General features: G+C 64.8%; 54 protein-coding genes and 3 tRNA genes (2 of these 57 running past the window's edge). 32 read left to right on the forward strand and 25 right to left on the reverse strand.

Features of this window, described 5'->3' with window-relative positions; translation table 11 throughout:
* The 3 genes in view from folP to tilS are tightly spaced (at most 50 nt apart) and all read right to left on the reverse strand, a layout consistent with a single transcriptional unit that may run on beyond the window.
* Window positions 1–160: the start of a dihydropteroate synthase gene (gene folP / locus BLW40_RS07100; protein WP_074766971.1), read on the reverse strand. Its footprint begins 1,007 nt before the window's first position; the window shows 160 of its 1,167 coding nt (coding positions 1–160); the start codon lies at window positions 158–160; its stop codon lies beyond the left edge, outside the window.
* A gap of 4 nt (window positions 161–164) precedes the next feature.
* The gene (gene ftsH, locus BLW40_RS07105) at window positions 165–2,030 is read right to left on the reverse strand and encodes an ATP-dependent zinc metalloprotease FtsH (RefSeq protein WP_483099576.1); all 1,866 of its coding nucleotides are present in this window, start codon (window positions 2,028–2,030) and stop codon (window positions 165–167) included.
* 50 nt (window positions 2,031–2,080) lie between these two features.
* The gene (gene tilS, locus BLW40_RS07110) at window positions 2,081–3,484 is read right to left on the reverse strand and encodes a tRNA lysidine(34) synthetase TilS (RefSeq protein WP_074766975.1); all 1,404 of its coding nucleotides are present in this window, start codon (window positions 3,482–3,484) and stop codon (window positions 2,081–2,083) included.
* Window positions 3,485–3,578: 94 nt separating this feature from the next.
* On the opposite strand from tilS, the gene BLW40_RS07115 reads away from it, so the two are divergent.
* Window positions 3,579–4,412, forward strand: a complete 834-nt coding sequence (locus tag BLW40_RS07115; protein ID WP_074766977.1) for an AsmA family protein — start codon at window positions 3,579–3,581, stop codon at window positions 4,410–4,412.
* A 57-nt stretch (window positions 4,413–4,469) separates the two neighbouring features.
* Here the strand turns inward: BLW40_RS07115 and BLW40_RS07120 are convergent, their stop codons facing one another.
* From BLW40_RS07120 to BLW40_RS07130, 3 genes are all read right to left on the reverse strand, one after another.
* Window positions 4,470–6,539, reverse strand: coding sequence for a protein kinase family protein (locus tag BLW40_RS07120; protein ID WP_074766979.1), 2,070 nt, complete (start codon window positions 6,537–6,539; stop codon window positions 4,470–4,472).
* 63 nt (window positions 6,540–6,602) lie between these two features.
* Window positions 6,603–7,892, reverse strand: coding sequence for an adenylosuccinate synthase (locus tag BLW40_RS07125; RefSeq protein ID WP_074766981.1), 1,290 nt, complete (start codon window positions 7,890–7,892; stop codon window positions 6,603–6,605).
* 16 nt (window positions 7,893–7,908) lie between these two features.
* Window positions 7,909–9,048, reverse strand: a complete 1,140-nt coding sequence (locus BLW40_RS07130) for an ATP phosphoribosyltransferase regulatory subunit (protein ID WP_074766983.1) — start codon at window positions 9,046–9,048, stop codon at window positions 7,909–7,911.
* Between the two features lie 223 nt (window positions 9,049–9,271).
* Between BLW40_RS07130 and thiD the strand changes: the two genes are divergently transcribed.
* Window positions 9,272–10,078, forward strand: coding sequence for a bifunctional hydroxymethylpyrimidine kinase/phosphomethylpyrimidine kinase (thiD, locus tag BLW40_RS07135; protein WP_074766985.1), 807 nt, complete (start codon window positions 9,272–9,274; stop codon window positions 10,076–10,078).
* A 131-nt stretch (window positions 10,079–10,209) separates the two neighbouring features.
* Here the strand turns inward: thiD and BLW40_RS07140 are convergent, their stop codons facing one another.
* Complete coding sequence (locus tag BLW40_RS07140) at window positions 10,210–10,902, reverse strand: YkgJ family cysteine cluster protein (protein ID WP_074766987.1); 693 nt, start codon at window positions 10,900–10,902, stop codon at window positions 10,210–10,212.
* A gap of 181 nt (window positions 10,903–11,083) precedes the next feature.
* On the opposite strand from BLW40_RS07140, the gene BLW40_RS07145 reads away from it, so the two are divergent.
* The 6 genes from BLW40_RS07145 to BLW40_RS07170 all read left to right on the forward strand — a co-directional run bounded on the left by BLW40_RS07145 (window position 11,084) and on the right by BLW40_RS07170 (window position 15,262).
* Window positions 11,084–11,695, forward strand: coding sequence for an anthranilate synthase component II (locus tag BLW40_RS07145; protein WP_074766990.1), 612 nt, complete (start codon window positions 11,084–11,086; stop codon window positions 11,693–11,695).
* The gene (trpD, locus tag BLW40_RS07150) at window positions 11,695–12,744 is read left to right on the forward strand and encodes an anthranilate phosphoribosyltransferase (protein WP_074766992.1); all 1,050 of its coding nucleotides are present in this window, start codon (window positions 11,695–11,697) and stop codon (window positions 12,742–12,744) included. Before BLW40_RS07145 ends, trpD begins: the two co-directional genes overlap by 1 nt.
* A gap of 4 nt (window positions 12,745–12,748) precedes the next feature.
* Complete coding sequence (gene trpC, locus BLW40_RS07155) at window positions 12,749–13,570, forward strand: indole-3-glycerol phosphate synthase TrpC (RefSeq protein ID WP_074766995.1); 822 nt, start codon at window positions 12,749–12,751, stop codon at window positions 13,568–13,570.
* A gap of 156 nt (window positions 13,571–13,726) precedes the next feature.
* Entirely contained in the window at window positions 13,727–14,431 is a 705-nt protein-coding gene (gene lexA / locus BLW40_RS07160; protein ID WP_074767463.1) for a transcriptional repressor LexA, read from the forward strand.
* Window positions 14,432–14,433: 2 nt separating this feature from the next.
* Window positions 14,434–14,640, forward strand: coding sequence for a hypothetical protein (locus tag BLW40_RS07165; RefSeq protein WP_074766997.1), 207 nt, complete (start codon window positions 14,434–14,436; stop codon window positions 14,638–14,640).
* A 109-nt stretch (window positions 14,641–14,749) separates the two neighbouring features.
* Window positions 14,750–15,262: an Lrp/AsnC family transcriptional regulator gene (locus tag BLW40_RS07170; RefSeq protein WP_074767000.1), complete on the forward strand. Its 513-nt coding sequence runs from the start codon at window positions 14,750–14,752 to the stop codon at window positions 15,260–15,262.
* A 341-nt stretch (window positions 15,263–15,603) separates the two neighbouring features.
* Here BLW40_RS07170 and BLW40_RS07175 read toward each other — a convergent pair whose 3' ends face one another.
* The 3 genes from BLW40_RS07175 to BLW40_RS07185 are packed head-to-tail and all read right to left on the reverse strand — an operon-like array spanning window position 15,604 to window position 17,305.
* Window positions 15,604–16,278 carry an HAD-IA family hydrolase gene (locus tag BLW40_RS07175; RefSeq protein ID WP_074767002.1) on the reverse strand — a complete coding sequence of 225 codons (675 nt, stop codon included), beginning with the start codon at window positions 16,276–16,278 and terminating at the stop codon, window positions 15,604–15,606.
* Entirely contained in the window at window positions 16,275–16,703 is a 429-nt protein-coding gene (locus tag BLW40_RS07180) for a cupin domain-containing protein (RefSeq protein WP_074767004.1), read from the reverse strand. Before BLW40_RS07180 ends, BLW40_RS07175 begins: the two co-directional genes overlap by 4 nt.
* Window positions 16,700–17,305, reverse strand: coding sequence for a glutathione S-transferase (locus BLW40_RS07185; protein WP_074767006.1), 606 nt, complete (start codon window positions 17,303–17,305; stop codon window positions 16,700–16,702). The genes BLW40_RS07180 and BLW40_RS07185 overlap by 4 nt, the downstream gene beginning before the upstream one ends.
* Before the next feature lie 174 nt (window positions 17,306–17,479).
* Between BLW40_RS07185 and BLW40_RS07190 the strand changes: the two genes are divergently transcribed.
* The 5 genes from BLW40_RS07190 (at window position 17,480) to BLW40_RS07210 (ending at window position 25,417) form a co-directional block, all read left to right on the forward strand.
* On the forward strand, window positions 17,480–17,995 hold the full coding sequence (locus tag BLW40_RS07190) for a hypothetical protein (RefSeq protein WP_074767008.1): 516 nt from the start codon (window positions 17,480–17,482) through the stop codon (window positions 17,993–17,995).
* Between the two features lie 119 nt (window positions 17,996–18,114).
* Window positions 18,115–20,349, forward strand: coding sequence for an NADP-dependent malic enzyme (locus BLW40_RS07195; RefSeq protein ID WP_425283704.1), 2,235 nt, complete (start codon window positions 18,115–18,117; stop codon window positions 20,347–20,349).
* A 10-nt stretch (window positions 20,350–20,359) separates the two neighbouring features.
* The gene (locus tag BLW40_RS07200; protein ID WP_074767012.1) at window positions 20,360–21,769 is read left to right on the forward strand and encodes an ATP-binding protein; all 1,410 of its coding nucleotides are present in this window, start codon (window positions 20,360–20,362) and stop codon (window positions 21,767–21,769) included.
* Between the two features lie 281 nt (window positions 21,770–22,050).
* Complete coding sequence (locus BLW40_RS07205; RefSeq protein WP_170834545.1) at window positions 22,051–24,210, forward strand: O-linked N-acetylglucosamine transferase, SPINDLY family protein; 2,160 nt, start codon at window positions 22,051–22,053, stop codon at window positions 24,208–24,210.
* 223 nt (window positions 24,211–24,433) lie between these two features.
* A complete protein-coding gene (locus BLW40_RS07210) occupies window positions 24,434–25,417 on the forward strand; it encodes a methyltransferase domain-containing protein (RefSeq protein ID WP_211656740.1) in 984 nt (327 codons plus the stop codon).
* A gap of 76 nt (window positions 25,418–25,493) precedes the next feature.
* On the opposite strand, the gene BLW40_RS07215 is transcribed toward BLW40_RS07210, so the two are convergent.
* A tRNA-Arg gene (locus tag BLW40_RS07215) sits at window positions 25,494–25,570 on the reverse strand.
* An 89-nt stretch (window positions 25,571–25,659) separates the two neighbouring features.
* On the reverse strand, window positions 25,660–26,358 hold the full coding sequence (locus tag BLW40_RS07220; protein WP_425283700.1) for an SDR family NAD(P)-dependent oxidoreductase: 699 nt from the start codon (window positions 26,356–26,358) through the stop codon (window positions 25,660–25,662).
* Window positions 26,359–26,486: 128 nt separating this feature from the next.
* On the opposite strand from BLW40_RS07220, the gene BLW40_RS17920 reads away from it, so the two are divergent.
* Together BLW40_RS17920 and BLW40_RS17925 are read left to right on the forward strand one after the other, a co-directional pair.
* A complete protein-coding gene (locus BLW40_RS17920) occupies window positions 26,487–26,945 on the forward strand; it encodes a GNAT family N-acetyltransferase (protein ID WP_074767019.1) in 459 nt (152 codons plus the stop codon).
* 10 nt (window positions 26,946–26,955) lie between these two features.
* Window positions 26,956–27,459, forward strand: coding sequence for a GNAT family N-acetyltransferase (locus BLW40_RS17925; RefSeq protein ID WP_074767021.1), 504 nt, complete (start codon window positions 26,956–26,958; stop codon window positions 27,457–27,459).
* 129 nt (window positions 27,460–27,588) lie between these two features.
* On the opposite strand, the gene BLW40_RS07235 is transcribed toward BLW40_RS17925, so the two are convergent.
* Both BLW40_RS07235 and BLW40_RS07240 read right to left on the reverse strand, forming a co-directional pair.
* Entirely contained in the window at window positions 27,589–28,395 is an 807-nt protein-coding gene (locus BLW40_RS07235; protein WP_074767023.1) for a universal stress protein, read from the reverse strand.
* A 94-nt stretch (window positions 28,396–28,489) separates the two neighbouring features.
* The gene (locus BLW40_RS07240; RefSeq protein WP_074767025.1) at window positions 28,490–29,674 is read right to left on the reverse strand and encodes an acyl-CoA dehydrogenase; all 1,185 of its coding nucleotides are present in this window, start codon (window positions 29,672–29,674) and stop codon (window positions 28,490–28,492) included.
* Between the two features lie 189 nt (window positions 29,675–29,863).
* On the opposite strand from BLW40_RS07240, the gene had reads away from it, so the two are divergent.
* From had to bcrD, 7 genes are read left to right on the forward strand one after another with little or no spacing between them, the layout of a single operon-like run.
* Window positions 29,864–30,931: a 6-hydroxycyclohex-1-ene-1-carbonyl-CoA dehydrogenase gene (had, locus tag BLW40_RS07245; protein ID WP_074767027.1), complete on the forward strand. Its 1,068-nt coding sequence runs from the start codon at window positions 29,864–29,866 to the stop codon at window positions 30,929–30,931.
* A gap of 34 nt (window positions 30,932–30,965) precedes the next feature.
* A complete protein-coding gene (gene oah / locus BLW40_RS07250) occupies window positions 30,966–32,099 on the forward strand; it encodes a 6-oxocyclohex-1-ene-1-carbonyl-CoA hydratase (protein WP_074767030.1) in 1,134 nt (377 codons plus the stop codon).
* Between the two features lie 4 nt (window positions 32,100–32,103).
* Entirely contained in the window at window positions 32,104–32,874 is a 771-nt protein-coding gene (locus BLW40_RS07255; protein ID WP_074767032.1) for a cyclohexa-1,5-dienecarbonyl-CoA hydratase, read from the forward strand.
* A gap of 2 nt (window positions 32,875–32,876) precedes the next feature.
* Window positions 32,877–34,040: a benzoyl-CoA reductase subunit C gene (gene bcrC, locus BLW40_RS07260; protein WP_139305531.1), complete on the forward strand. Its 1,164-nt coding sequence runs from the start codon at window positions 32,877–32,879 to the stop codon at window positions 34,038–34,040.
* 5 nt (window positions 34,041–34,045) lie between these two features.
* Window positions 34,046–35,329 carry a benzoyl-CoA reductase subunit B gene (gene bcrB, locus BLW40_RS07265; protein ID WP_074767036.1) on the forward strand — a complete coding sequence of 428 codons (1,284 nt, stop codon included), beginning with the start codon at window positions 34,046–34,048 and terminating at the stop codon, window positions 35,327–35,329.
* A gap of 14 nt (window positions 35,330–35,343) precedes the next feature.
* Window positions 35,344–36,636 (forward strand): benzoyl-CoA reductase subunit A, encoded by a 1,293-nt coding sequence (gene bcrA, locus BLW40_RS07270; protein WP_074767038.1) that lies wholly within the window; start codon window positions 35,344–35,346, stop codon window positions 36,634–36,636.
* Window positions 36,637–36,657: 21 nt separating this feature from the next.
* Window positions 36,658–37,500, forward strand: coding sequence for a benzoyl-CoA reductase subunit D (gene bcrD / locus BLW40_RS07275; protein WP_074767041.1), 843 nt, complete (start codon window positions 36,658–36,660; stop codon window positions 37,498–37,500).
* Between the two features lie 169 nt (window positions 37,501–37,669).
* Here the strand turns inward: bcrD and BLW40_RS07280 are convergent, their stop codons facing one another.
* Both BLW40_RS07280 and BLW40_RS07285 read right to left on the reverse strand, forming a co-directional pair.
* A complete protein-coding gene (locus tag BLW40_RS07280; RefSeq protein WP_074767043.1) occupies window positions 37,670–38,107 on the reverse strand; it encodes an Rrf2 family transcriptional regulator in 438 nt (145 codons plus the stop codon).
* Window positions 38,104–38,565 carry a GNAT family N-acetyltransferase gene (locus BLW40_RS07285; RefSeq protein ID WP_074767045.1) on the reverse strand — a complete coding sequence of 154 codons (462 nt, stop codon included), beginning with the start codon at window positions 38,563–38,565 and terminating at the stop codon, window positions 38,104–38,106. The genes BLW40_RS07280 and BLW40_RS07285 overlap by 4 nt, the downstream gene beginning before the upstream one ends.
* 236 nt (window positions 38,566–38,801) lie before the next feature.
* Here BLW40_RS07285 and BLW40_RS07290 point away from each other — a divergent pair, with 236 nt between their 5' ends.
* From BLW40_RS07290 to BLW40_RS07320, 7 genes are all read left to right on the forward strand, one after another.
* Window positions 38,802–40,373 (forward strand): benzoate-CoA ligase family protein, encoded by a 1,572-nt coding sequence (locus tag BLW40_RS07290; protein WP_244511091.1) that lies wholly within the window; start codon window positions 38,802–38,804, stop codon window positions 40,371–40,373.
* 7 nt (window positions 40,374–40,380) lie between these two features.
* Complete coding sequence (locus BLW40_RS07295; RefSeq protein ID WP_074767048.1) at window positions 40,381–41,589, forward strand: 3-oxoadipyl-CoA thiolase; 1,209 nt, start codon at window positions 40,381–40,383, stop codon at window positions 41,587–41,589.
* Between the two features lie 80 nt (window positions 41,590–41,669).
* A complete protein-coding gene (locus BLW40_RS07300; RefSeq protein WP_083386683.1) occupies window positions 41,670–42,854 on the forward strand; it encodes an ABC transporter substrate-binding protein in 1,185 nt (394 codons plus the stop codon).
* A gap of 71 nt (window positions 42,855–42,925) precedes the next feature.
* Window positions 42,926–43,786, forward strand: a complete 861-nt coding sequence (locus BLW40_RS07305; RefSeq protein ID WP_074767052.1) for a branched-chain amino acid ABC transporter permease — start codon at window positions 42,926–42,928, stop codon at window positions 43,784–43,786.
* 13 nt (window positions 43,787–43,799) lie between these two features.
* Window positions 43,800–44,786 carry a branched-chain amino acid ABC transporter permease gene (locus tag BLW40_RS07310; RefSeq protein ID WP_074767054.1) on the forward strand — a complete coding sequence of 329 codons (987 nt, stop codon included), beginning with the start codon at window positions 43,800–43,802 and terminating at the stop codon, window positions 44,784–44,786.
* A complete protein-coding gene (locus BLW40_RS07315) occupies window positions 44,783–45,589 on the forward strand; it encodes an ABC transporter ATP-binding protein (RefSeq protein ID WP_083386684.1) in 807 nt (268 codons plus the stop codon). The genes BLW40_RS07310 and BLW40_RS07315 overlap by 4 nt, the downstream gene beginning before the upstream one ends.
* A 1-nt stretch (window position 45,590) precedes the next feature.
* Window positions 45,591–46,304, forward strand: a complete 714-nt coding sequence (locus BLW40_RS07320) for an ABC transporter ATP-binding protein (RefSeq protein ID WP_074767056.1) — start codon at window positions 45,591–45,593, stop codon at window positions 46,302–46,304.
* A 264-nt stretch (window positions 46,305–46,568) separates the two neighbouring features.
* On the opposite strand, the gene BLW40_RS07325 is transcribed toward BLW40_RS07320, so the two are convergent.
* From BLW40_RS07325 to BLW40_RS07335, 3 genes are all read right to left on the reverse strand, one after another.
* Window positions 46,569–46,644: transfer RNA gene (locus BLW40_RS07325), tRNA-Glu, on the reverse strand.
* 57 nt (window positions 46,645–46,701) lie between these two features.
* Window positions 46,702–47,148: a M67 family metallopeptidase gene (locus BLW40_RS07330; RefSeq protein ID WP_074767058.1), complete on the reverse strand. Its 447-nt coding sequence runs from the start codon at window positions 47,146–47,148 to the stop codon at window positions 46,702–46,704.
* Window positions 47,145–47,513 (reverse strand): hypothetical protein, encoded by a 369-nt coding sequence (locus BLW40_RS07335; RefSeq protein ID WP_074767060.1) that lies wholly within the window; start codon window positions 47,511–47,513, stop codon window positions 47,145–47,147. The genes BLW40_RS07330 and BLW40_RS07335 overlap by 4 nt, the downstream gene beginning before the upstream one ends.
* A 58-nt stretch (window positions 47,514–47,571) precedes the next feature.
* On the opposite strand from BLW40_RS07335, the gene BLW40_RS07340 reads away from it, so the two are divergent.
* Complete coding sequence (locus tag BLW40_RS07340) at window positions 47,572–48,555, forward strand: RluA family pseudouridine synthase (protein ID WP_074767467.1); 984 nt, start codon at window positions 47,572–47,574, stop codon at window positions 48,553–48,555.
* A 134-nt stretch (window positions 48,556–48,689) separates the two neighbouring features.
* A complete protein-coding gene (gene rpoH / locus BLW40_RS07345; RefSeq protein WP_074767062.1) occupies window positions 48,690–49,580 on the forward strand; it encodes an RNA polymerase sigma factor RpoH in 891 nt (296 codons plus the stop codon).
* A 115-nt stretch (window positions 49,581–49,695) separates the two neighbouring features.
* On the opposite strand, the gene BLW40_RS07350 is transcribed toward rpoH, so the two are convergent.
* On the reverse strand, window positions 49,696–50,796 hold the full coding sequence (locus BLW40_RS07350) for a hypothetical protein (RefSeq protein ID WP_074767064.1): 1,101 nt from the start codon (window positions 50,794–50,796) through the stop codon (window positions 49,696–49,698).
* Window positions 50,797–51,090: 294 nt separating this feature from the next.
* On the opposite strand from BLW40_RS07350, the gene BLW40_RS07355 reads away from it, so the two are divergent.
* A tRNA-Arg gene (locus BLW40_RS07355) sits at window positions 51,091–51,167 on the forward strand.
* A 217-nt stretch (window positions 51,168–51,384) separates the two neighbouring features.
* Here the strand turns inward: BLW40_RS07355 and BLW40_RS07360 are convergent.
* The 5 genes in view from BLW40_RS07360 to BLW40_RS07380 are tightly spaced (at most 50 nt apart) and all read right to left on the reverse strand, a layout consistent with a single transcriptional unit that may run on beyond the window.
* Window positions 51,385–52,173 (reverse strand): ABC transporter ATP-binding protein, encoded by a 789-nt coding sequence (locus BLW40_RS07360; RefSeq protein WP_074767066.1) that lies wholly within the window; start codon window positions 52,171–52,173, stop codon window positions 51,385–51,387.
* A gap of 12 nt (window positions 52,174–52,185) precedes the next feature.
* Entirely contained in the window at window positions 52,186–53,043 is an 858-nt protein-coding gene (locus BLW40_RS07365; RefSeq protein ID WP_139305532.1) for an ABC transporter permease, read from the reverse strand.
* On the reverse strand, window positions 53,040–54,008 hold the full coding sequence (locus tag BLW40_RS07370) for an aliphatic sulfonate ABC transporter substrate-binding protein (protein WP_083386686.1): 969 nt from the start codon (window positions 54,006–54,008) through the stop codon (window positions 53,040–53,042). Before BLW40_RS07370 ends, BLW40_RS07365 begins: the two co-directional genes overlap by 4 nt.
* 50 nt (window positions 54,009–54,058) lie before the next feature.
* Window positions 54,059–55,321 carry an MFS transporter gene (locus tag BLW40_RS07375; protein WP_074767070.1) on the reverse strand — a complete coding sequence of 421 codons (1,263 nt, stop codon included), beginning with the start codon at window positions 55,319–55,321 and terminating at the stop codon, window positions 54,059–54,061.
* Window positions 55,311–56,225, reverse strand: partial view of a B12-binding domain-containing radical SAM protein gene (locus BLW40_RS07380; RefSeq protein WP_074767072.1) — the 3' portion only. 447 nt of this gene lie beyond the right edge of the window; the window shows 915 of its 1,362 coding nt (coding positions 448–1,362); its start codon lies beyond the right edge, outside the window; it ends in the stop codon at window positions 55,311–55,313. Before BLW40_RS07380 ends, BLW40_RS07375 begins: the two co-directional genes overlap by 11 nt.

The following is a 56,225-nucleotide window of genomic DNA, read 5'->3' on the forward strand; positions in this document are numbered from 1 at the left end:
CGTGACCGGCGATCACGGCGGCGGCGGCCTGCTCGCCTCCGACGATGGCGGTGGGGAGAAGATAGAGCGAGCGGGCGAGATCGACCCCCTCCAGCGCGAAGCCCCGCGGAAGAGCGGGGCTTCGGTGGAAGGCGGATGCGACCGTAGCGACGGCCGCCACCGGATCAGGCCCGCGGCTCGGGCTCGGGGCCAAAGCCCCGCCCGGAGGTCGGACCCGTGCTCGGCACCGACGAGCGACGCGGCACGTCGCGCGGGTGATATTCGGTGCCGTCGGGACGGATGATCGGATCGCCCTTGATCAGGGTGTCGATATCATCCTTCGACAGGGTCTCGTACTCAAGCAGGCCGCGAGCGATCGTCTCGAGATCGGCCCGGTACTTGGCCAAGATGTCGCGAGCGGTATTCTCACCCTCCTCGACAAAGCGGCGGACTTCGGAATCGATCAGGGTCGCGGTGGTCTCCGAGATGTTCTTGGTCTGGGTGACCGAGTGGCCGAGGAAGATTTCTTCCTGGTTCTCGTTATAGCGAAGCGGCCCGAGCTTTTCCGAGAAGCCGTATTCGGTCACCAGCTTGCGGGCAAGCTCGGTGGCGCGCTGGATGTCGTTCGAAGCCCCGGTGGTCACCGCATCGAGACCGAAGATCATTTCCTCGGCAACACGGCCGCCGAAGAACGAGGCGATCATCGACTTGATCTGGCGCAGCGACAGCGAATAGCGGTCGCGTTCCGGCAAGGACATCGTCAGACCCAACGCCCGACCGCGCGGGATGATGGTGACCTTGTGCAGCGGCTCGTGCCCCAGCACATGCATCATCACCAAAGCGTGACCGGCTTCGTGATAGGCGGTGAGCTTCTTCTCGTCCTCGCTCATCACCATCGAGCGGCGCTCGGCCCCCATCATCACCTTGTCCTTGGCGGATTCGAAATCGGCCATGCCGACCACCCGCTTCCCAGAGCGGGCGGCGAGCAAAGCCGCCTCGTTGACGAGGTTGGCGAGATCGGCACCGGAGAACCCAGGGGTGCCACGGGCGATGATCCGGGCATCGACGTCGGGCGACAGCGGAACCTTGCGCATATGGACGCGAATGATCTTCTCGCGCCCGGCGATATCCGGATTGGGCACCACGACCTGACGGTCGAAGCGGCCGGGACGCAGCAAAGCGGGATCGAGCACGTCGGGGCGGTTGGTCGCGGCGATCAGGATCACGCCTTCGTTGGATTCAAAGCCGTCCATCTCGACCAGCAACTGGTTGAGGGTCTGCTCGCGCTCGTCATTGCCACCGCCGAGACCGGCGCCGCGATGACGACCGACCGCGTCGATTTCGTCGATAAAGATGATGCAGGGCGCGTTCTTCTTTCCCTGTTCGAACATGTCGCGGACGCGCGACGCGCCGACACCGACGAACATCTCGACGAAATCCGAACCCGAGATGGTGAAGAACGGCACGTTGGCTTCACCGGCGATGGCGCGGGCCAGCAGGGTCTTACCGGTGCCGGGCGGCCCGACCAGCAGGCAGCCCTTGGGAATCTTGCCGCCCAGGCGCTGGAACTTCTGCGGGTCTTTCAGGAATTCGACGATCTCCTCAAGCTCCTGCTTGGCCTCGTCGATTCCGGCGACATCCTCGAAGGTGACCCGACCGGTCTTCTCGGTCAGCAGACGGGCGCGGCTCTTGCCAAATCCCATCGCCTTACCGCCGCCCGACTGCATCTGGCGCATGAAGAAAATCCACACCGCAACCAGCAACAGCATCGGGAACCAGGAGACCAGAAGGCTCCACACCGTCGGCGTGTTCTCGGCCGGGGGCTGCGCGGTGATCCGCACGTTCTGGGCCCGCAGCTTATCGACCACCTGGGAATTGTCCGGCAGATAGGTCGCGAAGGTCCGACCGTCGCCATAATGACCGTTCAAGGTGTTGCCCTGAATGGTAACGTCGGCGACGCTGCCGCGCTCGACATCGGTGAGGAAGTCGGAGAACGAGACCTGTCCGGTCCCGCGCGGGGGCGAGGATGCCTGGAAGAGGTTGAAGAGCATCACCAGCAGCACGGCGATGATGACCCACAACGCCAGGTTCTTGCTGAAATTCAAGGTTGGGTCCTTCCTGGTTTGGCGCGACCGACGCCGGAAGCCGGATCGCACGCCGAAGACATCCCCCAGGATATGGGGTTAGAACCGAACGGCACAAGCCTAAGCCCCGCCCCGGTCAGGCAGAGGGCCGGGGCCGGTTCCAATCGGCACGGAGCCTCCCGCGCGCCTGTCCGGTTATAGACGAGGTGGGGCACCGCGAAAACACCCTGCTGATCGAATAGAGCGGGAATTGTCGCCCGCGCGCAAGAGGGTATATGCTTCAATCGTGCTATCTCGGAAAAATTGCGGCCAGGCGATGCCCCCAACGCGCCGAGACAAAGACCGGCGGGGGCATCGGTGGCGAGACGAATCAGGAAACGGCGGTCCCACGTCATCTCACAGCCGGGGACCAGCGCGACCGGGGCCGCCACCCGCGCCGGTTCGCGGCAGAAGACCCACCCCCCGTCGGGCGCGGGAACGATCCGACAGCCCGCCAGGGTCAGCCCACCCACGCCACCCCCAGCCAGGGCACGGGCCAGTCGCTCCAGCCGGTGATGCCGGGGCGGCAGAGCTTCGCCACCGACGACGGCGAGCAGTCGGGCCAGCAGCCGCAACACAACCTCGTCGGACAGGGTGGCGAACGCCCCCGCCGCCAGCCGGGCGAACCCGGCGGGATGCAACTCGACCAGCCGCACCGCCGCCCGTGCCACCTCACGCTCCAACATAGCCCGCGCCCGCCCCAGCCGCGCCGCCGTCGCCGCCAGTCGGGCCGGGCTCAGTCCCTCGGCGGTCAGGGTCGGGGCAAGCTGGCGCATCCGCACCCGGGCGTAGGCCGGATCGGCGTTGGACGGATCATCGACCCAGGGTTGACCGCGTTTGATCAGGGTCGCCCGCAGCCGGGCGCGGGGGATGTCGAGCAGGGGACGCAAAATCTGCCCCCACCGGGTCGGTCTCTGGGGAGACATTGCCGCCAGACCGTCGAGACCCGAGCCGCGTCCCAGTCGCAGCAGCAGCGTTTCGGCCTGATCCTCGCGGTGATGCGCCAGCAGAAGGTGAAGAATGCCCGCCTCGGCGCAAGAACGGCCGAGCAGATCGTGCCGCGCCGCCCGCGCTTGCGCCTGGATGTCGGCGGCGGGCCGGTCGCCCTCGCGGACCAGAACCCGATGCTCGATCCCGCGCGCCGCCAGCCAGTGGCCGACCTGGGCCGCTTCGGCCGCCGAATCCGGCCGCAGCCGGTGATCGACGGTGAGAGCGACCGCCCGACCGCCCCGCGCCGCCGTCCATTCGGCGGCCAGCAGGGTCAGGGCGAGGCTGTCCGGCCCGCCTGAAACGGCCACCGCAACGCGCGGCTGGGGCTCGAACGGCCCCAACGGATGCATCAATGCGGCAAAATCGCGGTCGGAGAGGGCCCAATCGTCCATCGCCTCAGCATAGCGGCCCCGAACCGCGATGTCTCGACAAGCGGGCGAGTCTGGCGGAGACTGTTCGCCTTTCCATCAAGCACGAGGAACCCTCATGCGCAAGCTCATCATCGGCGCCAGCGTCCTGCTGGCGGTGATCCTCGGCGGGGTCTTCTACCTGTTCTCGTCAATCGACGACATCGTCAAAACGGTGATCGAACGGGTCGGAACCCAGGTTACCGGGGTCAAGGTCTCGGTCGGGTCGGTGGCGATCCGCCTGTCCGAAGGCAAGGCCGCGATCAAGGGCCTGACGGTCGCCAACCCGCCCGGCTTTTCCTCCAATCCGGCGATCAAGTTCGGCGAAATCGGGGTCGTCCTTGACACCGCCTCGCTGAACAGCAACCCGATCGTCATCAAGGAAATCCTGGTCGCCACCCCGGGCGTGGCGCTCGAAATCCTGCCGACCGGCGGCACCAATCTCGACGCTTTGCGCCGCAACATCGCGGGAGCGGACCAAGCCAAACCGGCGGCCGGGGCCGACCAACCCGTCCAGAGCGAGGCCGCCAAGACCGAAGCCGCCAAGACCCAACCCGCCAAGGGATCGGACAAGAAGGTCGTGATCGACCGTCTGGCGATGACCGGGGGTCAGGTCGATCTGGCCGTCAACGGACTCCCCAGCGTTCCCGGCGTTCCCAACACGGCGGCAACCGCCAAGATCGGCGATATCGTGCTGACCGATATCGGTCGTGCCGAAGGCGGTGCCACTGCTGTTCAGGTCGGTCAGAAGGTGCTCGACGCCCTGATTGCCGGGGCGATCAAATCCTCGGGCAATTCCGACGGTCTGCTCGGCGATATCGGCGACAAGATCAAGGACGCGGTTTCCGGCGACAAGCTGAAGGCGCTTCCCGGTCAGACCGGCGATGCGATCAAGGGCCTGTTCGGAAAGTAAAATTCAATTGGTTCGGGTGGCGTCGGACGATCCTCGGATCTCCGGCGCCCTCCCCGGTCAGAAGACCGCCATGACGACGACGATCGTCGCCACCACCATCGCAATCACGATTCCGGTCACCGCCGCCGTCTGACGCCCGATCTTTTCGGCCTCGACGACATGTTCCTCCGCTTCGGCCTGGATGCGGCGGACCTCTTCTTCGGCGGCGTGGTACTGCGCCTGCGCCCACTGGAACTCTTTTTCGTCCTTGGCCCATTCCTCGCGGTTTTCGAGTAGGTTGTACATCTCGACAATCGAGCCCTTGCGGACCAGACGAGGGATTTCCTTCTCGAGTTCCTTGCGCTTGTCGCGGCCGTGATAGGCCTCGATCACCGGCTTTAGCGATACCGCCATCCATCCGGCCAGACCGGGCAGGGATTCCGGCCCCAGCCGGTATTGCAGCACCGCGTACAGATTGAGAACGGCCATCAGCATCACGGATTCGTTGGGATCGCTGAACAGGTTCAGATTGCGGTCGATGTCCGAGCGCATCCGCGCACCGAGAAAGGCGGCGATATGGCGGTCGATCGGGGCCTGCTTGCTCTCGCCACGCCGGGACGCGGCCAGATTGAGCGCGGGGAGCAGTTCCTTGACATCGACGACGTAATCCTCGCCGATCAGGGAGCTTTGCAGCGGCAGGGAATCGTTCATCTCGTACAGGCAGCGTTCGAGACCGAACCCCATCCCGGTCTGGGTCAGATAGCCGCGCAATTCGCGGAAGTTCGATTCCATCAAGGAATTGTCGGGCTGATAATCCTCGCCGCGCAGTTCGAACCACAGCTTGGGCACTTCGCGGACGATCATCTCGGTCAGCAGGCGGGTGTCGCCCCGGCTGGCCACCACCGCCGCCAGCGCCGAGCCGAAACCGTCCGGCATCGCATAAAAGCCCTTGTAGCGGATCGGTGCCGATTTATCGAGCGCGATCAAGACCTTGCACAGCATCAGGTCGGTGGCGCTTTTTTTGTCGGTCGTGGTGTTGAGCGCGAGACGGACGATTTCGGCGACGACCGTCGCCTTGTCCTTGTCCTCGACGGCGCGGCGCAGCCACAGTTCCAGCTTGCCTTCGATCACCGGCGGGATCGCCTGATCCCAATTCTTCGCCATCGCCTGCGACAATTCGCGGCAATTGTAATATTCCTTGCCCATGAAGGGGAAACCGCGCGCGGCCCGCTTTTCGCCGCGTGGCTGCAACGGCGACATCCGCCGCCCCGACATCCACAGGTCGAGATCCTCGGCGCTCCAACGCTGGTCGCCATCGTCGCACAGCAGACCGCGCAGCAATTCGATCAGCGCCATCGGCAGCCGTTCGTCGCCGATCAGGGTGTTGTAGCTGCCCAACTGGATCTTGGCGCTCAAGATCGCCTCGTCGGACATATTGGCGACCGGATTGCGTCCCATCAGCAGGATCGCGACGGTCACCCCCAGCGAATAGAGGTCGTCGGCATAGGTGCCGCTGCCGCGCGCGATCGGGTTGCACATCCCGGATTCGATCGTCTCGAACAGCACCGGCTGATCGAAGCCGGGCGGCGCGGCGACGCAATCGCCAAAGGCCAGCCGTTCGCCATTGGCATCCATCGCGAACAGGTTGGTCGGGCGGACGGCGCGATGGGTGATCCCGCGCGAGGTCAGTTCGCGGATCGCCCCCGACAGTGGCTCGATCACCTTCTTGGCGATGACGTATTCGTCGAAGCGCTTCACCTCGCCGCGCAGCGAGGTCATGATCCGCCGCCCGGCCGGGCGTTCATAGACCACCGTCATGCAGCGACGGCCGACGGGGGGCCAGTTCATCGCCCCCCATTCGACCAGTTGCTGCATTCCCGGCGAGGAAACCCCTTTGAGCGCCCGCATCACGGTGACGCGGGGCGGCAATTCGGGCTTGCAGATCAGGGCGTACATCGGCCGGTTGGGATCGCGCTTATCCTCGGCGGCAAACGCGTCCGCCGAGGGAGTCGACAAGTCAACCAGAGGCTGAGTCGTGCGGATCAGAAAGCGATCGCGCAACAACCCAGGTGGGCCAGCCGGTCGGATTTCCTCGGCCTGAAGGGCCGGATCTTCGCCGACATCGACGTCCTCTTCGGCTTCCGCCATCGCCCCCACCCGATTGTCATCGGCTCCTTATAGCACTTTATGGAGGGATGGCTCACCCGGCAATCAGGTCGAGAAGGGATCCTGGACCAGGATGGTGTCCTCGCGCTCGGGGCTGGTCGAGAGCAGCGCCACCGGAGCCTCGATCAATTCCTCGATCCGGCGGATGTATTTGATCGCGCTGGCGGGCAGATCCTTCCACGACCGGGCACCACGGGTGCTTTCGCTCCAGCCCGGCAGGGTCTCGTAGATCGGCTCGACCAGCGGCTGTTCGGCCATCGAGGCCGGCAGATGACGCAGCACCTTGTCGCCCAGGCGATAGCCGATGCAGATCTTCAGTTCTTCGAACCCGTCCAGCACGTCGAGCTTGGTCAGCGCGATACCGTCGATGCCGCCGACCTTGACCGCCTGACGGACCAGCACCGCATCGAACCAGCCGCAGCGGCGACGACGCCCGGTGACGGTGCCGAATTCGTGGCCGCGATCGCCGATCCGTTCGCCGATCGGGTCGAACAATTCGGTCGGGAACGGCCCGGCCCCGACGCGGGTGGTGTAGGCCTTGCAGATGCCCAGCACATAGCCGACCTGCCCCGGACCGACGCCCGAGCCGGTTCCGGCATTGCCCGACACCGTCGAGGACGAGGTGACGAAGGGATAGGTGCCGTGATCGACGTCGAGCATCGCGCCCTGGGCACCTTCGAACAGCACCCGCTTGCGGGTGTGGCGCAGCTCGTCGAGACGCTGCCACACCACGTCGGCGAACGGCAGGATGCGCGGCGCGACCGCCAGCAGCTTTTCCAGCAGATCCTGACCGTCGATCTCGGGCGCGCCCAGCCCGCGCAACAGCGCGTTGTGGTGGCGCAGCAGCCCCTCGATCCGGGCTTCCAGCGTGGCGCGGCAATTCAGGTCGCAGACGCGGATGGCGCGGCGGCCAACCCGGTCCTCATAGGCGGGGCCGATGCCGCGCCCGGTGGTGCCGATCTTGGCCGCGCCGCTCGCTTCCTCGCGGGCACGGTCGATCTGGGCGTGCAGCGGCAGGATCAGACAGGCGTTCTCGGCGATCTTCAGCACGTCGGGGGTAATCGTGACGCCCTGGGCGGAAAGACGTTCGATTTCGTCGAGCAGCGCCCACGGGTCGATCACGACGCCATTGCCGATCAGGCTGAGCTTGCCCCGGACCACGCCCGACGGCAGCAGCGACAGCTTGTAGGTGACGCCGTTGATGACCAGGGTATGCCCGGCATTATGGCCGCCCTGGAACCGCACCACCACGTCGGCACGCTCGGACAACCAGTCGACGACCTTGCCCTTGCCCTCGTCGCCCCACTGGGCGCCGACTACTGCGACGTTCGCCATTCTTGTCCCTGCCTTGCTAAAGTACGTCGATAAGTCCGTCCGGGCCGAGGCGATGGCCACAGCCCAAACGGTGCGCTTCGGCCGCCGCGTCGGCGCCGTCGTCCAACCCGGCGACGGTCACCCATCCCTGGTCATGCAAATCCCTGATCCGCGCCCGCGCCGTGCCCGCCGGGACGAACACCCGTCCGGGAGCGCGGGGAGCGGGCAGCGTCGCCAGCACCGAATCCATGAACAGGGTCGCCCCCACTGCGGGTTCGATCCCCCCGGCGAGATAGCGGCCACCCCGGCCCAGCTCGGCCCCGAGATTGCGGGCATACAGCGTAAAGCCGACGCCGGAATGATACTCGAACCCCCGATTTTCGACCGGATCGACGGTCAAGGGCAGATCGGGCAGAGCGGCGCGGACACGCGCGACGAACCCGGCCAGCCGTTCGCGCTCGGCGGCGGCGGCGGGCGGCAAGGCCAGCGCCTGCAACGCGGCCAGGGCACGGTCGGCGGGACCGGCGGCGGCGATCAGCGATTGAAGCAGCCCGGCGGCGGCACCGCCGATTTCGGCGACCGTCGCGGAATCCTTGTGGTCGAGGGCGGCGCGCAGGCTGTCGGCCACCTCGCCCTCCAGCCCCAGCTCGGCAAACAAAGCGGGCACCAGGGTCGGCAGCGACAGATCGACGGTGACCCCCTCGACCCCCAACTCGGCCAAGGCAGACCCGATCAGGACCAGCACCTCGGCATCGGCGGCGGCGGCGTCCGAGCCGATCAGTTCGATCCCGGCCTGGGCGAACTGGCGGTCGGCGCGCAACTGGCTGCCTTTGACCCGCAACACCTGCCCGGCATAGGACAGGCGCAGCGGACGGGGTGCCCCGGCCAGACGGGTGGTGGCGATGCGGGCGACCTGCGGCGTCATGTCGGCGCGCAGGCCCATGATCTTCTGGCTCTGCGGGTCCATCACCCGGAAGGTCTGGGCGGCGGCGGCGGCGGCGGGGCCGTCGAGCAGGCTTTCCTCGAATTCGATCAGCGGCGGCTTGACCCGGTCATAGCCCTGGGCGGCGAACAGGCGCATCAGCCGTTCGACCACGCCCGCCTCGTGGGCGGCGTCGGGAGACAACATGTCACGCAAGCCGGCGGGCAGCAGGGCCCGGTGGGCAAAATCAGTCATCGGCGGTGTCGCAACCTGGAACAGGGGCAGCCGGGCAGGGCCGCCCGGTCACCCGACGGTCGGGTAATAGCGGATGTACCGCGTTTGCCCCGGCGCGGCAAACGGAAATGCGGCGGCGGCGGCAAATCCGCTCTCTGGGGCGTGGGGCGGTGTCTGGTCAAGGGGGCGGAAATGAAGTACCCAGGACGGGATACTTCTTTATAGACCGAGCGGAGGGCGGACGATGACAGAGTCCCAGAGCGGGCGGGTGCTGATCGTCGCCGGATCGGATTCCGGCGGGGGAGCAGGGATTCAGGCCGACCTGAAGACCGTCACCTGCCTGGGCGGCTATGGTGCCAGCGCCATCACCGCGCTGACGGCGCAGAACACGATGGGCGTCTTCGCGGTCGAAGCGGTGCCGCCCGCCTTCGTCCGCCGTCAGATTGATCTGGTGATCGACGATATCGGCGCCGATTGCATCAAGACCGGGATGCTGGCCTCGGCCGAGATCATCGCGGCGGTCGCGGACTCGCTCGCCCGCATCCCCGACGTGCCGCTGGTGCTCGATCCGGTGATGGTGGCCAAGGGCGGCGCGGCCCTGCTCGACCCGGCGGCGGTCGATACCCTGATCCTCCGCCTGCTGCCGCGCGCCCATCTGCTGACCCCCAATCTGCCCGAGGCCGAGGCGTTGCTGGGCCGCCCGATCCCCGACAAGGCGGCGATGGAGAGTGCCGCCCGCGATCTGCTCCGCTTCGGCTCGCACGCGGTTCTGCTAAAGGGCGGCCATCTCGACGGCGACGAATTGATCGACCTGCTGGCCGATGCCGACGGGGTGCGGGTGTTTTCCGGGCGGCGGCTGCCGGGGACATCGACCCACGGCACCGGCTGTACCCTGGCCTCGGCGATCGCCACCGGACTGGCCCAGGGGATGAATCTGGTCGCGGCGGTCGAGCGCGGCCGCGCCTATGTCCGCCGCGCCATCGAGACCGCCCCCGGCCTCGGCCATGGCCATGGCCCGCTCAACCACGGCCACACCGTGGCGGCGTTTTAGAGTTCGTTCGGGGTTAAGGGGAAACAGCTCGCCCGTCGTGGCCGGGCTTGACCCGGCCACCCAGATGGCCCCCCGGGTCAAGCCCGGGGGTGACGGTCCCAAAATCTGACGCACGCTGAACCACCCCGTTGTCAGTCCGCCGCCTCGATCCAGCCATGCAGGCGGACAAGGTCCGGGAAGGGCGTCTCGCCCCGCACCCAGGCGGCGGCGGCCTCGGGACGGTCGAGCACCGCTTTCAGCGCCAGAGCGAACACAAGCGCGGAACAATCCAGCCCGGCCCGATAGAGCGGCCGGGTCATCCCCTGCCCCACCGCGTCGAACACGTGTCGCGGCAGGATCAAAGCGCGGTGGCGGATCGGCGGACCGCCTTCGGGCGGGTCGATCTTGGCGAAGGTGGCCATGCACCAGCGCGTGTCGGGCTGATAGAGTCCCCGACATTTCAGCGGGCGAACCGAATAGATCGCGCAGCCCCCCTCGACCAGAAACGGACAAATCCGCCCGCCCGACCACGCAGCCAGCCGCGAGCGCAACAGGGCCGCGTCCGGACGCTCCCGCAGCCACGCCGCGATCGCGAGAACCTCGATTGTCGAGGCTTCGACCGGCTGGTGACAGCACCAGCCGCACCCTGGGGCGCAGGCCGCGTCTGCGGCAGAAGCGGGATCGGCGGAACGGGCCTCGGCCCACACGCGCTCGGCGGTGCGATGGCACGCGGCGACAGCAGCGATGACGGCGTCGGCCCCCAAGGGCAGCGCGGCGGCGATTATGTCGTGAGCGGCATGCAGGGCGGCGTGGCTCCACCCCCGCTCCGGATCAATCGGTCCCATCCCTCGCTTATACCAAAGAGGCACGCCCTTCGCCATTTCTCCGCCCGTCCCGCTTGACGGGTGGGGGGCCGCCCCGGCATTCTGCCGCGACGGATTTCATCAGTGGACCGGATCCGATTCGTGCCGCCGCGCGCCGGGTGGGCCGGCCCACCAAACCTCTTGACCTGGGCGGGTGCCGGCCATGTTCCTGCTGATCGATAATTACGATAGCTTCACCTACAACCTTTGGCATTATCTGGGCGAGTTGGGGGCCGACGTCGAAGTGCGGCGCAACGATGCGCTGACCGTCGATCAGGCCCTGGCACTCCAGCCCCAGGGGATCGTGATCTCGCCCGGTCCGTGCGATCCCGACCGCGCCGGAATCTGTCTCGACCTGATCGCCGCCGCCGCCACGGCGCGGGTGCCGCTGTTCGGGGTCTGCCTCGGCCACCAATCGATCGGTCAGGCTTTCGGCGGCAAGGTGATCCGCGCCCCCCAGCCGCTGCACGGCAAGATCAGCGCCGTCAGCCACGACGGCACCGGCGTATTCGCTGGCCTGCCCTCGCCGTTCCGCGCCACCCGCTATCACTCGCTGGTGGTCGAGCGTGAGACCTTCCCCGCCTGCCTGCACATCTCGGCCTGGACCGACGACGGTCTGGTGATGGGGCTGGCCCACCGCGAATTGCCGATCTGGGGGGTCCAGTTCCACCCCGAAAGCATCGAGACCGAGCACGGTCACCAGATGATCCGCAATTTCCTCGATTCCACCACGGGCCGCCCGGCGCGCGCCCACCTCGACGGGGCCGCCGCCTGATGAGCATCCAGACCACTCCTCCCGCCGCTCCCGTCACCATCAAGGACGTCCTGGGCCGCCTGGGCGCGGGCCAGACCCTGTCCGAGACCGAAGCCGAGGCGGTGTTCGAGATCATCATGTCGGGCGACGCCACCCCGGCCCAGATCGGCGGGCTGCTGATGGCGTTGCGCGTCCGGGGCGAGACGGTCGAGGAAATCACCGGCGCGGCCCGGATCATGCGGTCGAAGGCGCTGCATATCGAGGCTCCGCCCGGCGCGATCGACACCTGCGGCACCGGCGGCGATGGGTCGGGCACCTATAACATCTCGACCGCCGCCGCCTTCGTCGTCGCCGCCTGCGGCGTGCCGGTGGCCAAGCACGGCAACCGGGCGCTGTCGTCGAAATCGGGCTCGGCCGACGTCCTGACCGCGCTGGGGATCAAGATCGACGCCGACATCGCCTTGGTGGAGGAATCCCTCAACACCAACAATATCGGCTTCCTGATGGCGCCCCGTCATCACAATGCGATGCGCCATGTCGGCGGTCCCCGCGTCGAACTGGGCACCCGCACCATCTTCAATCTGCTGGGGCCGCTGGCCAATCCCGCCGGCACCCGCCGTCAGCTGATGGGCGTCTTCGCCGAACGCTGGGTCGAGCCGCTGGCCCATGTGCTGGGCCGCCTGGGGGCGGACCATGCCTGGGTGGTGCACGGCTCGGACGGGCTGGACGAATTGACCACCACCGGCCCCACCACCGTCGCCGAGTACAAGGACGGCGCGGTCCGGGTCTTCACCGTAACGCCGGAAGAGGCGGGGCTGGCCCGCGCCGTGCCCGACGATCTGAAGGGCGGCGACGCCACAATCAACGCCGACGCGCTGAAAGCGGTGCTGGCGGGCGAACCCGGCCCCTATCGCGACATCGTCGTGCTGAACGCCGCCGCCGCTTTGGTGGTGGCCGGGCGCGCCACCGACCTTGCCGCCGCCGCCCGGCTGGCCGAACAGGCCATCGACAGCCGCGCCGCGATCACCACGCTCGACCGCATGGTCGCCATCTCCAACCGGAATTCCTGATACCATGTCCGAAACCCCGACCGTCCTGGACCGCATCTGTGGCGAGAAACGCAAGCAGGTTGCCGAACTGAAAGGCCGCCGCACGATTCAAGAGCTGCTGAAGCGGGCCGAGGATCAGGCTCCGCCGCGCGGCTTCGCTTTGTCGATGCAGCACCAGATCGACAAGATCGGCTATGGCATCATCGCCGAAATCAAGAAGGCGTCGCCCTCGGCCGGGGTGATCCGCCCCAACTTCCAGCCCGCCCAGTTGGCCCGCGCCTATCAGCGCGGCGGCGCCGCCTGCCTGTCGGTGCTGACCGACCAACGCTTCTTCCAGGGCAGCGACGCCGATCTCGGCGCGGCGCGCTCGGCCTGCGATCTGCCGGTGCTGCGCAAGGATTTCATGGTCGATCCCTACCAGATCGTCGAGGCCCGGGCGCTGGGGGCCGATTGCGTTCTGCTGATCGTCGCCGCGCTAACCGATTCCGAACTGGAACAGATGGAGGGGATCGCGCTCGGCTATGGCATGGACGTCATTCTCGAAGTCCATGACGAGGCCGAACTGGCCCGCGCGCTAAAGCTGAAATCGCCGCTGATCGGGATCAATAACCGCGACCTCAAGATCATGAAGACCGACCTCGCCACCAGCGAGCGGCTGGTGCCGCTGCTGCCCGAGGGCAAGATCGCGATCTCGGAAAGCGGGCTCGAAGGTCCGGGCGACCTGAAGCGGATGGCCGCCCTGGGCGTCCGCCGCTTCCTGATCGGCGAGGCGCTGATGCGCCGCACCGATGTCGAGCAGGCGCTGAAGGTGATGCTGGCCGGAGCCGGAGCCACCCCTCCGGTCTGACGTCGTCGCACTGAGCGGGGCCGTCGTCGCCACAGGCGATTGCCCCGGCGGGCGACAGGCAGAACCGGCTTGACGCGAAATTAGAACAGGGGTAGAACGAAACCGGGACCGTTTGGTCTTTGTTCCGGCTTCGGCCGCTGCGAAAGGATGCCCGGCATGCTGACCCGCAAGCAGTACGAACTGTTGATGTTTATCGACCAGCGCCTGCGCGCGACCGGCGTGTCGCCGTCCTTCGACGAAATGAAGGACGCGCTTGATCTCAAATCGAAATCGGGTATCCACCGTCTTATCACCGGGCTGGAGGAACGCGGGTTCATCCGCCGCCTCGCCCACCGCGCCCGCGCCCTTGAGGTGTTGCGGATGCCCGACAACGCCGCCGATCAGCCGTTGCCGCCGCCGACGCGGGCGTTCTCTCCCACCGTGATCAAGGGTAGCTTCTCGCAGGTTTTGCCCGGCGCGGCGGTGGCTGGTCCTTCTGACGCGATCAGCCTTCCCCTTTACGGCAAGATCGCCGCCGGAACCCCGATTGAAGCGTTGCGCGATCATTCCAGCAGCATCGACGTTCCCGGCGTGATGCTGGGCAACGGCAATCACTATGCCCTGACCGTCGAAGGCGATTCGATGATCGACGCCGGCATCCTCGACGGCGACGTCGTCGTGGTGCGCAGTTGCGAGGTCGCCGAGGCCGGAACCATCGTCGTCGCCCTGGTCGATGACGTCGAAGTCACCTTGAAGCGCCTGCGCCGCAAGGGCGCCTCGATCGCGCTGGAACCCGCCAACAAGAAATACGAGACCCGAATCTTTCCCCCCGACCGGGTCAAGGTTCAAGGTCGGCTGGTCGGCCTGCTGCGGAGGTACTGACCATGGCCTCCCGTCGTCCCCTGCGCTTCGGCTTCACTGTCGACGGGCAGCCGTCGATGGGAGACCATGCCGACATGCGAGTCACCTATCACGGCCGTTTCAACCGAAAAGCCGCCGAAGCCGACGCCCGTCGCCGGTTCGAGGAATGGCGCAGCATCGGCAACCCGCTGGTCCGCCGCTGGTCCGCCGATCAGGTAGTGCTCGCTTGAGCGGCAGAGCGGGATTCATGCAAAAAAATCAGGCAGCGACAAACTCGGGCTTGCTGGGGCGCTCTTCTGTAATATAATTTCGCGCACCCAAGGGTTTCGGAGTTTCTTTATGCAGCGGGTCAAGCTCGACCGCATTGATCGTCGAATTCTCGCCGATCTGCAAGCCGACGGCCGGATGACCAACGTCGAACTGGCGCGCCGGTCAGGGATATCGGCCCCGCCCTGCTTAAGGCGGGTACGGGCCTTGGAAGAGGCCGGGTACGTGCGGGGATATCACGCCGACATTGATCCGGCGGCGCTCGGCTACAACGTCACCATCTTCGCCCATGTCGGCCTCAGTTCTCAGGCCGAAAGCGACCTGAAGGCATTCGAGGATCTTGCCAACACCTGGCCCGAGGTCCGCGAGTGCCACATGCTGGCCGGTGAAATGGATTTCCTGCTGAAGATCGTCGCCCACGATTGGGACGATTATCAGCGCTTCCTGACCACCCGCCTGACCGCAGCCCCCAATATCAGCCACGTCAAAAGCGCGCTGGCGATCCGCAGTGCCAAGGTCCAGCCCGGCGTGCCGATCGAACTCGACGGCCCCGGCGATTTCGACTCCGTCGCCGAGGACGAGTAACACCGCCTGTCCACCGGCCGCTGCCGTCATGACCGACACGGGCATGACGGCAGCGGCCGGTGTGCGATCGCTTTCCCCGTCTCCCGTGAAAAAGTCCCTCGCTGTCGCTCGGTGTACTTTTTCCCGTTGGATTAAAAGGAGAAAAATGGGCTAGGGGCGGCCCAGCGCCCATTTTTCGTGTTGTCTGTTTCACCAGCCTCCGAAGCCGTGGGCGTCGCCCATCGGCCTCGGAGGGAACCAAATCCATCCCCGCGCGGAAAGCTTGATTGAGCACGGGGATTCTTTTTGAACCGGGGAAAAGTACACTGAGGCCAAAGGCCGAAGGACTTTTTCACGATCCCTTATCCCCGAGCGGCCGCCCGCACCCGGCGCAGTCGGTCGAGATCGACCGACCCAAGGTCGGGATAGACCACCAGAGCCCCGGTGAAATCGTCGCCCCCGGTATAGACGCTTTCGCTCACGACCACGTCCAATCCGGCGGCGCGGGCGGCCTGAACGCCGTGAGCCGAATCCTCGATCACCAGACATTGCCGGGCTGGCAAACCCAGCCGTTCCAGCACCATGTGATAGACCGACGGGTCGGGCTTCTTCTTTGGCGTATCCTCGCCACTGACGACGACATCGAACCAGTCGCACCGCTTGGCCCCCAACAGCGCAGCGATATTGGCGCGGCTGGTGGTGGTGGCCAACGCCAGCTTTAGCCCCTCGGCCCGAGCCTGCGCGATCAGCGGCAGGATTCCCGGCCGCAACGACAGCGCGCCTTCGGACGCCATCCGGGTGTAATGGGCGGTCTTGGCGGCATGCAGGGCGGCGATCAGCGCGTCGCTGGCATCGGGCGCAAACGCCCGCAAACGCTCGCGCCCGCCCGCGACCTTCAGCAGGTCGCGGTAGAGCGGGCGGTCCCAATGCCAGTCGAGGCCGTTTTCGACAAAGGCGTGATTAAAGGACTCGCGGTGGACTTCCTCGGTCTCGGCGAGGGTTCCGTCAACGTCGAAGATCAGGGCAGCCAGGCTCATGAAGGGGGGCTCCAATCCGGTGGGGCCAGTTCGAAACCGGCGAAGGAAAAGGCGGGGGAGACGGTGCAGCCGACCAGACTCCACTCTCCCTGCGGCTGAGCGGCCTGCCACACCCCCGGCGGGACGATGCCCTGGGGGAGGTGGCCCTGGCCGAGATCGGGGCCAAGGATCAGCGAGCGCTCGGCGTGACCGTCCTCGGACAGGCACAGGCGCAACGGCGCTCCGGCATGGAAATGCCAGATTTCCGTGGCGTCGATCCGGTGCCAGTGCGACCGCTCGCCCGCCCGCAGCAGATAGAGGATCGCGGTTCCGGCCCCGCGCTGGTTCGGCACGTCGGGGCGATGCCGCCACGTCTCGGTATAATGACCGCCTTCGGGATGAGGCCGCAGCCCCAGGCGGGCGATGATGTCGTCGGCGCTGGTCATACGACGGGCACCGTCGCCGCAACCGAAGGACGATTCGACAGAACCGCATACCACGTCGCCAAAGCGGGATAGCGCTCGCGCCAAGCCGATTGGGGGAACCGGAAATCGAGATAGCCCAGCACGGCGACAATCGCGATCTGGCCGATCAGGAAGCTATCGCCCCAGGCGGCGACCTCGTCCTCCAACTGGGCCAGCCCGCGCTGAACGGCGGCGTCCTGCCGCGCGACCCAGTCGGGCCAGCGTTTGTCCTCGGGGCGCATCGTCGTCTCGATCCGCATAGCCAGCAGAGCGTCGAGGATGCCGTCGCCCAACGCTTCCAGCCGCTTTTGGGTCCAGCGGACACCGCCCGCAGGCGGAACCAGCTTCTGCCCATCATGGAGCGAATCGAGATATTCGCAGATCACCGGCGAATCGTAGATCGCCTCGCCCCCATCGGCGATCAAGGCGGGCACCTTGCCCAGCGGATTGTCGCTGCCGACATCGGTGGCGGGATCCCAGACGTTGGTCGGCACCGCCTCGATCCGATCAGTCAGCCCGGTCTCAAAGGCGACGATCCAGACCTTGCGGGCATAGGGGGAGGTGGCGGAAGTACGCAGCTTCATCGGAGCCTCATGCGGCCAAAAGGATCACACAGGGTTGGCCGCGCCGATCCGGGTGTCAAGGCCCCCATCTGAACTGTCATCAGTTTAGACCCTAGGCACGGTGCCCGGCATGGGTCACAATCGGCACCGCTTGAAGACCCTACCGGTGACGACGTTCTCGAGGAGACCCCACCCATGACCACCGCGACATCCCCCCGCGCCCCCCTGCTGCGCGAGGCGGTCGGCACCTTCGCCGACCGGGCCCATTTCGAGTCGGCGGTGGATGCCTTGATCCGAGCGGGATTCGAACGCCACCGCCTGTCGGTGCTGGCCTCGCACGATTCGCTCGAGGTCGCCTCGGCCGGACAGCGTTCGTGGCGCGACGGTCTGGTCGCCCTGGTCGGTGAACTGAAATACGAAGGCCCGCTGGTCGCCGCCGGTCTGATCGCGATCGCCGCCGGTCCGGTTGGAGCCGCGATCGCCGGTCTGATCGCCGCCGGTGTCGGCGGGGCCGCGATCAAGGAAGTCCTGGACGAAGTGTCGGCCCTGCCGGATTCGACCGATTTCGCCCGGGCGCTCGCCGCCGGAAGCGTCATCTTGTGGGTCGGCATCGACACCCCCCAGGACGAGGAAACCGCCACCCGCCTGCTGCAAGCGGCGGGCGGGAGCAATGTCCACCTGTTCGAGCGATCCGCTTCCCTTCCGGCCTGACCGCCGGCAAGGCCCCCCAGACGGAGACGACGACGATAATGAGCACCTCTTTTAACACGTCCAGCGCCAGCGAAGAGCAATTGAAGGGCACAACCGCCCTGGAACGCGACACGCTGCTGATGCACGCCTCGGGACGCCCCGGCAAGATCGAGATCGTTCCGACCAAGCCGATGGCGACCCAGCGCGACCTGTCGCTGGCCTATTCCCCCGGCGTCGCCTTTCCGTGCCTGCACATCGCCCGAGACCCATCGCTGGCCTACGATTACACCGCAAAGGGCAATCTGGTCGCGGTGATCTCGAACGGCACCGCCGTGCTCGGCCTGGGCGATCTCGGCGCGCTGGCCAGCAAGCCGGTGATGGAAGGCAAGGCGGTGCTGTTCAAGCGCTTTGCCGACGTCGATTCGATCGATCTCGAAGTCGATACCCACGATGTCGATGAGTTCATCAATTGCGTCCGCTATCTGGCCCCCAGCTTCGGCGGCATCAACCTCGAAGACATCAAAGCCCCGGAATGCTTCATCATCGAGCAGCGCCTGCGCGAATTGATGCCGATTCCGGTGTTCCATGACGATCAGCACGGCACCGCGATCATCTCGTCGGCGGGCCTGATCAACGCGCTGGAACTGACCGGGCGCGACATGGCCACCACCAAGGTCGTCGTCAACGGCGCGGGCGCGGCGGGCATCGCCTGCCTCGAACTGATCAAGAGCCTGGGCATCCGACACGAGAACGTGACTCTGTGCGACACCAAGGGGGTGATCTATCAGGGCCGTTCGGAAGGGATGAACCAGTGGAAGTCGGCCCACGCCATCGACACTCCGGCCCGTACCCTGTCCGAGGCGCTGATCGGTGCCGACGTGTTCTTTGGCCTGTCGGTCAAGGGCGCGATGACCCAGGAAATGGTCAAGACGATGGCGCCCCGCCCGATCATCTTCGCGATGGCCAACCCCGATCCGGAAATCACCCCGGAAGAGGTCAAGGCGGTGTGCCCCGACGCGATCGTCGCCACCGGCCGTTCGGATTATCCCAACCAGATCAATAACGTGTTGGGCTTCCCCTACATCTTCCGCGGCGCGCTCGACGTCCGCGCCTCGACCATCAACGAGGCGATGAAGGTCGCCGCCGCCAGGGCGATCGCCGCGCTGGCCCGCGAGGACGTTCCCGACGAAGTCGATGCCGCCTATTCCGGCCGCCGCCTCCGCTACGGGGCCGATTACATCATCCCGGTGCCGTTCGATCCCCGTCTGATCTCCGCCGTCCCCCCCGCCGTCGCCAAGGCGGCGATGGATAGCGGCGTCGCCCGTCGCCCGATCATCGACATGCCCGGCTACAGCCGCGACCTGTCGGCCCGGCTCGACCCGGTCGCCGCCGGAATGCAGGCGATCACCGAGGCGGTCCGCGCCAACCCCAAGCGGGTGGTGTTCGCCGAGGGCGAAGAGGAAAAGCAGATCCGCGCCGCCGTCGCCTTCAACAATGCCGGTCTTGGCCACCCGATCCTGATCGGGCGCGAGGACCGCATCCGCGAAACGATGCGTTCGATCGGCCTGCCGGTCGCGGAATCGCTCGAAATCGTCAACGCCCGCCTGTCGCCGAAGACGAAGGACTATACCGACCTGCTCTATCGCCGCCTCCAGCGCAAGGGCGCGCTGTATCGCGACGCCCAGCGGCTGGTCAACCAGGAGCGCAACATTTTCGGCGCGCTGATGGTTGAATCCGGCGATGCCGACGCGATGGTCACCGGCCTGACCCGCAATTACTGGCAGGCGTTCGACGAGATCAAGCGGGTGATCGACCCCGCGCCGGGCGAACTGATGTTCGGCATGACCGTCTTCGTCGCCAAGGGACGGGTGGTGTTCGTCGCCGACACCACCGTGCTGGAGCGGCCGACCCCGGTCCAGTTGGCCGACATCGCGGTGCAGACCGCGCACAAAGCCCGCCAGATGGGCCACGAGCCGCGCGTCGCGATGATCAGCTACTCGACCTTCGGCAATCCCAGCAACAACCGGGCCGAGCGCGTCCGCGAGGCGGTCGATATCCTCGACGCCCGCAAGGTCGATTTCGTCTATGACGGCGAGATGAGCCCCGACGTCGCCCTCGACCCGGAATTGCTCAGCCACTACCCGTTCTCGCGGCTGAAGGAACCGGCCAACGTGCTGGTGATGCCCGGTCTCTATTCCGCCACGATCAGCTCGAAGCTGCTGCAAAAGCTGGGAGCGGTGCCGGTGATCGGTCCGATCCTGGTCGGTCTGTCGCGTCCGATCCAGGTCACCTCGATGGATGCCAGCGCCACCGACATCGTCACCATGGCGGTGCTGGCCTGTCACGATGCCTTGAAGCGCGAAACGGGGAAATAAAGGACCGCGGATGATCAATCGCAATCCCGCCGCCGCCGGCAGAGTGCTGTCGGTGGCGGTGTTGCTGTCCAGTCCGACTGGAATCGTTCTTTTGGTTCTGGCCGCCCAGGGGACGGTCCACGCTGCGTGGGCCGTCTTGGTCTGGCTGGGCGTCACGCTGATCCTGGCCCTGGTGGTGCGGGCGCATCTGACCCGGCTGGCGACGCTGGCCGAGTGGGTCCGCGCCCTGGCGCTCGGAACCGAACAAGGGCCGCCGCCCGGCCGCGACGATATCACCCTGGCCGGAACCGCGATCGCCGTCGGCGGGCTGCGCCGGGTGTGGCAGCAAAAAACCGCTGAACTGACCAGCACCGCCCGCTGGAACGAAAGCCTGCTCGACAATCTGCCCGATCCGCTGCTGCTGCTCGATCCCAGCCGCCGGGTCGTCCGCGCCAACAAGGCGGCGCGGCTGTTGTTCGGCCGCGAGTTGGGCGGGCGCGACATCTCCTCGTTTCTGCGTCACCCTTCCGTCCTGGAAGCGGTCGAGGCGGTGCTGACCGGCGCGAACAGCCGGGAATGCGAGTTCACTCAGCCCGTCCCGCTCGAACGGGTCTTCCTTGCCCGCGTCGTCTGTCCCGGTGGTCTTCCGCCCGATGGGGCGGCGGCGATGCTGACCCTGCACGATCTGACCGACGTCAAGCGGATCGAGCGGATGCGGGCCGATTTCGTCGCCAATGCCAGCCACGAACTCCGCACCCCCTTGGCCGCCGTCGCCGGATTCATCGAGACCCTGCGCGGTCCCGCCCGCGACGACGAGGAGGCGCGTGACCGCTTCCTCGCCATCATGGCCGAGCAGGCCCAGCGGATGAGCCGCCTGATCGCCGATCTGTTGTCGCTGTCGCGGATCGAGTTGAACGAACACACGCCGCCGCGTGAAAAGGTCGATCTTGGACGGCTGCTGATCACCGCCGCCGAGGTGCTGCGCCCGCTGGCGCAGGGGCGCGGGATGGAGATCGTGCTGGAGATCGACCCCGACCTCGACACCATCCTCGCCCAACCCGACGAGATGGCTCAATTGTTCCAGAACCTGCTCGACAACGCCCTCAAATACGGGCGCGAGAACAGCCCGGTCCTGGTCACCGCCATCGCCGCCACGCCCGCCGAACTGCCGGTCAACGCCGGAGCGGCGCTGAAATCCGGCCCGGCGCTCAAGGTCTCGGTGCGCGATCAGGGCGAGGGCATCGCCCGCGAGCATCTGCCCCGCCTGACCGAGCGTTTCTACCGCGCCGATGCCGCCCGCTCGCGCCGGATGGGCGGCACCGGGCTCGGCCTCGCCATCGTCAAGCACATCGTCAACCGCCATCGCGGCCTGCTGACGATCGACAGCGTCGTCGGCCAGGGCTCGACCTTCACCGTCTGGCTGCCTGCGATCGAACGGTGACCGTCGCCTAGAGTTTGTCCGGGTTAAGGATAACACCCGGCCCTTCCATCCCCATGGCGTCGTCCAATCCAATGCGTCCAATGACGTTTCGGCGGGGCCACATGGCCCCTGGGTCAAGCCCGAGGGTGACGGCCCCAAACGGCGATACCGTCAAATTCCGAAAAACTCTAACTGGCGACAAACGGACCAAACCACCGCCAATAGTGTGACTTGGGTCGTGTTTACGGGCTATATTGCCATTGGGATAGATGGACGGCCCCAATGACCACAGCGAGACAGCAATGAACCGCAAACAACGCCGGGCTCAGGAAAAGCATGGTCCTGCCCCGATTGCACCGGGGGCGGCGGCATCCATTCCCAAGATGCTCACCGAAGCCTTTCAGCACCATCAGGCCGGGCGTCTGAGCGAGGCCGCTCAGCTCTATCAGCAAATCCTGGGGCTCGATCCCCGTCACGCCGACAGCCTGCACCTCCTCGGAAACGTCGCCTATTCGGTTGGACGCCATGATTTAGCCGTCGATCTGATCAATCAGGCGATCGCGGTCAATGCCAAGGTCGCGATGTACCATTGCACCCTTGGCAATGCGCAGAAAGAGTTGGGGCGGCTGGACGATGCGATCTCGTGTTGGCGTCGGGCGCTGGCGCTCAAACCCGACTATCCCGAGGCGCATTCCAATCTGGGCTTGGTCCTGCGGGAACAGGGCCGCATCGACGAGGCGGTTGCCCATTGCCGCAAGGCCATTGCCCTGAGGGCGGATTTTCCAGAGGCGCACAACAACCTTGGCTCGGCGGTGCAAGCACAGGGGCGGCTGGACGACGCGGCCGCGGCCTTTCGCCAAGCCATCGCCCTTCGGCCGGATTACACCGAGGCCCACTCCAACCTGGGCATCGTGCAGCAAGATCTGGGGAGACCGGACGAGGCGCGGGCAAGCCACCTCCGCGCCCAGGAGACGCGGCCGGGTTCACTCCGCTACAGTTGCAACGCCCAGCTCTTTATGCCGATCATCGCCGACTCGACGGAGGCGATAGCCGTCTCGCGAAAGCGCTATGAGGCAGGGATCGGCGCTCTGACGGACTCGCCGCCGTTTCTGGACGTCTCGATCAAGGATGTGAACCCCCGCTCGTTCTACCTCGCCTATCACAACGTCGATAACCGCCCGGTGATGGAGGCGCTCCACCGCCTGTTTCGGGCCAAGGTCGGGGGGCTGACCTTCACCGCGCCCCATCTGGCGGGCTGGCAATCGCCCGCTGTCCGGGGGCGGCGGGTCAGGGTCGGGTTTCTATCCGAATTCCTGGTCGGCCATACTGTCGGGAACCTCAACCAGGGTTTTATCGAGCATCTCGACCGCGACCGTTTTGACGTCGTGCTGATTCACACCGCACATGCCAAGCGCGACGCCTTGAGCAACATTCTGGATCGGCTGGCTGACACCTCCCTCACCCTGCCCCACAGCCTGGAAGCCCAACAGCAGGCGGTGGCGGCGGCAGAATTGGACGTCCTGATCTACCCCGATATCGGAATGGCGCCCTCGACCTATTTCCTGGCTTACGCCCGCCTTGCCCCGGTGCAGGCGGTGATGTGGGGACACCCGGACACGACGGGTCTCGATTCGATTGATTACTTTGTATCGTCGAAATCGATCGAGCCGGATAACGCACAGGACGTCTACACCGAGAGATTGATTCGTCTCGACCGGCTGAATTGTTACTACACTCCGCCTCAGGCGCCCACGGACATCTTGAGCCGAGCCGAGCTTGGCTTGCCTGAGACGGGTATCTTGTACGGCTGCCCCCAGAGCTTGTTCAAGTTCCACCCGGATTTCGACGCGGTGCTCGCCGCGATCGCTTTGGGTGACCCGACGGGCCGGATCGTCCTCATCGCGGGCGACAATGCGAGTTGGGCCGAGCAGATTCGCGCAAGGTGGCAAAAGACCGACCCGATCTTGCTGGAGCGAACCCTGTTCCTGCCCCGCATGCCGCGCGATCGGTTCGTCATGATGCTCGCGCACATCGACATCTTGTTAGACCCCATTCATTTCGGCAGCGGCAATACCCTGTACGAGGCGATGGTGGGGGGGACGCCGGTGATAACCTGGCCGGGTCAATTCATGCGGGGCCGGATCGTGGCCGGGGCGTACCGACAGATGGGGATCGCCGACGCCCCGATTGCCCCCCGGATCGAGGATTATGCGCCTCTGGCCCTGGCTCTGGGACGTGACCCCGACCGTCGCGAGGCGTTGCGCCAGTCGTTGCGGAGCGCGGCAGGCCGGGACTTGTTCATGGACATGAGCGCTGTTCGGGGAATCGAAGCCTTCCTGGACGCGGCGGTGGCGGCGGCCGGACGCGGAGAGAGGCTACCGACCGACTGGCACCCGGATCTTCAGGCCGGACAGAGCCCCGAGGGGGGCTCCAGAGAGACAGGTGGGCCACATGCCGGTTGAATTCTTCTCGGCGAATTGTCCCGCTTGCGGACATCACGTCGCGGTTCCGTTTTTCGACGGGGGACAGCACCCCCTGGCAACCTTGGCTTGGCCGAGCACCGCAAATGCGGCACGGACTCTGCCCCGTTTGCCGCTCGATTTCGTGATGTGCGTCGAATGCGGCCACGTATTTAACCGGTCTTTCGACTATGCCGCCGTCCCGTACTCAGAAAAACCCAACTTGATGTTCAACCGTGGTGTCGCCTGGTCCGGCTTTTTGCAGGGTGTGCGCGATACGATCCTGTCCGGATTGTCGGCGCACCCGGTGGTGGTCGAGATCGGTCATGGCGACGGCAGCTTTCTTGCGGCTTTGGCTGGCGAGCGGGCGGCGGGCCGGTATATCGGCTTCGATCCCAACGGCGCGGCCTCGGGCCATGGCAATGTCGAATTCCGCAGCGAATTGTTCGACCCGGCGCGGCACCTCGCCGAATTGCGCCCGGAGCTAATCATCAGCCGCCATGTGCTGGAGCATCTGGTTAACCCCGTCGGCTTCATCCAAGGAATCTCATTCGCGGCGTCGATGCAGGGGCTGGTGCCCCGCATGTATATGGAAGTGCCATGCATTGATGCCGCAATCGCCGGCGGACGCTCGGTCGATTTCTATTACGAGCACGGCTCGCAATTCACCACGACGTCGTTCCAACGCATGCTAACGCGGGCCACCGCCAAGATTTTGGAGATTGGCCACGGCTATGGCGGCGAAGTGGTCTTTGGCTTCGCCGAATTGGGCGCTCCCGGCCACACGGTTGCCCAGGCGCGGGTTGCCGCATCGTTCCGTGATGCGGCAAGGGCATCGGTAACGACAATCGTCGGTCAGTTGGCGGCCCTGCACAGTGCGGGCAGCCGGGTGGCGATCTGGGGCGGGACCGGAAAGTCCGCCGCGTTTATGTCCCGCTTTTGCGTCGATTCAGAGCGGTTTCCGCTGGTGGTGGATTCCGATCCGGCCAAGGTCGGCACCTTTGTTCCCGGCACCGGGCAGGAGATCCGCTTCCGCGACTGGTTGCGGCATCACCCGGTTGACGTGGTGATCATTCCGCCGCAATGGCGAGCCGCCGACATCGTGGCCGAGATGGCCGCGAACGGACTCACCGCCGGTCAGGTTCTGATCGAACATTGTGGCCGCTTGATCGACTTTGCCCAAGACGACCACCCCTATCGCAGATCGTAATCCCAGGAGCACGGCGCGGAACCCCGCCGCCTCGTCATCCGAGTTACGACCCGCACTTTGAAATATAAGGAGAATTTGGCGTCCCGGAAGGGATTCGAACCCCTGACCTACGGTTTAGGAAACCGTTGCTCTATCCTGCTGAGCTACCGGGACGCGAGCGCATTGAGAGCGCGGGGTTTATAACATTATCGCGAGGGAAGACGGAAGCCCCGATCGGACCGGGCCGCGCCCGCCGCTTGGTCTCAGATGTATTGTCCGGAATCGACTTTGAGGACATGCCCCGTCACCATCCGGGCAAGGTCGGACAGAAGGAACAACGTGGCGGCGGCGATGTCGTCCGCCTCGGGGAGTTGCTTCAAGGCGCTCTCCTCCACGGCCTTGGCGCGAAATTCCTCGGGAAGCTGTCTGGCCATCTCGGTCAGAACCATCCCCGGCGCAACCGCGTTGACGGTTACCCCCTTGGGGCCGAACTCGCGGGCGGCGGTTTTGGTCAGCGCAATCAATCCGCCCTTCGAGGCGGCGTAATTGGCCTGCCCGAACTTGCCGCGCATCCCATTGATCGAGACGATGTTGACGATCCGACCGTAGCCAAGCGTTGTCATCGCCGGTGCCACCGCGCGGATCAGGTTGAAGGCTCCGGTCAAATTGACCTGCAAGACCTGCTGCCATTCGTCGTCGCTCATTTTGAGGAGCGAGCGGTCGCGGGTGATTCCGGCATTGTTGACCAACAGCGATGCCGGTTGCCCCAGCGACGCCACCGCCTCGGCCACCGCCCCGCTTTCGCAGACATCGACCGGGTGGAACACCTGCCCGGGACCGGCCTTGCCCGCCCGATCAAAGACATGGACCTCGGCACCTCCGGCGGTCAGTCCATTGGCGATGGCCGCGCCGATCCCTTGGCTCCCACCGGTAACGATGGCGATCCGGCCTGTGAAATCCAACCGCTGCACCTTCATCCTGAGCCCGCCCCTTGACTTGTCGATCGGTTGCGGTAATCTCGTACCACAATATGACTTTGTTACGGCGTTGCCCTCCGATTGTCAAGCCAACGAACCAGCCAGAGGACAAAATGAACATATCCGTCATCACCGTCGATCTGACGTCGGAGGCTGATCTGGAAGCCGTCGTCGCCCTGGACAGCCTTATTTCCGGCCAATCGCGCCGGGGGTTCTACATCAAGAAATTCGCCGCCGCCCGTCGCTCCCCCGAAACCTTCGTGTTCCTGCGCGCGTCCGTCACCGACCGCGTTGACGGCTACCTGCTTGTCCGCATCGTCGATGGCGAGTTCGGGGCCACCCGGCCCGCGGCGGTGATCGAAGCGATCGGAACCAACCCCGCTTTGCGCGGCAAGGGGATCGCCCACGCGATGATGGCCGAACTTGAGACCCGTCTTGCCGCCCGAGGGGTGCGCGAAATCCACTCCGAGGCCGAGTGGACGGAAAACGACCTGATCCGCTTTTTTGCCTCGTCGGGTTTTCACTTGGCGCCCCACCAGATTTTGGGCCGCGCCGTCACGACTGAATTGTGAGGCTATCGTCATGACGTCCATCGAACTCGATTTCAGTGCCGCCAGTGGTGACGATGCCGAGGCGCTTTCGCGTGACCGGATTCCCGTTCGCTCGATGACCGAGGCCGATCTGCCCGCGATCATCGCCACCGACAGCAAGATCACCGGACGCGACCGGTCCGCCTATTGCCGCGACAAGCTGGCCGAAGTCCTGAATGAAAGCGGCGTTCGCGTCTCGCTGGTCGCCGAGATCGACGGTCAATTCGCGGGGTTTGTCATGGCCAGGGTCGATTACGGCGATTTCGGCCGCGCCAATCCCGTCGCCGTGATCGACACCATCGGAGTCCTGCCGCTGTTCACCCATCGCGGCGTCGGCCGGGCTCTGATCAGCCAGTTGATGGTCAACCTGTCGTCGCTGCGGGTCGAGCGGGTCAAGACCCAGGTTTCATGGGATGAGTTGCCCCTGGCGTCGTTCCTGCACGGTCTGGGCTTCACCCCGTCGCAGCGTCTGTCGTTCATCCGCCGCCTCGCCTGAGCTGCGGCCTGGATTATACCGGCGAACAGGTCGGATCAACGGTTCGCCGGTCTTTCCCCCTCCCCTCAGCCAGCCAGTCCGCCCCATACGGTCGGAAGGGAAATGGAGAGGGCCGTCGGAGGGTAAGCGTCAGCACGACATGAAGACCGGGAGCGGCATGTGGCGAAGGATGAAGTCCGCCGCCGATCCTCGGGCGCGGGAGCGGCTTTTGACCGACGCTCCGATCGCCAGCAGATCGGCACCGATGTCGCAGGCATGAGACAGCAGAAGATCCATGTCGCGGATATTGTCGCGGACCAGATGAATCTCGGTCGCGACAACGCCCCATTGCGACAAATGCTCGACCATATCGACCGGCGGCGCGTTGACGGGACGCAAGGTCGGATCGCGCTTTTCATGGATGGTGACCAGAGACACCGACTGGGCCGCCCGCAACAGCGGCAGACCGTCATGGATAACCCCGGCCGCCTCCCGTCCGGCGTTCCAGCCGACGACGATCCGGTTTCCCAAATCGCGATAGGCTCCGACCCGCGGAACGATCAGAACCGGGCGTCCGCTTTGCTGCACCGCCTGATCGACAAGGGAGGCAGGCGAGACTCCGTCCTCGTCCTCCTGTCCGACGACCACCAGATCGAAGTAGCGGCTGCACAGCCGGACCGTCGCCAAAATCCGGTCGTCGTCGCCGTGATCCACCTGCCACCACCGCGAGGCCACGCTGGCTTCGGCGGCGGCAAATTCGAACAATGCCCGCGCCTCATCGGCGGACTCGAGAAGATATTGGCTGGATTTCCGCGCCAGAACCGAGGAAACGGCGCGGTCGGTTCGGCAAAACAGCGCCGTCACCCGCGCGCCGAAGCGTCGGGCCAAATCCATCGCCACGTCGCACCGGGCCGCCGTCCGCGCCCCTCCGTCCAGATGCACCAGGATGTCGCGCATCCCCTCCTCCCTGTTTGCCAAGTCCGTGGACCGATGTGCAAAACAAGACCTCCACGGGCCGGACAAAGCCCGACCCGTAGAGGTCTTCCCCCCGTCAGGCAAAGGCGCTCAGCCCCGTCATCGCCCGCCCCAGGATCAGGGCATGGACATCGTGGGTGCCCTCATAGGTATTGACGGCTTCGAGATTCATCGCGTGGCGGATAACGTGAAATTCGTCGGCGATGCCATTGCCGCCGTGCATGTCGCGAGCAATACGGGCGATGTCGAGCGCCTTGCCGCAATTGTTGCGCTTTAGCATCGAAATCATCTCCGGGGCCATCCGCTTCGCATCGAACAGCCGCCCCAGCCGCAGGCAGGCATGCAGGGCCAGGGCGATCTCGGTCTGCATGTTGGCCAGCTTCACCTGGATCAACTGGGTGTTGGCGAGCGGTCGCCCGAATTGCTTGCGGTCGAGCGTGTATTGACGGGCGGCGTGCCAGCAGAATTCGGCCGCCCCCAGCACGCCCCAGGCGATGCCGTAGCGGGCCCGGTTAAGACAGCCGAACGGACCTTTCAGCCCCTCGACATTGGGCAGGAGGGCGGAATCCGGCACGAACACCTCGTCCATCACGATTTCGCCGGTGATCGAGGCGCGCAGGCTGAACTTGCCCTCGATCTTGGGGGCCGACAGACCCTTCATGCCCTTTTCGAGAATGAAGCCCCGGATCACCCCGTCATCGGTCTTGGCCCAGACGACGAAGACGTCGGCGATCGGCGCGTTGGTGATCCACATCTTGCTGCCGGTCAGCAGATAGCCGCCATCCACTTTCCGGGCGCGGGTCCGCATGCTGCCGGGATCGGACCCGGCGTCGGGTTCGGTCAGGCCGAAGCATCCGACCATTTCTCCGCTCGCCAGTTTGGGCAGGTAGGTCTGGCGCTGCTCCTCGCTGCCATAAGCGTGGATCGGATACATCACCAGCGAGGATTGCACGCTCATCGCCGAGCGGTAGCCGGAATCGACCCGTTCGACTTCGCGGGCGATCAGGCCGTAACAGACATAGGAAACATTGGCCCCGCCATATTCCTCGGGCAGGGTCGGTCCCAGAAAGCCGAGTTCCCCCATCTCGGTCATGATCTCGCGGTGAAATATTTCGTGCCGGTTGGCATCGACGATCCTGGGCAGAAGTTTCTCCTGACAATAAGCCCGTGCCGAGTCGCGGACCATTCGCTCGTCCTCGTTTAGGCAATCGTCAAGCAACAACGGGTCTTCCCAAGCAAAATGGTGCTTTTCGGCCGACATCAATACTCTCCCCGTTAAGGTTCCCAGTCTTCCTGGTCTGATGGGCAAATGGAGAATGCCTCCGCTCCCCCTGTTTCGAAAACCGCTTGACGCCAAAAAATGCATTATGGTACGTCAATGCCATTATCGTAATCGCAGCGTTGCGGTTCCGTCAAGAGGCGGTCGCTGCACCGACAGGGGGGAAGGGACATGTCAATCAAAGCGCATCGCTGGGTGATGACGAATGTCGGCGATCCGATGGGACGCGAGGAGGTCGAAATCGCGCCGCCGCTCCCCGGCCAGGTGCTGGTTGAAATCGCCGGTTGCGGCGTCTGCCATACCGATCTGGGGTTCCTGTATGACGGCGTCCGCACCAATCTGCCGCTGCCGCTGACCCTGGGGCACGAGATCAGCGGCCGGGTGATCGCCGCCGGGACCGGGGCGGATGAGTGGATCGGGCAGGCGGTGATCGTTCCCGCCGTCATCCCTTGCGGCGAATGCGACGCCTGCCGCCGCGGCAAGGGCACCATCTGTGCCCACCAGCTTATGCCCGGCAATGACATCCAGGGCGGATTTGCCAGTCACATCACCGTTCCCGCCCGGGGATTGTGCCCGGTAGACGAGGCAAGGCTGGCCGAGATCGGCCTGACCCTGGCCGATGTCTCCGTCGTCGCCGACGCGGTGACCACGCCCTATCAGGCGGTTGTCCAGGCTGGTATCGCCCCGGGGACGCTGTGCGTCGTCATCGGGGCCGGGGGCGTCGGGGGTTATTGTGTCCAGATCGCCGCCGCGTTCGGGGGGACCGTTGTCGCCATTGATGTCGATGACGCCAAGCTCGACGCGATCTCCCACCACGGCGCCGCCCTGACCATCAATTCCCGTCAGCTCGATGCCAAGACGCTGAAGAAGCAGATTGCAGCCTTCGCCCAACAGCGCGGCCTGTCTTCCCGCGAATGGGTGATCATGGAATGCTCCGGCACCGCCGCGGGCCAGCAAACCGCCTGGTCCCTGCTGGTGCACGGCGCCACCCTGGCCGTGGTCGGCTTCACCATGGACAAGGTCGATATCCGCCTGTCGAACCTGATGGCCTTTCATGCCCGGGCGCTGGGCAATTGGGGCTGTCCGCCCGAGCTTTATCCCGACGCCCTCGCCCTCGTCCTCGACCGCAAGATCGAGTTGGGCGCGTTCGTCGAACGCCACCCGCTGGAGCGCATCAACGACGTCTTCGACGCCGCCCACCGCCACCAATTGCGGCGGCGCGCGGTGCTGGTGCCCTGATCCAATCTCAATCAATCAAGAAGAGGGGAAGACCATGATTGCGGATACCGCATCAATCGTCAGGGCCACCGCACCGGCGGAGCTTCATGACCACAATCTTGTGCCGTTCAGCGTGGTGCCGGGGGTTCTTTACGAGAAGCGTCCGGCCAAAACGCCCGATGGCCAGACCGTGTCCGGCCTGTTCAACGCCTGGATCACCCTCGACAACCCCAAGCAGTTCAATTCCTACACCACCGAAATGGTGAAGGGGGTGATCCTCGCCTTCCGCGAGGCGTCGAACGCCCGCGACGTCGTCGCCGTGGTGTTCACCGGATCGGGCGACAAGGCGTTCTGCACCGGCGGCAACACCAAGGAATATGCCGAATATTATGCAGGCAATCCGCAGGAATACCGCCAGTACATGCGGCTGTTCAACGACATGGTCTCGGCGATTCTCGGCTGCGACAAGCCGGTGATCTGCCGCGTCAACGGCATGCGGATCGGCGGCGGCCAAGAGATCGGCATGGCCGCCGATTTCTCGATCGCCCAGGATCTCGCCCGCTTCGGCCAGGCCGGTCCCAAGCACGGCTCGGCCCCGATCGGCGGTGCCACCGATTTCCTGCCGCTGATGGTCGGCAGCGAGCAGGCGATGATTTCCGGTTCCCTGTGCGAACCATGGTCGGCGCACAAGGCCTATCGTCTCGGCCTGCTCACCGACATCGTTCCCGCGCTCAAGGTCGATGGTCACTTCGTCGCCAACCCGACGATCATCACCGACCGGTATCTCGACGAGTGGGGCCGCATCGTCCATGGCGAGCCCCGAACCGGCGCCGAACTGGACGCGGGCAAAGCGCTGCTGAAGCAGGGCGAGGTCGATCTGTCCCGGCTCGACGCCAAGGTCGAGGAGATTTGCGCCAAGATCGTGCTGACCTTCCCCGATTGCTTCACCAAGACCATCCAGGAATTGCGCAAGCCGAAGCTCGCTGCCTGGAACGCCAACAAGGAAAACAGCCGCGACTGGCTCGGTCTCAACATGATGACCGAGGCTCGTAGCGGCTTTCGCGCCTTCAACGAAGGCCCCAAGGACAATCGCGAGATCGACTTCGTCGCGTTGCGTCAGGCGCTGGCCAAAGGAACGCCGTGGAGCCCCGATTTGATCGAGTCGCTGATCCCGGGCCAGGGGAGCTAAGACGATGTCCGACTCCCCCCTTAAAATCTGGCGCGAGCGCGACGGGACATTGCTGCGTCTGCGCCTGGACCGTCCCAAGGCCAACATCGTCGATGCCGCGATGATTGCCGCGCTCGACGAAGCCCTGGCGGCTTCCCAAGACGATAGTGCGGTGTTGGCGGTTCTGCTCGACCATGAGGGACCGCATTTCAGCTTTGGCGCCAGCGTCGCCGAGCATGTGCCCGACCGATGCGCCGCGATGCTGACCAGCCTGCACGCCCTGGTGTTGCGGATGGTGGCCTACCCGGTTCCGATCCTGGTCGCGGTGCGGGGGCAGTGCCTGGGCGGCGGGCTTGAAGTCGCTATCGCCGGTCATCTGATCTTCGCTGCTCCCGACGCCAAGCTGGGCCAGCCCGAAATCCAACTGGGGGTGTTCGCGCCAGCGGCGTCGTGCCTGCTGCCCGAACGGATGCCGCGCGGCGCGGCGGAAAGCCTTCTGTTTTCGGGCCAGCCGATCAGCGGAGCCGAAGCGTACCGCCTCGGCCTCGCCCATCAGGTTGCCGAAAATCCCGAGGCGGCGGCCCTGGCCTATTTCGATGCCGCCCTGGCCAAGCACAGCCCGTCGTCGCTGCGCTTTGCGGTGCGGGCGGCCCGGCTTGGTCTGGGCGACCGGGTCAAGGCCAAGTTGGCCGAACTCGAACGGCTTTACCTGACCGACCTGATGGCAACCCACGACGCGGTCGAAGGGCTGACCGCGTTTCTTGAAAAGCGTCCGGTGAAATGGGAGGCAAGCTGACCATGTCGATATCCGCAGACATCATCGCCCGGTGCCAGTCGATCTACGAGGATCTCGATTTCGGCCTCGCCCGCGCCTGGAAGGCGGCAGTACCGGGGCGCAAGGTCGTCGGCTTCCTGCCGCTGTACGTTCCGCTTGAGATGATCCACGCCGCCGGGTGCCTGCCGCTGGGAATCTTCGGCGGGGGCGACCGGATGGAGGTGATTCACGGCGACGCCTATTATCAAAGCTACATTTGCCGTATCCCCCGCTCGACCATCGAGCTTGGCGTCAGCGGGCGGCTCGATGTCGCCGACGGGATGATCTTCCCCTTCGTCTGCGACGTGATCCGCAATTTGTCGGGGATGTGGAAGATCATGTTCCCCCAGGTCTGGACGAAATTCTTCGACACGCCGCAGAATTTCGATCCCGCCATCGGCGGAGCCTATTATGTCGAGGAACTGCGCGAACTGAAGCAGGGGCTGGAACAGCTCACCGGACGGACCATCACCGACGACGACATCCGCCATTCGATCGGACTCTATAACGAGAACCGCCGTCTGGTGCGGTCGGTCTACGCCTTCCGCGCCCAAGCCCCGTGGAAAGCCCCCGCCTCCGACGTCTACCTGCTGATGCGGGCCGGTTTGATGATGCCGGTGGAAGAGCACAACCGGATGCTGGCCGACTACCTTGCCGCCATCGAGGCGGAGGACCGGCCGCGCCGGGACAATGTCCGCATCGTTATCTTCGGCTCGTTCTGCGAGCAGCCTCCGCTCAACCTGATCAAGTCGATCGAGATGGCCGGATGCTACATCGTCGATGACGATTACGCCCTGGTGAACCGCTTCCTGACCGAGGACGTCGCCGTCGAGGGAGACCCCCTCGAAGCCTTGTCGCTGAGTTATCTCCGCCATTCGGTCGAGACCTCGTGCAAATACGTCCCCGACGAGGCGGAAAAGGGCCGCTTCCACATCGAGGCGGTCAAGGCCGCCGGGGCCGAGGGGGTGATCTACGCCACCCCAAGCTTCTGCGACCCGGCCCTGCTCGACCGCCCGATGATCTGCGGTCGGCTGTCGGAAGCCTCCATCCCCTTCATCTCGTTCAAATATGCCGAGAATTCCGGCCAGATGCAGCCGATCCGCGAGCAAGCCGGCACCTTCGCCGATTCCATCAAGCTGTGGAGCTGATCCCCATGAGCGAAGCCGTCAAAGAACCGTCGATGTTGATGCAAAAGGAAATGATCGCCCGCAATTACGAGGCGATCACCTCCAAGCACGAGACCGGCCGCAAGGTGTCCTCCACGTTCGTTCCGGGCAATCTCAACGAATTGCTGATGTGTTTCGACATCGTCAACAACCTGCCCGAGATCAATGCGATCCAGGGCGGCATGCGCAAAGCCTCGGGCGGCTTTATCATGGAGGCCGAGAAATCGGGCCATTCCGAGGACGTCTGCACCTACGTCAAGGCCGATATCGGCCAGATGGCCAAAGGCAACATCGCCCCCAACGGCAAGCCGTTTCCCGCGCCCGACGTGCTGCTGCTCAGCTACACCGGCTGCTACACCTTCATGAAATGGTTCGAATTGCTGCGGGCCGAGTACAAATGCCCGACCCTGATGCTGCATGTCCCCTATGAAGGCGACGGGCATGCCACCAAGAACATGCGCGACTACATCGTCAAGCAGTTGAAAGAGGTGGTGATCCCCGGACTTGAACAGGTCTCCGGCGTCAAGTTCGACATCGACCGCCTGCGCGGCTATCTCAGGGCCTCGGCCCGGGCCGAAGACAATCTGGTCTGGTGCCTGGAGCAGGGCAAGAACAAGCCATCGCCGATCGATGCCTATTTCGGCGGGGTCTATTACATCGGCCCGATCTTCACCGCGTTTCGCGGCACCGAGGATGCGGTGACCTATTACGAGACGCTGCGCCGCGAGGTTCAAGAGCGGATCGACGCGCGGCAGGGTCCGCTGACCCCCGAGGGAACCAATTTCAACGACCAGAAATATCGTCTGGTCGTCGAAGGGCCGCCCAACTGGACCCATTTCCGTGAGTTCTGGAAGATGTTTTACGACGAAGGGGCCGTCGTCGTCGCCAGTTCCTACACCAAGGTCGGCGGCATGTACGACCAAGGCTTCCGCCACGATCCCGACAATCCGCTGGAGAGCCTCGCCGATTACTGCCTCGGTTGCTACACCAACCGCAACCTTCCGACCCGGGTCGATATCCTTGCCAAATATATCGAGGAATACGAGGCCGACGGCCTGCTGATCAACTCGATCAAAAGCTGCAACAGCTTCTCGGCCGGGCAATTGATGCTCATGAAGGAAGTCGAACGACGCACCGGCAAGCCCAGCGCCTTCATCGAAACCGATCTGGTCGATCCGCGCTATTTCTCCGCCGCCAACGTCAAGAACCGTCTCGAAAGCTATTTCCAGATGATCGAGCAGAAGCGCCAGGGCGCTCGCTCCGCAGCCTAAGGGAGGGTGCACTCATGCGTTGTTTCATCGGCATTGATCTCGGTTCCACCACCACCAAGGCGGTGGTGATGGATGAGTCCCTCGAAGTGCTGGGGCGCGGCATCACCAATTCGCGCTCGAACTACGACACCGCCGCGGCGGTGTCGAAACAAGAAGCGTTGATCGACACCCGGTTAACCTTGTTCCGCCGGGCGCTTGGCTCGGTGCCCGAGGTCGCGGGTCAAGTCGATACGATCCTGGCCGACCTGGAGCGGAATTTCCGCCATGTTCAATTCCTCGAACAACTGGACGACCTTGAACGCACCTGCATCGGCAACATCAAAGGCCCCCGCTTTGCCGGGTGCGAGCGGGCGGTGATCGAGGCGTTGGAAGCCACCTTCGCGCGGCTGAGGAGCAGTTCCGCCGCCCAATACGCCCCCGGAATCAAACGCAAGTCGGACTTCTTTCGCGACCTGGCCGGGGCCGAGTTCATGGTCCACGGCGATGCGGTGTGCAAGGAGGCCGGGCTCGGCTTCGACCTGATCCTCAACGTCTACGACAAGTCGATCATCGAGGTCGAGAACCGGCCGCCTGCGGGCGACATGGAGGGCAAGTTCATCCGGGCGCTCGAAAAGGGCACGATGCGCAGCAACACCATCTTGAAGCCGGTGCAGGACGCGCTGGCGATCCCGTTGGAGGAAACCTACGTCGTCGGCACCGGCTATGGCCGGGTCCGGCTGCCCTTCCCCAAGGAGCATATCCGCTCGGAAATCCTCTGCCACGGCCTCGGTGCCCACATGATGTATCCGGACACCCGCACCGTGCTCGACATCGGCGGTCAGGACACCAAGGGCATTCAGGTCGATGCCAGCGGCATCGTCGAGAATTTCCAGATGAACGACCGCTGCGCCGCCGGGTGCGGCCGCTATCTCGGCTATATCGCCGACGAAATGAACATGGGGCTGCACGAACTCGGGCCGCTGGCGATGAAATCAAGCAAGTCGGTGCGGATCAACTCCACCTGCACCGTGTTCGCCGGGGCCGAGTTGCGCGACCGCCTTGCCCTGGGCGAAAAGCGCGAAGACATCCTGGCCGGTCTGCACCGCGCCATCATCTTGCGGGCGATGTCGATCCTCAGCCGGGCCGGTGGCGTCAAGGACCAGTTCACCTTCACCGGCGGCGTGGCCAAGAACGAGGCGGCGGTGCGCGAGTTGCGCGCCCTGATCAAGGAAAATTACGGCGACGTTCAGATCAACATCAACCCCGACTCGATCTACACCGGAGCACTGGGCGGGGCCACCTTCGCCGTGCGCGCCGTGGTCAACTGAGCAGCGGAAGGAACACGAACAATGAGCGAAATCATCACCGCTGGGATCGACATCGGGTCGGGCTGCGTCAAGACCGTCCTGTTCAAGGTCGAGGACGACAAGACCGTGTGGTTGGGAAAGGAAACCGCCCGCATCCGCAGCCGCGATCCGTTCCAATTGGCCAACGAAGGCTATGAATTCCTGCTGGCCCAGGCCGGTCTGACGCGGTCCGACGTGGCCTATGTCGCATCGACCGGCGATGCCGAGAACCTGTCGTTCTCGACCGGCCATTTCTATTCGATGACGACCCACGGCCGAGGCGCGGTCTTCCTCGCCCCCGAGGCGCGGGCGGTGCTCGATATCGGTGCCTTGAACGGCCGCGCGATCAAGGTCGATGCCAGCGGCAAGGTGCTGTCCTACAAAATGACCAGCCAGTGCGCCTCGGGCTCGGGGCAATTTCTGGAAAACATCGCCCGCTATCTCGGCATCGCCCAAGACGAGATCGGCAGCCTGTCGCAAAGCGCCGACAATCCGGAAAAGGTTTCGTCGATCTGCGCCGTGCTGGCCGAAACCGACGTGATCAACATGGTGTCGCGCGGCATCTCCGCCGCCAACATTCTGAAGGGCATTCATGTTTCGATGGCGGTTCGCCTCGCCAAGCTGCTGAAATCAATCGGTGCCGTCGATGGCGTGGTCCAGGTCACCGGTGGCCTTGCCCTCGATTCCGGTCTGGTCGTCGCCCTGAACGAAGCGGCCGAGGCCGAAAAGGTTACCCTCGTCGCCCAAAGCCACCCGGATTCGATCTATGCCGGGGCGATCGGTGCCGCGTTGTGGGGGGCTTTCCGTCAGCAGAAGCTGGCCCGGCTGGATCAGCGGGCCGCTTAAGTGCGCAAAGCTGGTGAAATCCCACCTCCGAAGCCGTGGGCGTCGCCCATCGGCCTCGGAGGGAAGCAAATCCATCCCCGCGCGGAAAGCTTGATTGAGCACGGGGATTCTTTTTGAACCGGGGAAAAGTACACTGAGGCCAAAGGCCGAAGGACTTTTTCACGACCGACTAAAGAGCGTGAACCGCGCTGCCGATGCCTGGAGTTCTGCGGGAAATCTTCAGCATCGTGTCGATGGTGATCGAAGACAGCGTCGCCCGCGAGATGGCGTCGATTTCTCCCATGACCATCCGCAAGGCCTGGCCCTCTGCGGTATCGTCGCCGGGTTCCTGTTTGTGCGAGGGCGGGGTGCCAATCTCTTCGAAGATCAAGATGATATCGAGCAAGGTGACCCGTTTGGCATTGCCGACGAAACTATAGCCGCCACCGGCACCGCGAATCGCCTCGACCAATCCCTTGCACACCAGAGTCCGCAGCACCTTGGACAGGTGGTTGGGCGAGATCGCGTATTTCTCGGCGATCTGGGCCGACGATATCTGAGCGCGCGGGTGATCGGCGAGTTCAAGGATGGCGAACAGGGCATGGCGCGTGGCCATCTTCAGATTCATTCATCCAACTCCTTTTCCAATTGGATGAATGGCCCGGCCATCATGCCCTGGCTGCGGAAGAACTGCATGACCAATTGGGCGTCGCGGGCCAGCATGGTTCTGATCCGGCTCACCCCGGCTTTGCGGAAGTTGGCGCACAAGGCGGCGTACAAGGCGGTGCCGACTTTGTTCATCCGCAGGTCGGGGCTGACCTCGATGGCAAAGATCCAGCCGCAGGGGTCGGACCCGAACTCCCATGCCCGGATTTCGCCCACGACGAACCCCAGCACCCCCTCCCCGCTTGTCGCGACGAGGAAGAAACCGTCGGTCTCGCGGCGGCCGAAACGCTCAAAGATACCGTGCCAATATTCCACCTTGGGCATCGCGGTAATCTGGGTATCCAGATGGATCACCGCGTCAAGATCGGCGGCGGCGGCGGGCCTGATCTCGAACTCTGTGTTGGCGGCCAAGGTGGGCAAGCGTGTCTCTCCCTTTTGTGCGGTCGCACTATATCAGAATTGAAAGCCGTAACAGCATTTGGAGCCATGCGGCCGCAAAATCCAGACGCACAAATCGAGATTTTCGTCGTCGTTTTCCACACGCCTCGCTTGACAGGGAAAGGGCAAATTGGCAAAAAGGTATAAGAGTACCATTTTGCATTAATACCAAAATAACCGCACCGGACCAGGGCGGGGCATAAGTCAGGAGGGGGGGCATGTCCATGAGACAGAGCGGACTCGCGTCCGATGCGCAGATCGACTTTCCGCCTGGATTCAACGTGGCCGAACACTTCATCGACCGTCATCTCGACGATGGGCGGGGGAGCAAGGTGGCGATTCGCTCGAACCGGGGGCAGGTCACCTATTCCGAACTGGCAATCCGGGTCAATCGCGCCGCCCATGCCTTGTCGGCGATGGGGCTTGGCCGGGGCGACCGGGTTCTGATGGTTCTGAAGGACAGCCCCGACTTCTTCTATCTGTTCTGGGGGGCGATCAAGGCCGGAATCGTGCCGGTTCCGGTCAACACCTTGCTGCGACGCAAGGATTACGCCTACATGATCGACAATTCCGAATGTTCGGTCCTGGCCTATTCCGCCGAATATGGCACCGAGGTCGAAGCGGCTTTGTCCATCGCGACGCACGCTCCCGCCACACTCTTGAAATTCGACGGCACCGCCGAAGCCCGCTTGTTCGAAACAGGGGCGGAGACATTCAAGGCGGTCCCGGCTTCGGCCACCGACGAGTGTTTCTGGCTCTATTCCTCGGGCTCGACCGGCCGCCCCAAGGCCGCCGTTCATCTTCACCGCGACATGGTCGTGACCAGCGAATTCTACGGGGTTCGCACCTTGGGAATCACCGTCGATGACGTCTTTTTCTCGGCGGCAAAGCTGTTCTTCGCCTATGGGCTCGGCAACGGCATGACCTTCCCGCTTTGGGTTGGCGGAACGGCGGTGCTGCTGGAGGAACGCCCCACCCCTCATTCGACCTTCGACATTATCGAACGGTTCAGGCCCAGCCTCTATTTCGGCGTGCCCACTCTCTACGCCTCTCAATTGCAGGTGATCGACGAGATCCGTCCCGACCTGTCGTCGATCCGTCTGTGCGTGTCCGCGGGCGAGGCTCTGCCCGCCGACATTTTCCGGCGCTGGCAGGAGCGGACGGGAACCGTGATCCTCGACGGGATCGGTTCGACCGAAGCGCTGCACATCTTCATTTCCAACCGCGAGGGAAAACTAAAGCCGGGCTCGAGCGGTACGCTGGTGCCGGGCTACGAAGCGATGATTCTGGACGACAACGACCAGAAGGTGAAAGACGGAGAAATCGGCCGCCTGATCATCAAGGGGGACTCGACGGCCAAATATTACTGGCGCGACCCCGAGAAAACCGCCGCTACCATGATGGGGGAGTGGCTAAACACCGGCGATTCCTATTACCGCGACGAAGATGGCTATTTCTATTATTGCGGTCGGTCGGACGACATGCTGAAAGTCGGCGGCATCTGGTGTTCTCCCTTCGAAATCGAGGCCACCCTGGTCGAGCATCCCGCGGTGCTGGAGGTCGCGGTGGTGGGACGGTCCGACCCGGAGGGGCTGGTCAAGCCCGAGGCCTGGATCGTTCTCGCCGGCGAGGCCACCCCCGACAAGAGCCTGGAGGATGATCTCCAGTCGCACTGTAAAGCGAGGATGGCCCCCTACAAATTTCCCCGCACCTTTCATTTCGTCGATGAGTTGCCGAAAACCGCGACGGGGAAAATCCAGCGGTTCCGCCTGCGTCTTGACGCGCAATAGGCCGTCGATGATGGACGCTTATCTCTACGACGGTCTCCGAACCCCGTTCGGTCGGCATGGCGGCGCGCTGGCCGCCTTGCGCCCCGACGACATGGTCGCCGCGCCGATCCGGCGGCTGCTCGACCGCAATCCGGTTCCGCCCGATCGGATCGAGGATGTCGTGCTGGGATGCGCCTGCCAGGCGGGCGAGGACAGCCGCAACGTCGCCCGCCACGCCGCGTTGCTGGCCGGTCTGCCGGTCGAGGTTCCGGGGGCCACCGTCAACCGGCTGTGCGGCAGCGGGATGACCGCAATCGTCGATGTCTGCCGGGCGGTCAGCCTGGGCGACGGGGAAATGTTCATCGCCGGTGGGGTTGAATCGATGACCCGGGCCCCCTTCGTCATGGCCAAGGCTGACACCGCCTATGGGCGGGACATCAAGGTCTTCGACAGCACCATCGGCGCCCGTTTCGTCAATCCCCGGCTGGTGTCCGCTCACGGCAACGACACGATGCCGGAAACCGCCGATAACGTCGCGACGCATCTGGGGATCGGCCGGATCGAGGCCGACCGGTTCGCCGCCGAATCGCAGCGGAAACATGCCGCCGCCCGCGATGCCGGATTCTTCGCCGAGGAAATCCTGCCGGTCGAAATTCCCAACGGCGGTCGCAAGGCCGCACCGGGAATGGTCGTTGCCGAGGACGAACACCCCCGCCCCGGCACCACAATTGAGGATCTGGCCCGGTTGCGGCCCTTGGCCGAAGGGGGCGTGGTCACTGCGGGCAATGCCTCGGGCCTCAATGACGGTGCCGTCGCCCTGCTGATCGGCAGCCGCCGGATCGGCGAGGCCCTGGGACTGCGTCCCCTGGCCCGGTTCCGTGCCGCTGCGGTGGCGGGGGTAGCTCCGCGCCTGATGGGGCTTGGCCCGGTCCCGGCCTCGGCCAAGGCACTGGCGCGGGCGGGGATCGGCCTTGACGACCTTGGCGTGATCGAGATCAACGAAGCCTTTGCCACCCAGGTGTTGGGCTGTTGCCGGGAAATGGGGCTGGCTCCGGACGATCCACGCCTCAACCCGGCGGGCGGCGCGATTGCGCTCGGTCATCCGCTCGGCGCCACCGGGGCCCGGCTGGTGCTGACCGCCGCCCGGCATTTGCAACGGACCGGCACTCGGTTCGCCCTGGTTACGATGTGCATCGGCGTCGGCCAGGGAATCGCCCTGGTCATGGAAGCACCCTAGACACTCACCCCCAAGGCCGTCGTCAAAAGAACGGTCACAGAAAAACAGGCGAAAGGCTTCGTCGTACAGGAGAGAGGACAATGACAATGCGTGTATCACGACGCAACCTGATCAAGCTCGGCGCGGCCGCGACAATGGCCGGATTCGTTCCCACCCGGTTTGCCATTGGCAACACGGCCAAGGTCAAGGTCGGATTGTTGCTGCCCTATTCCGGAACCTATGCCGGTCTGGGCGAAGCGATCTCGAACGGCTTTCGAATGGCGCTGGCCGAGACCGGCGGCAAGCTCGGCGGTCGCGAGGTCGAGATCATCAGCCTGGACGACGAAAGCAATCCCGGCAAGGCTCCGGAAAACACCAATCGCCTTGCCGTCGGCGACAAGGTCGATTTCATCGTCGGGGCCGTCCATTCCGGTGTTGCCATGGGGATGCTGAAGGTAGTCCGCGACACCGGCACCATCACGGTGATTCCCAATGCGGGGGCCAACGCCGCCACCGGCCCGCTATGCGCCCCCAATGTGTTCCGCACCTCGTTCAGCAGTTGGCAGGCCTGTTTCCCGATGGGCAAGGTCGCGGTCGATCGTGGCCTGAAGAAAGTCGCGACCATCACCTGGAAATACGCTGGCGGCGACGAGATGGTCGGCGGCTTTGTCGAGAACTTCACCAAAAATGGCGGGACCGTGGTCGAGCAGATCCAGGTTCCGTTCCCCACCGAGGAGTTCCAGGCCTATCTGACCCAGATCGCGGCGTTGCGGCCCGATGGCGTGTTCGCCTTCTTCGCGGGCTCGGGTGCCCTGAAATTCGTCAAGGATTACGCCGCCGCCGGTCTCGGTTCGATCCCGCTGATGGGACCGGGCTTCCTCACCGACGGTGTCCTGGCCGGGCAAGGGGCGGCGGCGGAAGGGGTGCTGACCACCCTGCATTACGCCGATGCGCTCGATACCGCCGAAAACCGCACGTTCCGCGCCGCCTACAAATCCGGCTTTGGCAAAGAGGCCGACGTTTATGCGGTTCAGGGCTATGACGCCGGTCAGGTGTTGATCCACGGCATGGCCGCCGTGAACGGCGACACCACCGCCCGCTCGGCCCTGATCGCGGCGATGGAAACCGCGCGGATCAACAGCCCACGCGGTCCCTTCACCTTCTCGAAGGCGCACAACCCGATCCAGGACATCTATCTGCGACAGGTCCGAAACGGCCAGGAGGTGGTGTTGGGCGTGGCCCATGCCGCCCTGGCCGACCCGGCCAAGGGATGCAAGATGACCTGATCCGCCACGCACTCCCGGTTTTCGGCGGTCCGACCCGCCGGAAACCGGTGAGCCCGAACAGGGAGGGGAGGATGAGCGTCTGGTTTATCCTGATCCAAGTTCTGAACGGCATCCAATACGGCCTGCTGCTGTTTCTGGTCGCCAGCGGCCTGACGTTGATTTTCGGCCTGATGGGAATCATCAATCTGGCCCATGGCTCGTTCTACATGCTGGGGGCCTATCTCGCTTATTGGCTGACCGGCGCGACGGGCAGCTTTGCCCTGGCCATCGTGCTCGCGATCCCGCTGGCGGCTGTGGTCGGGCTTGTCCTCGAAGCCGGTCTGTTGCGAACGCTGTATCGCCGCAGCCATCTCGATCAGGTGCTGCTGACCTATGGGTTGATCCTGATCTTCAACGAGGGCCAGCGCCTGTTGTGGGGTGGCGATGTCCACAGCGTGGCGATCCCCGAACTGCTGACCGGCTCGGTGCGCCTGACCGAAACGCTCAGCTATCCGGTCTACCGGCTGTGGGTGTCGCTGGTCTGCCTCGCCTTGGCCGGGGCGATGTATCTGGTGATCCAACGCACCCGCTTCGGGATGCTGATCCGGGCCGGTGCGTGCGATCGCGACATGGTGGCAGCGCTGGGGATCGACGTCAAACTGCTGTTCGCGGCGGTTTTCGCGGCGGGAACCGTCCTTGCCGCGGTGTCCGGCGCGATTGCCGCCCCCCTCAGTTCGGTCGGTCCCGGCATGGGCGATACCGTGCTGATTCTCTGCTTCGTGGTGGTGGTGATCGGCGGAGTCGGCAACATCAAGGGCACCTTCTTCGGAGCCCTGTTGATCGGTCTGGCCGACACGTTCGGCAAGGTGCTGATTCCCGACCTTGCCAGCTTCATGGTCTATGCGGTGATGGCGGCGGTGCTCCTATGGAAGCCGCGCGGTCTGTTCGCGTAAGGAAAACAACGAGATGACGAGCATTCCCCGCCCCGTGGCGATGCTGCTGATCGCCCTTGTCGTTCTGCTGGCCCTGTTCCCGTCGTGCGGCGGGCTGGTCTTCCCCGCCAAGCACGCCTTCCTGATGCAAAAACTGGCCGGGATCATGATCCTGGCGATGATGGCGATGAGCCTCGATCTGCTGGTCGGCGTCACCGGGCTGGTCAGCCTGGGTCATGCCGCGTTCTTCGGCCTTGGCGGCTATGCGTTGGCGATTTTGTCGCCGGAGTACGAGGCCGCCAACATCTGGATCGTGCTGCCCGCGGCGCTGGCGATTGTCGCGGCGGCGGCCCTGCTGGTCGGATTCCTGTCGATCCGCACCTCGGGGATCTACTTCATCATGGTCACGCTCGCCTTCGGTCAGATGGGCTATTACCTGTTCAACGATTCACGGGCGGCCGGGGGCTCGGACGGTCTCTCCATCATGGAGACCCCCGCGATCGAAATCGCCGGTCGGACCCTGCTGAAACTCGCCGATTCCGACTCGTTCTACTATCTGGTCCTGGCGCTGTTCGTCGGAACCTATGCCCTGCTGCGGATGGTGCTGAACTCGCCGTTCGGCCAGGTCGTCCGTGCTATCGGCGTCAACGAGAACCGGGTGCGCGGCCTCGGTTTCGATCCGGTGCGCTACAAGCTGGCGGCCTTTACCCTGGGCTGCACCTTGGCCGGTCTGGCGGGCTTTCTCGCCGCCGCTCAGTACGGCTTTGTCAATCCAACAATGCTGTCGTGGCACCATTCGGGCGAGGCGCTGATGATGGTGATTCTGGGCGGGATGGGAACCCTGTTCGGACCGGCCATCGGTGCCTTCGTGTTCGAATTGGCCCGCTTCGGCTTCGAATCGACCACCGATCACTGGCAATTGCTGATGGGAGGACTCGTGGTGACGATCGTTCTGGTCTTGCCGCGCGGGTTGGCCGGTCTGCTGCTCGATCTGGCCCGACGCGGAGGGAAGCAGCCATGACGACGATGCCCCTGGTTCCGGTGGAGGCTGCTCCGCCGTGCGACAGCCGAGCCTGCGTGCTGGAAACGCGCGGTCTGACCAAATCCTTTGGCGGTCTTGTCGCGGTCAACGCGGTCAGCCTGCGGTTCCTCGAGCGGCAGACCCACGCCATCATCGGCCCCAATGGCGCCGGGAAAAGCACTCTGGTCAACCTGCTGACCGCGCATTTGCCGCCGTCGGGGGGCCGCATTCTGTGCCGCAACACCGACATCACCGGCCTGCCCGCGCATCGGATGACCGGGTTGGGCATCGGCCGCAGCTACCAGAAGACCAACCTGTTTCCGAGCTTCACCTGCTTCGAGAATTGCCGACTGGCGGCGCAGACACGGCTGCCGACCTCGATGCGGTTCTTCCGCCCGGCGGCACGATACCGCGAGATCAATCGCCATGCCGAGGCCGCCCTTGACTTGTGCGGCTTGTCCGCCCGCCGCGACCGGGTGGCCGGGACAATGTCCTATGGCGAGCAGCGACAGTTGGAAATCGGCATGGTCCTCGCCTCCGGCCCGGAAATCCTGGTCCTGGACGAGCCGCTGGCCGGGATGGGGCGCGAGGAATCGGAACGGATGGTCGCCTTGCTGCGCGGTCTGGCCCCGCATTTCACCATCATTTTGATCGAGCACGACATGGACGCGGTGTTCTCGCTTGCCGAGGTTTTGACGGTGATGGTCAACGGAACCCTGCTGGAAACCGGTCCGGTCGAGCAGGTGCGGGCCAGCGTGGCGGTGCGAGATGCCTATCTTGGCGACGGGGCGGAGGCCTACTGACATGACGAAGCCGTTCATCGCAGCCCAGGGGGTGCATTCCTATTACGGCCCCAGCCACGTCCTCCACGGCGTCGATTTCCGGGTCAATCGCGGCGAGACGGTGGCGCTGATGGGCCGCAACGGCATGGGCAAATCGACCCTGCTGAAATCGCTACTGGGCATCGTCAAGCCGCGCGATGGCGAGGTCCGGGTCGGCGGCACGGTGATGACTGGACGCCCGACCAGCCGGATTGTCCGGATGGGCATCGCCTATGTCCCCGAGGGGCGCGGTATCTTCCCATCCCTGACGGTACGGGAACATCTGCTGATGGTGGCCCGGCGGGGAGCGGAAGGACGGCGTGACTGGGATTATCACCGGGTGCTCGAGACCTTTCCGCGTTTGGCCGAGCGTCTAGACAATTTCGGCCATCATCTGTCGGGCGGCGAGCAGCAGATGCTGTCGATCGGTCGCGCCTTGATGACCAATCCCGAATTGTTGATCCTCGACGAGGCGACCGAGGGACTGGCCCCATTGATCCGCCGCGAGATCTGGCGCGTCATCGCCGCGATCAAGCAAACCGGAATCGCCACCGTGATCGTCGATAAGAACGCCCATGTGCTGCTCGACCTCGCCGACCGCCATGTCATCCTGGTCAAAGGCACGGTGGCCTATGACGGTCACGCCGACGCGTTGAAGGCCAATCCCGAGATTCTCGAGCGGACAATTGGTCTGTAGCGGGTGAGGGCCAGCGTGCTGTCGCCGGCCGCCAAGACCGCCCGCATCAAAGAAACGCTGCCCCTCTCCGGCGGAGGGCGTGACTTTAGACGGATAAAAAGGACGAGCGGGGCCAATTTGACACGACAACGGATCGTTCAATCCTCTGGATTGACGATGATTTGGCTTATGTCATTGATCATTTACGCGTCTCTTCCGCAAGCGTAGCTTGCGAGGTCCAGACCGGCTGCGCGATCACAGCTATTGATTCGGCGGGAAGAGAGATGGCGTCCCCACGGGGATTCGAACCCCGGTTGCCGCCGTGAGAGGGCGGTGTCCTAGGCCTCTAGACGATGGGGACGTTGGAGGCGCGGTGCGGCTTTATGGAGGAATCGCCCCGCGAACGCAAGTACTATTTTCAAGGAGCGTCGGGGAAAACGCGAAGCTTTTCCGGGCGCGCCGATCCGGTTGTGGCGTCAAGGCGATGGGCAAGACGCAGGCCCGCCTGCGGACGCCCGTCGGGACCGGGAGCAACGGCGACGATCAGCCAGATCAGCTCGGGTTCATAGGCGCGGGCGATGTCCTCGGCCGAAGGATCGGCGCTGCCATTAGGGTGCGAGTGCCAATGCCCGACAATCCGCTCCGGTCCGCCACGCAGGGTCCGTTCTGCGGCGAAACGGGCGGCGGGATCGAGTTCGAAGCGGTCGAGGTGCCGCTCTCGCTCCAGATTGTCGGCGGGGATGACCCGGCTGACTCGCACGATCCGCCGCCCGCGTCCAATCAGCAGGCCGCAGCCCTCGGCGGGAAAGGCGGCTTCGGCGGCTTTGGCGATCGCAGCCAGATCGGCGGAGCCGAAGACGATCACCGCACGGGCTCGCCCACGGGCGACGCGACGAAGCGAAAGCTGCCCGCGACCTCGCCCCGGGCGGGATCGAGCACGATCAGACGGTCAGCCGTACCCTTGCCGCCCCCGACGCGGACGATCACCCGGTCTCCGGCGGCGAAGACCTGCTGAATCGTCGCGCCATCGGGCAAGGCGATATCGACCGAGCCAAACGGAGCGGCCGGTAATGGGGCTGCGGCATTTGGCGGCGTCGGCACCGCGGCGGCGGTCGATGCGGTGGGAGCGGGCTTTGGCCCCACCTTCGATGCAATGCCATAGATCACCAGCCCCACCCCGGCGACGATCAGCACACCCAGAAAGATCACCAACGCTTTCAGCGCTTTCATGTCGGATTTCCTGATTTCCCCGGTCGCGGCCGCTGCCGGGATCGGCGATGATGGGGGAATGAACGAGACGAATTCACGACACTACGCTCCCGAGCCGGTCTCGCCCGACGAGGCTGGCCAACGTCTGGACAAATGGCTGGCGACCCGCCTGCCCGATCTGTCGCGCAGCCGGATCAAGGGGCTGATCGAAGACGGGCGGGTCAGCCTCGACGGGGCGACGATAGCCGACCCCTCGTGTCGGGTCAAACCCGGCCAATCCTTTCAGGTCTGCGTGCCGCCCGACGCCCCGGCGATCCCCGAGGCGCAGGAAATCGCCCTCTCCGTCGTCCATGAAGACGAGGATCTGATCGTCATCGACAAGCCGCCGGGGCTGGTGGTGCATCCCGCGCCGGGTAATCTCGACTTCACCCTGGTCAACGCGCTGTTGGCCCATTGCGGCGAGTCGCTGGCCGGGATCGGCGGCGTCCGGCGTCCGGGAATCGTACATCGTTTGGATAAGGACACCAGCGGGCTGCTGGTGGCGGCCAAGACCGACCTGGCCCATCGCGGCCTGTCCGAGCAGTTCGCCGCCCACACTCTGGAACGAGCCTATCGCGCCCTGGTGTGGGGGGTGCCGTCGCCGTCGGCGGGCGAGATCGAGGGCAATATCGGCCGCAACCCACGCGACCGCAAAACGATGGCCGTTGTCGCGGGTGGCGGGAAGACGGCGCTGACCCGCTATCGAGTCGTGCAGATCTATGCGGGGGGAGCGGTCAGTTTAGTTGAGTGCCGCCTCGCCACTGGGCGAACGCATCAGATCAGAGTTCATATGACGAGCATAGGACATTCGTTGGTTGGAGATAAGACTTATGGTAGAGTTCGCTCTGGACGTATGGCATCCTTCCCTGAGGAGGCTCGCGCGGCTCTGACGACATTTCCTCGCCAAGCTTTGCATGCCTTTCTACTCGGGTTTCAGCATCCCACCAAAGGATGCACCCTCCGTTTCGAAAGTGCTATACCTCCGGATATCAATGCTTTGATAAAAATTTTAGAGCGTGTGTAGAAAACACTATACTTGACCCCATGGGTATGACATTATCCTTTTCGTAGAGCGGTGAGAGGAGGGCTGCGGCGCTGATCGGTGCCCGGCCCCATCAACGAGGGAAAACCCTCCACACCGGAAGAGGAGATGAGAGCATGTCGGCTATCGCTTCGACCCTGTCGCTCGCCCCCGAGGGCAACCTGACGCGCTATCTTCAGGACATCCGCAAATACCCGATGCTGCCGGCCGAGGAGGAATACGTCCTGGCCAAGCGCTTTCGCGACAATGACGATCTCGCCGCCGCCGAACGGATGATCACCAGCCATCTCCGTCTGGTCGCCAAGATCGCAATGGGGTATCGCGGCTATGGCCTTCCCCTCGGCGAAATGATTTCCGAAGGCAATATCGGGATGATGCAGGCGGTCCGCCGCTTTGACCCCGATCGCGGCTTCCGGCTTGCCACCTATGCGATGTGGTGGATTCGCGCCGCGATCCAGGAATACATCCTGCATTCCTGGTCGCTGGTGAAGATGGGCACCACCGCCGCGCAGAAGAAGTTGTTCTTCAACCTGCGTAAGCTGAAGGGCCAGATGCAGGCGATCGAAGAGGGCGACCTGCCCGCCGAAATCGTCGGCAAGATCGCCGCCAAGCTGGACGTCAGCGAGGACGAGGTCGTCAATATGAACCGCCGTCTCTCCAGCCCCGACCACTCGCTCAACGCGCCCTTGCGGGCCGAGGGCGAAGGCGAGTGGCAGGATTGGCTGGTCGATGATCGCGACGATCAGGAAACCGAGTTGGGCGAGCGCGAGGAACTGGGCCGCCGCCGCGGCTTCCTCACCGCCGCGCTCGACAGCCTCAACGAGCGCGAGCGGGCGATCCTGACCCACCGCCGCCTCAGCGAGGAACCGGCGACGCTCGACGATCTATCCCGGCAATACGGCATCTCGCGCGAGCGGGTGCGCCAGATCGAGGTCCGCGCCTTCGAGAAGCTTCAGAAGTCGGTGCAGACCGCCGCCGCCGCCGCCGAGCCCCACCGGGCGATGTGACGAGCCTTCTCTGGATGCCATAAAGGACGGGGCGTGCCTGCCCTGCCCTCCCCCCAAAGAAAAAGCCCCGAACCGCCATCTGCGGTTCGGGGCTTCGTTTTGTGCGGCGCCGGGATTAGCGGACGAACACCTGCACCTCGCCGTTGGAGCTGGCGGTGGGGCTGGTGCTGGCGCTGACGCGGACGCGGGAGGCCGGCATGTTCATGTTGGTGAGCGAACGCAGCACCGATTCGGCGTTGCGGCGGGCATTTCCGGCGGCGACGGTCTGCTGGGCCGGGCTGGCCCCGACCGGGGCAACGGCGACGACGTCGAAGGTCGCGTTGGGGCGACGGTCCAGCGCGCTTTTGACGGCGGCATAGAGGGCCGGCTCGTAATTGACGTTGGGCTTGTCGAACCGGATGGTGACCAACGGCTGGTCGCCGGAGGGAGCGGCGGCGCGGGACGGCGCGGTAAAGCTCGAATTGGGCTGGTTGCTGAGGCTGCCGACGAACAGGGCACCGTTCTTGATGCCCAGCGCCAGGGTGTTGAGGTTCTGCTTTTCCGAGGCGACGTATTGCTGCTGACGGACCGCGTCGTTGGTCAGTTCGCCCAGCAGGCGTTCGACCATCACCACGGTGCGGTTGGTCTCGTCCTCAAGGATGCGAAGCTGGCGGTGATCCTCATCGACCGCGCCGGACAGCGAGCGGGCGGCGCGGACGGATTCGAGCAGGTAGCCCGCCATCGTCGAGGAGGCGGTCACTTCGTTGGTCAGACGGTTCATTTTCAGAACGTCGTCGGTGATCCGGTCCAACTCGTTCTGCGCCGCGTTCCATTGCTGGTTCAAGATCGGGTTGCCCGGCGTGGTGCCGACCTGAAGGCGGGCGTTGATCGCGGCGACGGTGCCGTGATAGCGCTGAGAATCCTGCACGGTTTCGGAGCGGATCTGCTGGAGGGTCTGGTTCTGCCGCCCCAGGGTGGCCTGGAGTCCTTGCAGATCGTTGCGCAGCGTCGCCGCCTTGGCCCCGACATAGGTGCCGGACGACGAGGCGGGGGTAACCCCGACCGGATCGAAGCTAGAGGATCCCAAAGCGGGCGGGCCATCGTTGGACGCTTGTTCGGCAATCGCCGACTGGCCCGAGCTCGCCGTTCCCGGGAACAGCGCATCCTCGGCGAACGTGCATCCGCCTGCGAGGAGAGCCGCGCATAACGCCGCGGCGTGGGTCTTATTCAGGGCCATTGGATTAGCAGATCCTTCAGGTTCGCCGGTTCGGACAAAGACCGCCAGGGGCGCGACCATAGCTTAAGGACAGTGAAAGACGCACGTCCCCCGGAAACTTTGGGCCGGATTTTACGCAATCATGCGCCCAGCCACAAGTCCGCATTTCGATTGGTGGTACTTGGCAGTAAGTCCGATCCATAGCGTTTGGGGGTGCACGGCACGACGAAAAAAGATGAATTTTTGGCTTGCAGGGGGGAGAGGGTTTGTGTAAGTTCCGCCTCCTCGCCGGGGCACATTGCTTCGGACCGAGAAGCGCCCGTAGCTCAATTGGATAGAGCATCAGACTACGAATCTGAGGGTTGGAAGTTCGAGTCTTTCCGGGCGCGCCAATGAAGGCCCCAGCGGTAACGCCGCTGGGGCCTTCTCCTTTTGTGGCCTGTCGATCCTATCCGGGCCGCACCCCGCCCCCTCCCCGTCGCCGCCGTCCCACGTCACTCCCACACAGGCCGGGGCCGGACGCCCCCGTTCGCCCGCTGTCGCCCCGGGATGCAGAGCAGTCGCCGGACCCCACGCCGGTCCCACCTGCTGGCACAGTCCCGTCCATGATCAGATCACGTAGGCGAACGGGGCTTCGGCTTCGGTGAAGAATTCCCGGTAGATCTCGCGGCGGAAAGCCAGGAAATCGGCGCTGGTGCGGTCGCGTGGGCGGGGCAGGTTGACCGACAACCGCTTTTTGATGGTGCCGGGGCGGGCCGACATCACGATGACCTCGTCGCCGAGGAAGATCGCCTCGTCGATATCGTGGGTCACCAGGATCATCGTGGTCTGCTCGACGTCCCAGATGCGGAGAATTTCCTGCTGCATCTGAATCCGGGTCAGGGCGTCCAGCGCCCCGAACGGCTCGTCGAGCAGCAGCACCTCGGGCTTGTTGACCAGGGCGCGGGCGATCGCGACCCGTTGCGCCATGCCGCCGGACAATTGCGCCGGATAGGCGTTGGCGAAGCCCTCCAGCCCGACCAGCTTCAGGTGCGCTTCGATGCGGTCGCGGATTTCGTCCTTGGGCAGTCCTTTGAGGCCAAAGGCGATGTTGGCCGCGACCGTCAGCCAGGGCAGCAGGCGATGCTCCTGAAAGACGAAGCCGCGATCCAGCCCGGGACGCTCGATTGTCCGTCCGCCCAGGCGGACCGGACCGCCGTCGCTGGGTTCAAGCCCGGCGATGATCCGCAGCAGCGTGCTTTTGCCGCAGCCGGAACTGCCGATGATGCTGACGAAGCTCCCCCCGGCGATGTCGAGGGAGACGTCCTTGAGGGCCAGGACGGAACTGGCCGACAGGCGATAGGTTTTCGACAGCGGACCAATGCGCAGATCCTCGATCCGGGCGGTGGCGGCGACCATGAGACGAACTCCCTATAGACCGGAATAGACGGTTTTCCAGGTGATGAGGCGGCGTTCGATCTCCTTCAGCAGAATGTCGAGCAGCTTGCCCATCGCCCCGATCGTGATCATTCCCACCAGCACCTGATCGGTCTGGGCCAGTTGGCGGGCATCCATGATCAGGTAGCCGATCCCGCTGGACGCGGCGATCAGCTCGGCGGCGACGACGCACATCCACGCCACCATCAGTCCGACCCGCAGCCCCGTCATAATCGCCGGCAGCGCGCCGGGCAGCACCACCTGGGCGATGAAGCGAGCCCGGCTGACTTCGAGAATCCGGGCCAGTTCGACGTGGCGATGGTCGGTCTGGCGGATTCCGTCGATGGTGTTGACCAGGATCGGGAACACCGCGCCGAGAAAGATAATGTAGATCTTGCCGCCCTCGCCGATGCCGAACCACAAGATCGCGAGCGGAATCCAGGCGATCGGCGGGATCGGCTTCAGGAGCTGGATGGTCAGGTCGGTGGCCCGGTCAAGCTGCCGCGACAGGCCGATGCCGACCCCCAGCACCAGCCCGATTCCGGCGGCGATAGCGAAGCCTTCCAGCACCCGGAGCAGACTGATCCCCAGATGACGGAACAGATCGCCGCTGAGGGTTAAGGCGACGAACGCCTGGGCGACCTTGGTCGGCGGCGGCAGCAGGATCGGGCGGATCAGTCCGGCCTCGAACAGCCCTTGCCAAATTGCGATCAGCACCAGCGGCAGGGCGAGGTAAAGCCCGGTCCGGCGCAGCGTGGCGGCAAGGCGGATGGGGAGGCCCCGGAACGGGCCTCCCTCCGTGCGCGCGGTGCCGAGGCCGGTGCGCGCGGCCAGATCAAGCGTCTCGCTCACTTGGTCGCCCCATCGCCAATCAGCGAGCGGTCCAGCCAGGGCTCGATATCGACCGGGGCTTTGATCAGGCCGATCGAGCGGGAATAGGCTTCGGACTTCTTCAGTTCGTTGATGTCGTCTTCGCGGATGACCGGATTGAAATCAAGCTTGCCGAACACCTGGACCAGCAATTCGGGAGCAAGGTTGGTGTCGGACGAAATCAGCGCGGCGGCCTCTTTCGGATTGGTGCGGATATACTCGGCACCACGGGCATAGGCGCGCAGAACCGCCTTGGCCTGATCGGTCTTGGCCTTGACGAACTCGGTCGAGGCGACGATCACCAGCAGGCCCTTCTTCAGCCCGGTGCCGTCGGCCAGAACCTGGATCGCCTTCTGGCTTTCGAAGCGGGAAATCACCGGCTCCCACACCGCGCCCGCATCAATGGTTCCGGCGATGATCGCCGGGGCGATGTCGGCGTTGGGCAGATTGACCAGTTCGATGTCGGAGAAGGTCAGACCGCCGCTTTCCAGCACCAGGGCGAGCAGATGCTGGGCGAACGAGCCCTTGGTCACCGCGACCTTCTTGCCTTTGAGGTCCTTGGCGGCGTGCAGCGGCGATCCGGCGGCAACCACCACGGCTAGACTCTTCGGCCCGCTGGCGCTGATGCCGACCACTTTGGTGTCGATGCCGACCGACTTGGCGATCAGGGCCGGGGTATCGCCCAGGAAGCCGAAATCCTGCTGCCCCGCCGCGAAGGATTCGTTGATCGGCGGACCGGCGGCGAACGAGCTCCATTTCAGCTCGATCCCCGGCTTGACCTTGTTCAGTTCCTCTTCGATCCAATGCTTGTGCTTGGCGACGAAGATCGGCGAGTAGCACGGGATCGGCTGGGTGGCGAAGCGGACTTCGTCGGCGGCGCGGGCGTCACCGGCAAGGCCAAGGCCGGTCAGCACCGCCAGCGCGGTGAGGAAGCGGGTGAAGGTCACGGCGGATCTCCTCGAAAGTGGGAATGGATATATATCTATAATCTACTAGATTAATGCAACACGTTTGACGCCGGCTCGGGCGGGCGACAGCGGGGGGTAAAGACCGGACGGTCGGAGATCGCGGCATGGAGGATCGCGGCGATCAACCCCAGCGCCCCGGCCGCGGCCCAGACCGATTGATAAGACCCGGTCAGATCGAAGGCCCACCCACCCGCCCAGACCCCGAGGAACGAACCGAGCTGATGCGACAGAAAGGCGGTGCCGAACAGCAGGCCAAGATCGCGGGGGCCAAACAAGTGGGCGATCAGGGCGCTGGTCAACGGCACGGTGGCCAGCCAGGTGAATCCGGTCAGCGCCGAAAAGCCGATCAGACTGGCTTCGGACAGCGGCACCGCCAGGAAGCCCGCCACCGCGATCGCCCGCAGTCCGTACAGAATCGCCAGCAACCGAGGGAGCGAATAACGGCTGCCGAGGCTGCCGCAGATCCAGCACCCGGCGACGTTGAACAGCCCCATCAGCGCCAGGGCGTTGGCCCCGGCCCCCGGCGGCATCCCGCACAGGCTGAGATGGCCGGGCAGATGGATGCTGATGAAGGCGAGTTGGAAACCGCAGGCGAAAAAGCCGATCACCACCAGCCGGTAGGCTCCGCTCTTCCAGGCCGCAGCCAGTGGGGCGTACACCGAATCGGTCGTGGGCGCGGAGAGGGGGGCCGCGTCGGCGGGGCGGCGTTCGGTCAGGAGCAGGGCCAGCGGAGCCATCGCCAGGGTGATCGCTGCCAGCGCGACCAGCGCGACGGTTACCCCCTGCCCCTCGATCAGCACCCCACCCAGCGGCGGCAGGATCACCTGTCCGAGCGATCCTCCGGCAATCGCCAGCCCCATCGCCAGGGATCGGCGGTCGGCCGGGACCGCGCGGCCGACCAGGGCTAGCACGACCGGGAAACTGGCGGCGCTGAGGCCCAGCCCGACCGCCAGCCCCGCCCCCAGCATCGCCGCGGCGGGATCGCTTCCCCCGGCGGTCAGCAGCAATCCTCCGGCATAAAACAAGCTGCCTGCGACGATCACCGGGCGGGCTCCGTGGCGGTCGGCCAGTCCGCCCACCAGCGGCTGGACCAGCCCCCACAGCAGATTGTGCACCGCGAGGGCCAACGAGAAGGTCGAGACCGGCCAGTGATGCAGCATGGACAGCGGCAGGACGAACACCCCCAGGGTGGCGCGCACCCCGATCGAGATCGCCATCACTGCCGCCCCCGCCGCAACGATCGTCAGCGCGGCGGGGGTGAACGAGGGCGACGCGGACGGGTCAGGCGGCATTCTGGCGGTGGGTGAAATGGTCGTTGATCTCGGCGTAAAGCTGCTTCAGCCGATCGGGCGGAATGGCGCAGATTCCGTCATAGGCCTCGGTGAAATGAACGCGGGTGTGGTCCAGGGCGAAGGGACGGATGCGGCCTTCATCGATCAGTTCCTGATAAAGCTGCGAGCCGGGCAAGGGGCTGTAGATGCTCCAACTCCAACGGTCCAACTCGATCTGACGAGCCAGGTCGAAGGTCTGGCGGACGTCGTCCTCGTCCTCGCCGGGGATGCCGATCATGAAGAAGCCGAACACTTTGGCGTGACGGCGGGCCAGGGCGACCTTGTCCTTGATCTGCTCGACAGTGATCTGCTTGTTCAGCCGTTTCAGGCTTTTGGGCGAGCCGGACTCGATGCCGAGGTCGATCTGGGTCAACCCCGCCGCCTTCATCATCGCCAGTTCGTCGTCTTTCAGCAGGTTGATCCGGGTCAGCGCCTGCCACTCCACCCCCACCTTGCGCTCGATCATCTGGCGGCAGAACTCGCGGGTCCAGGCCGGGCGCAGGTTGAAAATGCTGTCCTTGAACCAGATTCCTTCGATTCCATAGGTATCGCGCAGGTGGATCACCTGATCGACCACCTTGGTCGGGGATTGAAAGCGCCAGGTCCGCCCCATCGTCTGCTGAACCGCGCAAAAGCTGCACGAATAGGGGCACCCGCGCGAGACGATCATCGAGATGCCGCGAATGCCGCGCAGCACGGAATTGTGCTCGATATATTGTTCGACCGGAAAGGCGGCATAATCGGCAGCGGGCAGGCGGTCGAGATCGACGATCAGCGGAGCCCGCCCCGCGATCACCGTTCCGCCCTCGCCGCGAAAGCACAGGCCCGGCACCTCGGAAAGCAATCCGCCCCGGCCCGACAACAC

The organism is Magnetospirillum fulvum, assembly GCF_900108475.1.
In the GTDB taxonomy this organism is placed as follows: domain Bacteria; phylum Pseudomonadota; class Alphaproteobacteria; order Rhodospirillales; family Magnetospirillaceae; genus Phaeospirillum; species Phaeospirillum fulvum_A.

Coding starts and splice junctions, on each gene's coding strand:
- ftsH (WP_483099576.1), bottom strand. CDS start 2,030: ATGCTCTTCAACCTCTTCCAGGCATCCTCGCCCCCGCGCGGGACCGGA.
- tilS (WP_074766975.1), bottom strand. CDS start 3,484: ATGGACGATTGGGCCCTCTCCGACCGCGATTTTGCCGCATTGATGCAT.
- BLW40_RS07115 (WP_074766977.1), top strand. CDS start 3,579: ATGCGCAAGCTCATCATCGGCGCCAGCGTCCTGCTGGCGGTGATCCTC.
- BLW40_RS07120 (WP_074766979.1), bottom strand. CDS start 6,539: ATGGCGGAAGCCGAAGAGGACGTCGATGTCGGCGAAGATCCGGCCCTT.
- BLW40_RS07125 (WP_074766981.1), bottom strand. CDS start 7,892: ATGGCGAACGTCGCAGTAGTCGGCGCCCAGTGGGGCGACGAGGGCAAG.
- BLW40_RS07130 (WP_074766983.1), bottom strand. CDS start 9,048: ATGACTGATTTTGCCCACCGGGCCCTGCTGCCCGCCGGCTTGCGTGAC.
- thiD (WP_074766985.1), top strand. CDS start 9,272: ATGACAGAGTCCCAGAGCGGGCGGGTGCTGATCGTCGCCGGATCGGAT.
- BLW40_RS07140 (WP_074766987.1), bottom strand. CDS start 10,902: ATGGGACCGATTGATCCGGAGCGGGGGTGGAGCCACGCCGCCCTGCAT.
- BLW40_RS07145 (WP_074766990.1), top strand. CDS start 11,084: ATGTTCCTGCTGATCGATAATTACGATAGCTTCACCTACAACCTTTGG.
- trpD (WP_074766992.1), top strand. CDS start 11,695: ATGAGCATCCAGACCACTCCTCCCGCCGCTCCCGTCACCATCAAGGAC.
- trpC (WP_074766995.1), top strand. CDS start 12,749: ATGTCCGAAACCCCGACCGTCCTGGACCGCATCTGTGGCGAGAAACGC.
- lexA (WP_074767463.1), top strand. CDS start 13,727: ATGCTGACCCGCAAGCAGTACGAACTGTTGATGTTTATCGACCAGCGC.
- BLW40_RS07165 (WP_074766997.1), top strand. CDS start 14,434: ATGGCCTCCCGTCGTCCCCTGCGCTTCGGCTTCACTGTCGACGGGCAG.
- BLW40_RS07170 (WP_074767000.1), top strand. CDS start 14,750: ATGCAGCGGGTCAAGCTCGACCGCATTGATCGTCGAATTCTCGCCGAT.
- BLW40_RS07175 (WP_074767002.1), bottom strand. CDS start 16,278: ATGAGCCTGGCTGCCCTGATCTTCGACGTTGACGGAACCCTCGCCGAG.
- BLW40_RS07180 (WP_074767004.1), bottom strand. CDS start 16,703: ATGACCAGCGCCGACGACATCATCGCCCGCCTGGGGCTGCGGCCTCAT.
- BLW40_RS07185 (WP_074767006.1), bottom strand. CDS start 17,305: ATGAAGCTGCGTACTTCCGCCACCTCCCCCTATGCCCGCAAGGTCTGG.
- BLW40_RS07190 (WP_074767008.1), top strand. CDS start 17,480: ATGACCACCGCGACATCCCCCCGCGCCCCCCTGCTGCGCGAGGCGGTC.
- BLW40_RS07195 (WP_425283704.1), top strand. CDS start 18,115: ATGCACGCCTCGGGACGCCCCGGCAAGATCGAGATCGTTCCGACCAAG.
- BLW40_RS07200 (WP_074767012.1), top strand. CDS start 20,360: ATGATCAATCGCAATCCCGCCGCCGCCGGCAGAGTGCTGTCGGTGGCG.
- BLW40_RS07205 (WP_170834545.1), top strand. CDS start 22,051: ATGAACCGCAAACAACGCCGGGCTCAGGAAAAGCATGGTCCTGCCCCG.
- BLW40_RS07210 (WP_211656740.1), top strand. CDS start 24,434: ATGTTCAACCGTGGTGTCGCCTGGTCCGGCTTTTTGCAGGGTGTGCGC.
- BLW40_RS17920 (WP_074767019.1), top strand. CDS start 26,487: ATGAACATATCCGTCATCACCGTCGATCTGACGTCGGAGGCTGATCTG.
- BLW40_RS17925 (WP_074767021.1), top strand. CDS start 26,956: ATGACGTCCATCGAACTCGATTTCAGTGCCGCCAGTGGTGACGATGCC.
- BLW40_RS07235 (WP_074767023.1), bottom strand. CDS start 28,395: ATGCGCGACATCCTGGTGCATCTGGACGGAGGGGCGCGGACGGCGGCC.
- BLW40_RS07240 (WP_074767025.1), bottom strand. CDS start 29,674: ATGTCGGCCGAAAAGCACCATTTTGCTTGGGAAGACCCGTTGTTGCTT.
- had (WP_074767027.1), top strand. CDS start 29,864: ATGTCAATCAAAGCGCATCGCTGGGTGATGACGAATGTCGGCGATCCG.
- oah (WP_074767030.1), top strand. CDS start 30,966: ATGATTGCGGATACCGCATCAATCGTCAGGGCCACCGCACCGGCGGAG.
- BLW40_RS07255 (WP_074767032.1), top strand. CDS start 32,104: ATGTCCGACTCCCCCCTTAAAATCTGGCGCGAGCGCGACGGGACATTG.
- bcrC (WP_139305531.1), top strand. CDS start 32,877: ATGTCGATATCCGCAGACATCATCGCCCGGTGCCAGTCGATCTACGAG.
- bcrB (WP_074767036.1), top strand. CDS start 34,046: ATGAGCGAAGCCGTCAAAGAACCGTCGATGTTGATGCAAAAGGAAATG.
- bcrA (WP_074767038.1), top strand. CDS start 35,344: ATGCGTTGTTTCATCGGCATTGATCTCGGTTCCACCACCACCAAGGCG.
- bcrD (WP_074767041.1), top strand. CDS start 36,658: ATGAGCGAAATCATCACCGCTGGGATCGACATCGGGTCGGGCTGCGTC.
- BLW40_RS07280 (WP_074767043.1), bottom strand. CDS start 38,107: ATGAATCTGAAGATGGCCACGCGCCATGCCCTGTTCGCCATCCTTGAA.
- BLW40_RS07290 (WP_244511091.1), top strand. CDS start 38,802: ATGTCCATGAGACAGAGCGGACTCGCGTCCGATGCGCAGATCGACTTT.
- BLW40_RS07295 (WP_074767048.1), top strand. CDS start 40,381: ATGATGGACGCTTATCTCTACGACGGTCTCCGAACCCCGTTCGGTCGG.
- BLW40_RS07300 (WP_083386683.1), top strand. CDS start 41,670: ATGACAATGCGTGTATCACGACGCAACCTGATCAAGCTCGGCGCGGCC.
- BLW40_RS07305 (WP_074767052.1), top strand. CDS start 42,926: ATGAGCGTCTGGTTTATCCTGATCCAAGTTCTGAACGGCATCCAATAC.
- BLW40_RS07310 (WP_074767054.1), top strand. CDS start 43,800: ATGACGAGCATTCCCCGCCCCGTGGCGATGCTGCTGATCGCCCTTGTC.
- BLW40_RS07315 (WP_083386684.1), top strand. CDS start 44,783: ATGACGACGATGCCCCTGGTTCCGGTGGAGGCTGCTCCGCCGTGCGAC.
- BLW40_RS07320 (WP_074767056.1), top strand. CDS start 45,591: ATGACGAAGCCGTTCATCGCAGCCCAGGGGGTGCATTCCTATTACGGC.
- BLW40_RS07335 (WP_074767060.1), bottom strand. CDS start 47,513: ATGAAAGCGCTGAAAGCGTTGGTGATCTTTCTGGGTGTGCTGATCGTC.
- BLW40_RS07340 (WP_074767467.1), top strand. CDS start 47,572: ATGAACGAGACGAATTCACGACACTACGCTCCCGAGCCGGTCTCGCCC.
- rpoH (WP_074767062.1), top strand. CDS start 48,690: ATGTCGGCTATCGCTTCGACCCTGTCGCTCGCCCCCGAGGGCAACCTG.
- BLW40_RS07350 (WP_074767064.1), bottom strand. CDS start 50,796: ATGGCCCTGAATAAGACCCACGCCGCGGCGTTATGCGCGGCTCTCCTC.
- BLW40_RS07360 (WP_074767066.1), bottom strand. CDS start 52,173: ATGGTCGCCGCCACCGCCCGGATCGAGGATCTGCGCATTGGTCCGCTG.
- BLW40_RS07375 (WP_074767070.1), bottom strand. CDS start 55,321: ATGCCGCCTGACCCGTCCGCGTCGCCCTCGTTCACCCCCGCCGCGCTG.